This is a genomic window from Streptomyces solitudinis, assembly GCF_036323765.1.
GTDB lineage: Bacteria > Actinomycetota > Actinomycetes > Streptomycetales > Streptomycetaceae > Streptomyces.
Genome location: NZ_JAZDCW010000015.1, coordinates 1 through 53,865, shown reverse-complemented (window position 1 = coordinate 53,865; position 53,865 = coordinate 1). Strand labels below are relative to the sequence as shown.

The window sequence follows — 53,865 nt, the reverse complement described above, 5'->3', positions numbered from 1 at the left end:
TATTTTCGCAGGTGGCGATGGCTGCCCTGCGGTTGGCTGCTTGTTCGTCCTCGTCGATCAGGCGGTGCAGGGGTTCAGTGGCTCCGGGGACGGTCTTGCCTACCCAGGAGGGAAAGGTGCGTTCGGGGTGTTGTTGCGCGTCGCGTATGTGCCGGGTGCTCTCGGTGATCGCGGCGTCGCTGAGGCTCAGCTGCAGTTCGACGCGGGCTTGGGTGAAGACGGTGCCCTTGAACTTTCCGGCGACGCGGCCGGCGTAGTCGAATCGGACGGAGGAGGTGAAGGCGCCGACCTGCGAGTAGGGCTTCTTGGAGTTCGGGCTGCTCACTGCGAGGTGCATCTGGACCAGGGCGTTGACCCGTTGCTGGTTGTTGGTCTCCAGCTTTCCGGTGTCGGGGGAGGTGTAGGTCAGCGTCCACAGGGGATTGGTGTGCCATCCGGTCAGGGTCTCGTCGCGGAGGGTCTTGGCGGGCCCGTTGACTTTGGGGTTCGGGTCGCTGGTGCCGACGTTGACGCTGTGGGAGAAGTCCTGGACGATCTTCCACTTCGTGGCGTCTTCGCTGCCGACGGGTTGGACTTGGATGTCCTCGACGCTGACGGTGTAGTCCACGCGGCGTGAGCCGTCGTAGGCGAAGCCGAGCACCCAGACGTCGAACCAGAGGCGGCCGATGGTCTTGGTGCCGTTGATGTCGCGCAGGACGAGGTCGTAGGGGCGCTTTTGGCAGGTCTCGAAGCGGCTCTTGATCCAGCCTGTGGCTCGCTTGGCGGCTTCGGCGTGCTGAGCGCATTCGGTGCGCAGGTCGGCGTCCTGGGCTATGCCCGTCTCCTTGACGCTCTTGGATGGTGGGGCGGAGGCTTCGTCTCGCCGGGATTGGAGGTAGTCGGCCAGGGGCACGGGGTCGTTGAGCTTCTGCAACTCCCCGTCCGGAAGGGAGGAGGCGTCAACGAATTCGGTGGCTTCCGCTGGGCGAGGGTCGCCGGATTGGTGAGGCACGGCGGTGGCGGAGGCTGTGGGGATGGTGGCCACGGCGGTCAGGGCGCAGGCGGCGGCCAGGGCCTGCATCGCTCTGGGCAGCGAGCGCAGCATCAGGTCGGTCCTTCGCGATGTGATGGGCAGCGGGCAGCTGGGGAGTGTGTGAGGGGGTTTAGCGGCACATCTGTCCCCAGCAGGCGTCCAGCAAGTGGCCGGTCGGTGAGTAGGCGGCTTCGAAGCCGTCGAAGTTGCGGCCGCGTGGGTCCAGCCCGGGTGTCGGAGCTGACGAACTGACCTTCCAGCGTGCGGTGGTGTTGGCCGCGGCGGTGATGTTGACGGTGTGAGCGGGCACGTCGAACGCGGCTGCCGCCTGGTTGCGGACGTCGGCCGCGCTCGTTTCGGAGCGGGGCTGGGTCTGGTTGGCCGCTGGCTTGCCCTGGAGAGCTGCGGTGTTGCAGACCTTGGCCGTGCGGACGCAGGTGGCCAGCCCTGGCACGGTGTCCAGGCAACGCTCAGGCGTGGTGGCCATGCACTGTGCCAGCTGCTCCTGATTCACACCGTTGACAACGTCTGGTTGCTCGCCGGTGAGACTCGGGGCGGCAGCGAGGGCAGTTCGGTGCGGTGCTTGTGAACTGCTGCCGGGGCCTGGCTTGCTGGCCGTCCACTGTTCGAACTTGGTGGCGCCGGTGAGCCTTGTGGTGAAGCAGTACGGGGCTGTGTAGCTGCCCTGGCCGCAGGTGCCCAGGCTCGAGACCTGGGCGACGTCTTCGCTGTCCGCTCGGTGCCATGTCTTGTCCTCGGCCATGTACTGCACGCGGCTGGCGATCGGGGGCACGTTCACGTGCTGCGGGCCCATGACTTCCAGCCCGATGTCGATGCGGTTGGCGCTGCCCCTGGGGACCGGCAGTTGGTCGGTGGTGGTGCCGACGTGGTTGAAGTCGTACAGCACATCCCACTGGTCGCCGTTGTCCTGGCGCAGCAGCATGTAGGTGTGGTTGGTGCGGTCGGGTGTGTTCCCGCCGACTCCTTGGTTGACGGCCTTCGTCTTCCCACCATTGTCGCCCAGTTCGGTCCATCGGGGTCCGTAGGTGCTGGTGGCGGGGCCGGTCTTCTCCGCGTACAGGCCGATCTGCACGTAGTTGGAGAAGAGCCCTCCCTCGCGGTTGGGCGTCATCGTCAGGTAGTTGCCAGCTTGCACGGTGGTACCTGAGGAGTCGGTCTGGGTGAAGGTGATGGGCTCGTTCCGCCATGTCGCGAACGCGCCGATAACCGGCTCGCCGGGCTGAGCGCACGCCACAGCCCAGAACACGATCCTGGCCTGATGCTCGATGTTGCAGCTTTCCGTCGGCGGTGCGGCCTGTGCTGGCGACGGCGTCGTCAGCGGTAGTGCTGTGGCTATCGCAGCAGCTGCCAACAGGCCACTGGTACGTCTCCGGAGACGCAACGGTCCTCCCACGTCGTGGTGTCACATGCCACGGGGACGCTAACCAGTCACGGTCCTTCTCAACGCGTTCATGACACAGACTGTCTTGATCGCAAAGCTGCGGGGCTTAAATTGCCCCGGGCAACGGACAGGCGCTGCATGCTGTTCAGCAGCGGTCAACGCTCGCTTCGCCTCAACCGGCATGGGGCCGCCTTGCTGTTGTAGCCGGCATGCGACTCGGTTGAGGCAACGCAGAGCGCCCGTTGCGGTGAGCGTGGACCACGAGACGGAAGCTCGTCCTGGGCGTGACGGCATGGCACCTGGGCCAAGGTGGAGAGTGACCGACGCCGGGCACGTTCACCTCGACGACCTTCCCCGAACACCGGTCGCGGCCCTGCCCGTCGCGGGCGGAGCACCGGTCCCGACATCACCGCTCAGAACTGTCGGCGCAGAACGCTTCAGCGTCGCGCTAGCCGCGGATTTGGTCTTCTCGCCGCTCATTCCCCAGCGCGGTCGTGGTGGTGCCGTCGACCCTCCGTACCGACACAACGCGGCCCGACCCAAGGCCACGGCCTTCGTCCTCATACCCCGAACGCTGCTCGGCCAACGCTCGGGCCGGGGCGCTGCCCGAGCTACAGCCGCCAGGAGCGCAGCCGATCGGCGGCGTCGTAGATGTCGGCGTGGCCGGCGTCGAGGTCGCGGGCCAGGTCGATGAGCGCACCGTAGGGCGCGTCGACGGCTTCGCCGGCGACGTCCATGTACGCGACGGCGACGGCGGCCCCGTACAGGGCGTTGCGGGCCGGGAGCGGGCGCAGCCGGATGATCGTGTGGAGTAGCGCGGCGGCGCGCCATGCGGCGTCCACGGTGGCGCCGATCTGGGGGGTGTTGACACGGTGCCGGGCGACGGCGGCCACGAGGGCGGAGAAGTCGTGCACGGACGGCTGCTTGGGCAGCACGTCGGCCTGGCGCTCCAGCAGCCACCGGATGTCGATGTGCAGCTCCATCGGTCAGGCGGCCCGCCGGTCGGCGTCCAGTCTCGCTGGGGCGTCGTCGGGGAACGCGGCGTCGAAGGCGTCGGCGGCCTGGTCGACGAAGGCACGGAAGACCTCGGTCGCCGACTCCAGCCGCGGATCGCGTACCGCATCGTGGGCGGCCGCGGTGATGAGGGCGGTCACTGTGGTGCCCTCGGCTTCGGCCCGCTCCTGCAGCTGCGCGTGCAGTTCCTCGGGCACTCGGATCGTCACGGACTTCGACATACCACCGAACGTACAGCATGGCGTACAGCACGGGGGCGGTTTCGACGAAAGCCAGACGGTTGATCAGGGAATGTCTCGTGCCACCGAACGTTGATCGTGTGCCACCGAACTTTGACCACTGCTCGGTTTGTGTCATCGAAAATTGACCGCCCAGGTCAGGACGGTCGAGCGCTGCTGTGTGGAGCGCGCCTCCGGCACCGGCACCCGACCCCAACGTGCGCGGCAGCCGACTCCGGAGGAGGACGCAGCCGGTGGGCGTCACCGCGGCGGATTGTCCCTCGGGGCGCTGACCTGCACGGTCATTCTTCAGTGGCACGAACCGCCGTCGGTCAATCTTCGATGGCAATCGGTCACGGTCTGATGGCACAGGACAGGGAACCGGCGAAGGCGTCCGCTACTGTGCGTGTTCGTTGCCGGGCCGCTGTCACGTTCGCGTCTGCGGCGGGGTAAACGGGTCGTCGGCACAGGTCAGAGCGTGCGACAGCCGGAGCGTGACACTCGGCGTGACAAGGTGACGTGACACCTGAAGTGTGACGGTGGGTAAGCATCGATGCTGGCACTGTCTCGCGCCTGGCTTTCATCGAACGGCACCCCATTGAGCACCCTGCGGCAACCGGCCGGGTCGAGGGGTTACCGGCTTCAGTTCCAAGGCATCTGCCCAGCAGGCGCGGACGGGCGGGCGGGCGGATCCTGGAAGGAGAGGTGATGACCATGAGCAAGAGCAGCAGCGGCAAGGGCTCATCGGGCGGCGGGAAGAGCGGCGGCAGGGGCGGCGGCCGGATGAACGCCGGGGCTGCAGCGCGGGTGCAGTCCGCCGCGGCGAGGAACCCCGACAGCCGCAGCGCGCAGTCCGGCTTCGACTCCCGCGCCCAGTCCGCGGCCGCCAAGCACGACCGCGGCCAGCACGGCCAGTAGCACCAGACCTGTGACCGGGGCGACCTGGCGCGTGGCCCGTAGCAGCAGACACCAGCAGCCGCCCCAGGACGGCGAGTCCAGGGCTGCTGCTTCGGGTACCGGGAAAGCCCGGCCGCGTACGCGACCGCCGCGATCGGCTCACGCGCCCGCCGTTGACACCGGCGGGCAGCGCTAGTCGTCGACGGCGCCGTGGCCGGCGAGTTCCCCGAAGGCGGCGACTGCGATCACGGTCGTGATGCCGATGATGGCCGACATGGAGAAGGTCGCGTCACCCAGAACCGAGGCGGTCAGCTGCAGGCTGGCGAGCGCAAGACAGGTGCCCCAGACGCTCAGGCGTCCCACCAGGACGTGGCACAGGCCGTGGCGCGCCATCAGCAGCGGAACGACGGACAGCAGGGAGATGATCGCGAAGATGAGGGACACGAGGAACGCCGCCAGCTCGTACCACGAGCGGTAGTGGACCAGCGTGTACGTCATGGACCCCAGGAACACGAACGCGCACAAGAGGGCAGCCCCTGCCCCGATCGTGACGAGGAACTCGCGCTCGCCGACATCGACACCGAAGCCCGCAGGGACGATCGTCTTGCCGCTCTCGGCGGACGGCGCCACGCTCAACTCACGCTCCAAATCCGGATTTTACCCGCTCCCGTCGAGCAGGGCAAAGCAGAGAGTAGACCAACAGCAACGCAACGTGTAAACGACGGCCGCACGGAACATGGGTTCCGTCCTTCCGGCAGGGGGCTAGCTTCAAGATCGGCTGTGTGGCTTTCTCCGGGCCGTCCAGGCCTGCGGCGCCCTTCCCTGGCGTACACGGGGCTGCACGGCCGTGTGAAGGCCGTGCAGCCCCGTCCTGGCTGTAGCTACTCGCCTCGGTAGGTGACGTCGCCGGGATCGAAGTCGAAGTCGTCGGGCTGGAAGCCCCCATAGACCGCGCCGCCGTTGAAGTAGTCGGCCATCGCCCCCTTGATGACGGCAGCGGCCTCCTCGTCGGTCGTGGCACGGGCGAGGGCTGCGGCCTGGTCCCCGCTCAGGTTCAGGTCGATGTCGCGCTGCCGCACCGCGTTGGAGCCGCGGATCTCGAAGGTGCGGGCCCGGCTGACCGTGGCGCTCAGGCCGGACGGGCTGCGCCCTTCTTCGCCAGCTGCTTCGCCCTGCGCTCCCGGCCGCGTCCGGTGACCTGCACCGCGGCCGCCTCATCGCGCAGCCGGTCGGCGTGCTTGACCGGGGCCCGGCTGCCGTCGATCCAGCGGGCCACGGTGCGCGGGGAGACGCCGTAGGCGGCGGCCATCGCCTTCGTCGACCCGCCGTACTTGCGGTCGCGGACGTGGACGGCCTGGGTGGTGGCGCGGGCCGGCGCCTTGCGGGAGCGGAAGAGCGCGTTCTTCGCCCGCACGAACAGGTTGCTCATGCCGTCGCTCCCTCGATCTCGTGGTCCAGGACGTCGTCCTGGACGTCGTCCTCGTCGCAGTCGTCGCAGTCGTGGCCGGCGTGGGCGGTGAGGCCGTCCTCGAACAGGTCGTCCCCGCTCGCGCCGCAGGCCTCGCACAACCAGTCGGCGTGCCAGGTCACCGGCCCGCCCTGGCCGCAGTCGTGGCCGGAGCCGGAGGGCCACACGTCATCGGCCCACTGGTCCTCACCGATGGCGCCGCACGCCGGGTGCTCCCAGACGCCCCACCACTGAATCGCCTCACTCACCGCCGGGCACCTCCTCCTGGCCGTCGTGCTCCTGGCCGTCGACGTCGTCGGCGAGTGCGGTGCCGTCGGTGGCGTAGTCGTGAGTGAGGCGGCCCGGGTGCTCCCCGGCCTCCATCAACTCCAGCGCCGCCTGCAGCGGGATCGACGCCTCGTGCTTCGAGCTGCCCGGTGCGATGCCCAGCCGCAGCACACCGGCGACCGCCTTCCCGCCCTCCGGCGGCGTCAGCAGCTCCAACGGCGACGGGCTGCCCGTGGCGTAGAGGTAGGAGTCGACGTTCACCGCGAACGGCGCCCGGCCGGTCTTCAGCAGGGTCTTACGCATCCGGCGGTGCGCGGCGATCCGGGCCGCGGCGATGATGTGGAACCGGATCTCGGGCCGGTAGGACCAGTCGCCGGCGACCTTCTGGTGTCAGGTGTCGTCGTCCAGGTGGCGGGCGGAGTCGGACCACTTGCCGATCCCGCCCTTGTAGACGGCCTTGTACAGCCCGGCCAGGACCAAGGCGTCCCCGCGGTCGATGTCGCCGTTGGCGACATGCTTGTGGGTCGCGTACGCCTCGAGGAAGGTCTGCGACTCCTGCCCGTCGGGCAGGCCCAGGACGCCGTAGGCGCGCTTGTAGGCCTCCCGCAGCCGGGTGGTCCACTCCTTCAGCAGCGGCACCGTCGACGACGCCACGAATGCCTCGCTGATGGTGGCCGGGTCGAAGCCGTATGCCTGGGCCATGTACGCCACCGTCGGCGTTGCATACCAGCCCGGGTCCGTGGGTGGCTGGCCGTGGAAGGTGGCCGGGTGCGGGAGCAGCTCGTCGACCGCGACGCCGGTGAAGTCGCACCACCACAGCCCAGCTGCCTTGCCGTCGAACACCGGCGTGGTGGTGCGCTCGAGCGGCCCGGCCGGGAGCGGGAGGCTCATGGTGACCGAGAGGTAGGAGGCGCAGACGTCGACCGCCACCGCCCAGCCCAGCGCCGACTCAGTCTCGGTGAGGGGGCGGGCCCACCACTTGAAGTCCTCCTCCTCACACACCGCCAGCCCCTCGTCCAGGAGCTCGCGCGTCAGCGGGTGACGGGCACCGGCCGCCGGGGGGACGGCGGTGTCGCCGCCCGGCAGCGCACCCTCGCGCGGCTGCGAGCTCCAGTTGCCCTCGTCATCCTGCACCGGCTCGGACCGGGGCCGGACGGCGTCCAGGAGCAGCTTGCTCGTCGTCGCCGGCGTCACGCCCGGGGCGACGCCGATGTCGGCGACGAACCGCCGCAACCGCCGGGCCAGCGTTCCGGCGTCGAGCTCGCCGTCGGCGTCGGCGGCGAGCTCAGCGAGCAGCGCGGTGGTGGCCTGCTGCGCGTCGCTGCCCTGCCCCAGCCACGGCGTGACGACCACGCGCACCGAGGTCTTCGGGCCACCCGGTGCACCCCGGCGGCGGTAGACGTGGAAGGCCGGGCCGACCTGCTCGGACAGCTCCAGCCCGACGGCGGCCGCCGCCTTCACGAGCTTCGTCTTCAGGCCGGCCAGGGCCTTCTCGGTCGTGGGGAGCGCAGCGGGCAGGGCGAGGGCCTTGAGCGCGGCCGCCGACAGGCACACCACGCCGTCGCCGCCCTTCCCAGCCGGATGGACCCGGTCCACGCGCAGCGGCAGGCCCGTGCCCAGCCACGCCATCCAGTCGGTGAGCTTCGGCCCGGCCGGGACCGGGACCTGGCCGACGTCGACCAGCCAGCCGTCCTCGCCTGCATCGAGGGCGACCGCCGGCCACCGCGACGCCGCGGCCGCCGCCGACGGAGCCGGACCGGTGGGGCGTGCGGCCGTGCGGCGGGGCGCCGACGAACGGGCCGCGCCGCGCTGCGGCGTGCCCCGGTAGACCGGAGCCGGACGCGGCGACGCTGCACGCCGCACCGCTTGGCCCTGAGCGACATCGACGGCGTCGGCCTGGGCGGCCGGGCTGGGTGCGGCCGCCGACGACGTCGCCGGGGCCGGGGCCGGGTCGCTTACCGGGGCGGCAGGGCGGCTCGACTCCACAGCGCGGGCGAGTGCCTCCGCCTGGGCGGCGGCGTCGCGTTTGGCGCGCAGCTGCTCACTGCGCTCGATTGCCGCCGCACGGGAGGCCGGCGTGCACTTGGCCGGGCAGCGCTGCCAGGTCGGCTTCATCCGGCCGCCGTCCTCGACCCACACGGTGTTGTAGCCCGACCGGTCGCTGCCTGCGCACGACGGGCAGCCGGCCACCTTGAGGCGCGTCCCGGGCGCGATGTTGCTGTTCATCACGGTCTCCTTCGCGCTCATCAGGTGTGGGCCATGTCGACGAACATCGCGTAGTGCAAAGGCGAGGCGGCGGTGACGATCGTCGTCGGGCCGCCGCGGTGCTTGGCGAGGATGATGTCGACCTCTCCGGCGCGGGGGGACTCCTTGTCGTAGGCGTCTTCGCGGTGCAGCAGGATGACGAGATCGGCGTCCTGCTCGATGGAGCCGCTCTCGCGCAGGTCGGACATCTGGGGCTTCTTGTCCGTGCGCTGCTCCGGGCCGCGGTTGAGCTGGGCCAGGACGACGACGGGGACCTTGAGTTCCTTGGCCATCAGCTTCAGGTCACGGGACATGCTGGCGACCTCGACCTGGCGGTTCTCGGCTTTGCGGCCGCTGGTGAGGAGCTGGATGTAGTCGATGATGACCAGGTCCAGGCCCTCACGCTGCTGCAGGCGGCGGCACTTGGCCTTGATCTGCGTGACGGTGGTGGTGGCGGTGTCGTCGAGGTAGAGCGGGGCCTCGGTGATGCGAGGTGAGGCGGTCGCGGCCGTACTCGGTGTTCCCGTCACGCCGCTCGTCGCGATGGACGGCGCCCGCCTGACCGGCCCGGATGGGCGACCCGCCTCTCACCTGGTAGTCCACGGAATTCGCATCGTTCCCGCGAGCCGCCTGGCCGAAGTGCTGCGTGAGGTGGGGCGGGTCCCCGGACAGCGGCGCCCGACGGACCTCGCCGAGCACGCTCACCGAGCCCTGCCGCCGTACGGACGTCGGTAAGCCGCGGGCTGAAGAACCCGGAGCGGCGAACGGCTTCCCCCCTCGGACGATGGCGGCTGGGGCGCGGAGGGCGTCGGCGAGCGCGGCCGCCGCGGTCGCCGACGCCCTCCGGCGCACGGCACCGACGTGTACGCACGGGTCCCTGCCCTGGGGCAGGTGAGCGCCAGCCTCACCCCCAACCAGGCGGTGGTCGGAGCCCTCACTGCCCGGCCCGGCGCCGCCTCACCGGGCAAGCGGCGCGAGCTCGGGGCCGGGCTTCAGCGCGTGTTTTCGAGCCCAGGATTTGCGTAGCTTCGGGTCCTAGCTGGCGGGGTGTCCGAGGGCGCCGGGTGAGCCGCAGAGCGGGTATGCGGGGCTGCGGTGATCGGCTGAGGCGGAAGCGGGTCACCGGACCGTGTCTTCCCGCCCGTACGTGTCCTCGGTCTCTCGCCCCAGAGCATGACTTTTACGCAGGTAACGTGGCGGGTCCTTGCTGCGCGAGTGAACGTTAGTAAGGTTCCGCTATGGCTTCTCCTCCCGCTCACGACCGCGAAAAGGTCGTCTCCAAGCTGCCCGGGTGGCTGCGCCAGGAACTCAAGATCCGGACAGCCCAACTGGGGATCGAGATCCAGGCAGCCGTCGAACAGGGCATCACCCACTGGTCCGCGTTGGCTTCGTCCCCGAACTCGGTCGACACCGCCGGCGCCGACTCCTTTTCCACCTGGCTCCCGCCAGGCCAGTGGGACGCCTTCAAGGCCATGGCCGCCACTCGTCAGGTCTCGCTGACGCAGGGCTTGGCGCAGGTGGTGCAGGTCTGGCTGGAAGCCAACCCGGCGCCCGCGGTGAAGCGACCCGACGTTCCCCGGCGCCTGATCGTCTGTAACCAGAAGGGCGGCGTCGGCAAGACGGCCGTCACCGCGGGCGTAGGCGAAGCGCTCGCCGAGTCCTCCGACGACCTCTACCCCGTACGGATCTCCCGCCACTTCGCCGCGGCTCTTGAGCACGACGAGCCTGCCGTCCGGGAACTGCCCGGCATCGGCCTGCGCGTCCTGCTCGTCGACTTCGACCCCCAAGGCCACCTCACCAAGCAACTCGGCCACATGCCCCTGTCCATGGAAGGCGACAGCCTCACCAAGCACATGGCCAGCGAGCCAGCCGGAAAGCTGGCCGACTTGATAGTTCCCATCGACTCCGAAAGGTTCGGCGACCGGCTCTACCTGCTCCCCAGCTGCAACGACGCCTTCCTCCTGGACGTGAAACTCGCGGGTGTCCGTGCCCGCGAAGCCGCCCTCGAGCGGGCACTGGCCTCCGTGGAAGGCGACTTCGATGTCGTCCTCGTCGACTGCCCCCCAAGCCTGGGACTCAGCATGGACGCCGCCGTGCACTACGGCCGCCGCCGCGACGGCGAGGCCGTCGGCCAGTCCGGCGTGCTCATCGTGGTCCAGGCCGAGGACAGCTCAGCCGACGCCTACGACCTGCTCACCACCCAGATCGAGGACCTCCGCACCGACCTCGCTCTCGAACTCGACTACCTGGGCATCGTCGTCAACCACTACGACGCCCGACGCGGCTTCATCGCCACCTCCTCCCTCCGCTCCTGGATGGACATAAGAGATCCCAAGGTCGTCGGCCTTATCGGAGACCTTAAGGAACAGAAGGAAGCCGTCCGGCTGAAAGAGCCGCTCCTGGACTACGCCCCACGCTGCGACCAGGCCCTCAGCATCCGCGCGCTCGCCCGGGAGATCTCATGAGCAAGGCGGACAAGCTCAGGACGAGCGCGTCCTTCGGCCAGGCCCGAGCCGTCAGCGCACGACGGGCCGCGATCGGAGCCGCCACGGGCGCACCGACACTCGGTGTCCCGGCGCCCACCAGGGCCCCGCTCAAAGCCCTCGCGCCCAACCCGTTCAATCCCCGTGACGAGCTCACCGACATTGAGGAGACCGCCGCGTCCCTGGCGGAGCGCGGACAGATCCAGCCTGTCGCGGTGGTACACCGTTCCGCCTTCCTCTCCGCGCACCCCGGCCGGGATGAGGACCTCGGCGAAGCGGAGTACGTCGTCATCGACGGCAACCGGCGGCTGGCCGCCGCAGCGAGCGCTGGGCTCGAAGAACTCCGGATCGATGTCAACGACGATCTGGCCGCAAGCGCGGCGGACTTGCTGGAAAGCGCGCTGATCGCCAACGTCCACCGCGTGGATGTACCGCCGCTGGACCAGGCCAAGGCGATCCAGGAGCTTGTCAGCGTCCATGGCTCTCAGAGCCAGGTCGCCAAGCGGTTGGGGAAGACGCCTGCGTGGGTCTCGCAGCGGCTGGCTCTCCTGCAGCTCACGCCTGACCTGCAGGAGAAGGTGGAGTCGGGGGACCTGAGGGTCGAGCCTGCCCGTCGTATCGGTCGTCTGCCGAAGGAGCAGCAAGCCGCCGCTGCCGACGAGGTCAGCAACGCTGCGAAGCCTCCCCAGCAGCGTTCTCGCCGGACGCTGTCTGGCGGACCGACGGAGACCGTTAACGGCGTTAACGCCCCTCCGCCGGAAGCTGGCTCAGACGCCTCCTCCGCCGGGAGCGTTAACGCCGTTAATGCTCCGCAGACCGAGGCGGGCGCAGGCGGCTCGCCCGCTCAGACTGTTAACGGCGTTAACGCCGAGGGCGCGGCAGCCAGTGTGGAGCAGCACTTCGTCGTGCCTTGTGCCTCGCCCCAGCAGGTGGTCGACGCCCTGGAGAACCACCTGGCACCCCAAGACCTGGTTGCTGTGACCGAGCTGTTGCTGGACCGGATCGGCGGGGCTCCTGCCTGAAGATCGCCGACTGTGCCCCCTGAAGAGCAGAAAGGGCCCCGTCCACGTCATCACGACGCGGGCGGGGCCCTGCACTGTGTCCCTGTGCCGCACCCGCAAGGGGGCGCAGGTGCCGTCGGCAGGGTCTTGCCGCCCTGCCGACCCTCGATCTCGACAGGGCCGCAGTCGTCACACGCTCGCCCCCTCGACGGCATCGGTCAGGAGCGCGGCGACGTCAGCCTCGTACGGGTCGGGGTAGCCCTCGTGGTCGCTGACAACGAACGGCGCGCACTTTGCTGTGACCGTAAACGGGGGACGACGGTGGAACGGACGGGTAGCTCATCGTCCCGATCCGCACCTGCCTCCCTGCGGAGTGGGTCAGGGTGCGTGGTCGATGCCTGTATTGGCTCGGCTGCCAGCCCCCGAGGCAGTCGCATCGCCCGTGTTCTCGGCCAAGGCCGGGCCGATGTCGGCGCCCTGCGGGCGAAGCACCCCACTGGAGGCCACCCCGCCCGCACTCGCGTGGGCACGGCCGGTGTGACGGGCATGACCAGCTGGCCTCTGCGCGTCGTGAGAGCGGGTCCACCACGCCCACACCAGGGCAGCTACTCCCACGGCTGCCTGGATCACTGCGCCGACGGCCTGTCCAGGGCCAGGCCCGTCCAGTAGCCAAACCACCGGTGTCGCCGCTGCCACAAGTACACCGCCGACTGCCACGGGTTCCGTTGCGGCTGTTGCCGCCGTTCTTCCCCGCCGGGTCGTGCTTGTCATAGCCGAGGTGGTCGGTGATCTCGCCCTCCAGGGCGGACTCCAGGAGCCGCTTGGTCAGCTGCTGGAGCAGCCCGCCCTCGCCGGTCAGCTGCAGGCCCTCGGCCTGAGCGCGGCCGACCAACTCGTCGATGAGCTGGTCGTCCACCTTCTTCGCCTTCTTCGCCGGCTGCGGCTCAGCGGCCTTGACGGACTCGGCCTCGGTCACGTTGTCGCTGGTCATCGATGCATCTTCCTTGATCAGGAGTTATACCGATCGTTTTACAGTCCCTCCTTCGGCAAGGACCTCAACCGGTGAGGCCCTATGCTCTTTCCACGCCGATTCACCCAACGAGAGGCCTCCGCACCATGCTCGACATCGAACTCATCAGGTCGGACCCCGAGGCGGTACGGGCGGCGCTCCTCACCCGTATCGACTCCGTGGACCTCTCCCCGATCCTGAAGGCGGACGAGTCACGCAGGGCCAAGGTCTCCGAGGTCGAACAGGCCCGGAGCGAGCTTAAAAAGCGCTCACGTGAGGTCGGCGAGCTCAGGAGGAGCGGCGGGGACGCCACGGAACAGCAGCAGGCCGCCGCCCAGCTAGGCGACAGAATCGCCGTGTTGCAGGCAGACCTGCGCGAGATCGAGAGCCAGCTGCGGCTTCTACTGATGGAACTGCCGAACCTGCCCGACCCCGAGGTCAAGGCGGGCGGCAAGGAGGCGAACGAGGTCGTAAGGGTCTGGGGCGAGGCCCCCGATCTGGGCAGCTCGCCCCAGGATCATGTCGAGCTCTGCACCAACCTAGGCCTGGTCGACTTTCAGCGCGGCGTAAAACTCGGAGGAAGCGGTCACTGGCTCTACCGGGGCCATGGAGCCGCGCTCGAATGGGCGCTGCTCGACTTCTTCGCCCGTGAGCACTACCGGGCGGGATACGAGTTCATGCTTCCTCCGCACCTGCTGACGGAGGAGAGCGGATACGCAGCCGGACAGTTCCCGAAATTCCACGATGACGTCTTCCATCTGGCCGGTGAGGAAGGGGAGCGGACGTCCTTCCTCCTGCCGACGGCGGAGACGGCGATCCTGAACACGTACCGGGACGAGATCATCCCCGTTGTCGAACTGCCCAAGAAGCTCTTCGCGTACACGCCGTGCTACCGGAAGGAATCCGGCGGGTACCGGACGGAGGAGCGCGGAACGATTCGCGGCCACCAGTTCAACAAAGTGGAGATGTTCCAGTTCGTCGCGCCCGAGGACGCGGAGGCGGCCTTCACCGAACTGCTCGGCCGTTCGCAGTCGCTGGTGGAGCAGCTGGGCCTGCACTACCGCACGTCCAAGCTCGCCTCGCGCGATGTCAGCGCGACCATGGCTAAGACGTACGACGTCGAGGTGTGGCTCCCCAGCCTGGGGACGTACAAGGAAGTCTCGTCGGTCTCCTGGGCCGGTGACTACCAGGCTCGCCGGGCGGCGATCCGCTACCGCGCCGACGGCGACAAGAAGACCCGGTTCGTCCACACCCTCAACGCCTCGGGCCTCGCGACCAGCCGCCTCCTGCCCGCCATCCTGGAGCAGAACCAGCAGCCGGACGGATCCGTCCGCATCCCGGAGCCGCTGCGCCCGTGGGTCGGCACGGACGTGCTGAGCCCCGTGAAATAGCCCTCGTCCGTGCGGTGGGGCGCCGGCCTGCCCGCGCCCCACCGCACGGCACCCCCGTCAGTTCCCCGCGCTCTGGTAGTGCCGCAACTGGGACCGCCAGACCGCGCCCGCCGCGAGGAACAGCACCACCCCGACGGGGAGCGTGAGATGCGCGACCCAGAGGGGCACGAAGAGCTCGTCCTGCCTGCCCAGCGCCAGGGCTGCGGGAAAGTAGGCGACGAACGACACCGGCAGCACGGTCAGCGTCACCCGCATGAGCTTTGGGAAGATAATCATCGGGTAGCTGCCGGCGACGCTGAACACCAGGTCGGCGAGCATGCGCAGCGACATCGTGTTCAGGGTGCGTATGGCGAACGCGGCGGCGGCCACCTGGATGGACCCTTCGATGAGTGCCCCGCCGATGACGGCCGCACCGAGGAGGAGAAGCGTCCACAGGTCGAAGTCGGCGTCGACGAGTGTGAGGGAGTAGCCCAAGATCAGGACCGCCACGCAGGCGTCGCCGAGGGCGTTCATCTGGAACTTGCTGGTGACGAACTGGACGAACGGACTCAAGGGGCGCAGGAGGTACCGGTCAAACTCCGCCTCCCTCGCCATCTGGTCCAGCATCCATAGATGGCTCAGCGGAACGATCCACAGGGCATGGGCGAGCATGCGCAATCCGTAGAGGAACGCGATGTCCCCGAGGGGCCATCCGGCGATCAGGTCCACGTTGTGCATGACGACGAGGACGAACGCGAAGCCGCTGCCCTGGTAGACGATCCCGAGCACGATCATCGAGAGGAAGTTGGCGCGGTACTGCACCTGCGCCCGTACCGCCGCGCGTTCGAGCGTCCACGCGATTCGCGCCGACCGAACGAGCTCCTCAACCACCCTGCACCACCACCTTTCGTACCGCGCGGGACCAGGTGAACCGGAGCGCCAGCGCCAACACCGCCACCCAGGCCGCCTGGAGTGTGAGCTGCCGGAGCACGCCCGCGCCCGTGACCTCGCCGATGTAGATGGCCACCGGTACGTAAGTTGTCGCCTGGAAGGGGAGGAACTGCGTGATCGCCGCCAGCCAGCCGGGAAGGAGCGAGAGCGGGGCGAAAGCTCCGGAGAAGAACTGGCTGATGACGCGGAAGAGCAGGTTCGCGCTGTCGACCTGCATCATCCAAAACACGCTCATGCCCACCAGGAGGGAGAGCAACGTGTGGACAAGGAGCCCCAGGGCCAGGCTCACCACGTAAGCGAGCCCAGCCGCCATGCTGGCAGGCGGGGCGAGCGATCCGACGAGGAACGCCACCGGAAGCGCCGGAACCATGAACAGCAGCACACCGGCGACGAAACCGATCTGATGGGCCGCCATCTGCGGTAGAAAGCTCACCGGCCGCAGAAGGTCGAACAGATGGTGGCCCTGGCTGACCCGGCGCTGCATAAACTGGAGGATGGGCCCGGTGAATAGCCAGGCGTGGACGCCCGCCAGCGTCACATACAGCAGGAGCCTGTCGAGGGGCATGTCGGGCCCGCCGCCCGCACCGTAGGCGGCGGTCCATACGGCGTTGATGAGCATGATATGCACCAGGGCGCCGACAGCCAGGATCAGGGAGTTGGAACGGTAGACCATCGACTCCTTGACCCGTCTGGTGACGATGGCCCCGCACGTCGCGGTGAGCACAGTCATCCGCCTGCCCCGCTCGCCGGGTAGAGCTGCTTGACCACCGTCTCCAGGTTGATGCCGGCGATGGAGAGGTCGACCACGCGGCAGTGCTCCTCCAGCGCGGCAAGCACGGCCGGGACCGAGCCCTCAGGCGGCATCCGCACCACGGCCTCGTTCGGCGTACACCGGACGACGGTTCCCCCGGCCAGGCGCCAGCCGGCGGCGAAGGGGGCGCGGGGGCCGGATTCGTACCGGACCGTGAGGGTGCGTTCCGGGAGGTAGCTGTCCTTGAGCGCGTCCACTGTCCCGTCAAACACGACGGTTCCGCGGTCGATGAGCACCACCCGGTGGCAGAGCCGTTCGACATCGGCGAGGTCGTGGGTGGTCAGCACGATTGTGGTGCCCCGGCGGGAGCTGATGTCAGCGATGAAGTCGCAGACCCGGTCCTTCGTGTGGACGTCCAGACCGATGGTGGGTTCGTCGAGGTAGAGGACGGCCGGGTCGTGCAGCACCGCGGCCGCCAGGTCGCCGCGCATCCGCTGACCGAGGCTGAGCTGGCGCACCGGGGTGTCGAGGAAGTCGCGCAGCCCCAAGACCCGGTCGACGCGGGCCAGGTTGTCGCGGTACCGGCCAGGTTCGATCCGGTAGAGCGCCGCGAGAAGCCGCATCGACTCGACGAGGGGCAGGTCCCACCAGAGCTGACTGCGCTGTCCGAAGACGGCGCCCACCCGCAGGGCGTTCTGTTTGCGGTTGCGGCTGGGGGCGACCCCGTTCACCCGGACGGTGCCGGAGGTGGGTTCGAGGACTCCGGTGAGCATCTTGATGGTGGTGCTCTTCCCCGCCCCGTTGGGCCCGAGATAGCCGATCACCTGGCCCCGGGGAACGGAGAAGGTGATCCCGTCCACGGCGCGGACGAGCTCGTGCCGCCCCGCCAGGAGCTGGCGCAGGGCACCGAACCGGCCTTGGTCCACCACCGGCCTGCGGAACTCCTTCACCAGGTCCCGCACCTCGATGACCGGCGGCTCGTCCGCGGTGCCGACCGGGGTCTGCCGGGCCGTCGTCCCGGGGAGCGTCATCGCGCGTCCTCCCGTACTCCGTCGGCGAGCAGCCGGGCCACGGCCTGTGCGGTCACGCGGGCGGCGCCGAAAGTGTGGATACGACCGCTGAGCCCTCGGATGTCCTCACCGCCGGACCAGCCCATCTCGACCAGCATGACGTCCGTCCGGGCGGCCAGGTCCTGGATCAGGCGCTGCACGGCCGGGAAGCGGTGGGTGTCCCGGGAGACGAAGACGACGTCCCGTCCGTCCGCCCGTTCCCTGGGGAAGTCCCCGGCACTGGCGTCGCTCACGTGCAGGATCTCGCACGCAGGAAGTACCTCGGCCAGGTACGGGGCCAGGGCCCACGGCACCCGTCCCGCCGCGAGATTGGCCTCGGAGTCGAGCTGGACGACCAGCGGCGCGTCGAGGGGTCCGGTCCGGCCGACGGTGCGCAGCGCCCGCCGCGCGGCCTCGCGGCCGGCTCCCCTCCGCACCGGGGGCGCGATCCCCCAGGGTGTCCTCAGCCAGTCCTGGAGCGCGTCCCCGTGGCGGTTCGCCTCCTCCAGGCGCTCCCGGGTCAGCGTCCCGGCGGCGACCGCGGCGACCACGGCGCCGGTGCAGTCGTCGATCAGGGAGCGCAGGGCGCCGGGTCCGGGCTGGCCGGCGCCGAGACAGACGAGGTCGCACCCGGCCGCCAGGGCGCGCACCACGGCCTCGCCCGGTCCGGCCGTGCCGACGGCGCGCATGTCCACGGCGTCGGTGACGACAACACCGCCGAAACCCATCTCCCGGCGCAACAGCGCGGTGACGGCCGCGTCGGAGAATGTGGCGGGCTGGGCGCCGGTGAGTGCGGGCATACGGATGTGACCGGTCATGGCCATCCGGGTCCCGGCCGCGACGGCGGCGCGGAAGGGACCGAACTCGCGCTGTCGCAGGACGTCCAGGGATTCGTCCACCGTGGGCAGGGTGTGGTGCGAGTCCTGGGTGGTGGCGCCGTGACCGGGGAAGTGCTTCACGCAGGCGGCCACGCCCATGTCCTGGAGACCGGTCACCGCAGCGGCCACGTGCCGGGCGACGCGTTCCGGATCGCTTCCGAACGACCGGGTCCCGATGATGGAGTTGGCGCTGTGCGTGTTCACGTCGGCGACCGGGGCGAAGTCCACGTCGACGCCGATGTCACGCAGTTCGGCGCCGATCCCCCGGTAGACGTCTCGCGTCAGCTCAGTGTCGTCCACCGCGCCCAGGGCAGCGTTCCCGGGCGTGGTCGCCCCGGTCGTGTAGTGGAGTCTGGTGATGTCACCGCCCTCCTCGTCGAGCCCGATAAAGGCGTTCGAACGGGCGCCGCGGAGGTCCGCGATCAGCTCGCCGAGCTGGTCCCGGTCCCTGATGTTGTTGCCGAAGAGCGCGTAGCCGCGCAGCCCCTCGTTCAGGGCGCCCTTGGCCTCCGGGGGGACGGAGAGTCCGGCGAATCCCGGCAGCAGCGTCCGCAGGGCGAGCTCCGCGACCGTCCGGTTCTCCTGGTGCGTCATGCTTGTTGCGTTCATGGTCTTCTCACTTCGCTGGTCGACGGGTCTCACGACAGGGGGAGGTCACCGCAGCCCCTCGGTATGGCCGTCGATCGCCAGGGCGTGCAGGGGGTCGACATGGTCCTGAACGACTCCGACGGGCACGAAGACGTTGCGCAGTGAGCCGATGGCAACGGTGCGCAGGGCGGCGAGGGCCACGGGCGACAGGTCCGGGGCGCCGGTGCCGCCGTTCGCCCGCACGACGCGGCCCAGAAGGAAGGAGGTCAGCCACACGTTGTAAAGGAACTCCTCGTGCGTGTCCTCGCACAGTGTGGTGAACACGGAGCTCGACCGCAGTGCCTTGCCGAAGCGGGCCCTGACCTCGTCCGCGTCCAGCCCCAGCCGTTCGGCGTGGTCCGTCCAGTGCGACCTGATCCACCGGTCCCGCCCGCCGACGGACACCCGCGCCAGGAAGTCCGTATGCCCCTCCCCGGTGAACGGGCACAGCGCGAAGTCCCGTACCACCGCGTCGTGATCGAGGGCGGGAGTGGTGTCGCCGTCAAGAAAGCAGGCTGAACGCAGCGGGATGTAGTAGGTGTTGCCGGCAACGCTGTGGTCGTCCCCGTGTTCGACCAGTGAGGGCGCGGAGATGAGCGCCGGGATCTCCCGCTCCCGGATGAACCGCGCCAGCGGAAAGTCGTCGTGGCGCATCATGCCGATGTAGCGACTCGCGTACGCGGCGTAGTCGTCCAGGTGGGCGACCGGGATCGCGGTGGCGAGCATCGGGAAGTAGAAGTCGTGGACGGGCTCCACCCAGGAGGCTCCGGAGACCGCGCCGAGCCGCACCGCGGCGCCGTTCTCCGCGTTCCAGTTCGCGTACCCGGCGAGGACGGTGCCGGGGTGGCGGCCCGCGGCCCGCTCGAACTCCTCGATGAGCCCTGGAACGGGGCGGATGTCGTCCTGGAGCACGAGGTGGTGGGTGGCCGAGGGGTCGGCCGATCGCCAGGCCCGTACCGCGTTGTGGAGCGGACCGCGCTTCTCCTGGTCGACCAGCACGGGCACGTCGCCCAGCGCCCGCGACAGGGCACGCGCGGCGTCGCGACGGTCCGGGTGGCTCATGATCGTCACTGAGAGGGTGGCCTTCGGCTTGCTCATCGCAGCGGCTCGCCTTCGTGGGTGACGGACCGGCTGACGGCGGAGAACAGGTCCAGCAGGCCGGGCGGCGCCCCCATCTCCACCAGGTCCTCGTAGCCATAGCAGTAGGCGGGGCCCAGCAGCCGCTTGCGCAGGTCCTGGACGCGGTCGTGGTGGTCGGGGACGGGATCGCCGGAGAGGAAGGACGCGAAGAGCGAGGCCAGTTCCTTCATGTCGTCGCCCGTGGCGCCCAACCGTGTCATTTCCGCCAGGGACAGCCGGAACGCCGGACCCTCCAGTCCGGGCAGTCCGCCGAGCCGGTTCACCAGGATGCCGCTGTCGTGCATCCGCTGGGCGACACTCCCCGCGTCCACGCCGTCGACCGTCTGCGCCCACACCTGGTGGCACCGGGTGAACCCCTGATCCGGTGCGGCGACCGGAATCCCCTGTGCGCTGAGGTGTTCGGCGAACCGGCGGGCGTTCTCCAAGATGCTCGCCCCGTACACCTCCCCGCCGCAGTCCCGCAGTTCCAGCAGGGTGATCGCAAGGGAGATCACCGCGCCGAGGTGATGGTGGCTGACGTAGTGGTACGCGATCGCGTCGATGCGGTCGCGCAGCCGCTCGTCGTTCGTGGCGAGGAATCCCTTGTGCGGGCCGGGCAGCGTCTTGTGGGTGGAGCCGCCGAAGGTGTGCGCGCCGGCCGTCAACGGGTTCGTCATCGCCCCGGTGAGGATGAGGCCGTTGGTGTGGCTGGAATCGACGTGCAGGACGGTCTCTGGCGAGGTGGCGTCGATCAGCGCGCGGACCGGGCGGGGGTCGATCGGGAAGAGCTGGGTGGACTGGTCGAGGTAAATGAGGTCGGGGCGGTGGCGGGCGAGGTCGCGCTCCAGCGCTTCGAGGTCGAGACCGTGGGTGTCGCGCATGGGGAGCGGCACGGTCGTGATGCCGAGACGGGCGGCCACGTACGTGGTGCTCATGTGTCCGCCGCCGGACTCCGGGACGGTGAACATGGTGCCGCCGCTCGGGCAGAGACCCGCCATGGCGATCGTCATGCAGTTGAGCCCCGAGATGGGGCGCACGTCGACGTACCGGGCACCGGTCATCTCCTGGAGCAGGGGGCGCAGGATCTCCGGCTCGATCAGCCCGGCCTCCAGCCCACCGAAAAACATCCACTCCCCGAACAGCTCCTGGTGGTTGAAGAAGTAGCGGGAGTAGGAGTCGGTCACGAGGGGCACCCGCGCCAGCGGGGACAGCATGTTCTCGCTCGGGGTGAAGTTGAGCGACCGCCGGGCACGCGCCTCGTGGCTGCCCAGGCGGTGGAGCAGAGCCGACATCGATCCGTTCGGCACGGTAACTGGCCTTTCTGCTGGGGGGTCTGTCGCGGGGGGGGATCAGCTGCAGCCGGGGCGCGGCCGCAGGACATTGGTGTCCATGGCGGCCCACAGCGCCCCGGGGAGGACGACCCGGCCGTCGTCGCGCACGCCGTTCTCGATCAGAACGCCCCAGAGCCGGGAGGCCGCGAGTGCAGAGGCGTTGAGCGTGTGGGGGAAGGTCTTGCCTCGCGGTGTGCCGACCCTGATGCCGCTGCGGCGTGCCTGAAAGTCCGTGAAGAGGCTGACGGTGGAGACGGGGAGCCAGCGCCGGGTGCCGGCTGAGTAGACGTCCAGTCGTCGCGCGAGCGCGGCGGCGAAGGGAAGCCGGCCGGTGCAGACATCCAAGACGCGGTAGGGAAGCTCCAGCGCGACGAGCGCGCGCTGCGCGTCGGCGAGGAGCATTTGGAAGTGCTCGTGGGAGTCGGCCGGGGAGACGATCCGGGCCAGCTCCACCTGGTGGTACTCATGGAGCCGCTGCATCCCCCGGGAGCTTCTGCCCGAGGCACCCGCGGCCCGCCGGAAGCACGTGCTGTGCATCATGTAGAGCAGCGGCAACTCCTCCGGAGACAGCAGCTCGTCGCGGTGCAGGGCGGTCACGGGGACCTCGGCGGTGGGCACCGCGTAGAGGTCCTCGTCCTCGACGCGGTACACCCCGTCCGCGAACTCCGGCAGGTGCCCGGAGCCGACCATCGCCTCGCCCCGGACCAGTTGCGGAAGGACGAGCTCCTCGTAGGTGCCCCGGTGGAGATCGAGTCCGAACGCGACGAGGGCCCGCAGCAGCCGCGCGCCGTCGCCCCGCAGTACGGAGAAGCCGTGGCCGCTCAGCTTCAACGACCGGGCCACGTCCGACCAGCCGTCCGCCTCGGCGGTGACCCAGTGCGCCGGCGGGGCGTGGCCGCGGTCGGGCGGACACGATTCGCCGACGAGGGTGCTGTCGGTGTCGCGGGTGCCCCGGGGGGCTTTCTCCTCCGGCAGATTGGGCAGCGCCAGGGTTCGGGCCCGCGCCTCCCACCGGGCGGACCTGTGCTGGTCCTCCAGCTCGGTGACCCGGGCCCGCACGGCGCGCAGGTCGGAGTGCGAGGGCGGGGGCGCCCCGTCTTTGGAGGGCTCCGTGCCGCGCGCGGCCCGCGCATGGTCGCGGGCCTGCCGGTTGGCGCGTTCCCGCGCCGTGTCGAGCAGCTTCGCCGTCTCACGGGCGAGCCGGAGCGCTTCGGCGGTGGCGTGCACCTCCGCCGAGTCGACGCCCCGTGTCGCGAGGAGTCCGGCCACCCGGTCCGGTTCCTCGAGCAGCAGCCTGGTATCGAGCATGACGCCCCGTTCTCCGCGTTGGTGCGGTCAGTTGACCGACTGGTCGACACAGCGCAGGCACGCCTCGTTCGTGGTGACGTCCAGGGTGCGGCGGAACTCCGTCGCCCCGGGCGAGTTGACCGCCTCCAGCAGCGAGGCATGGTCATTGCGGTTTCCGTAGGCCGGCATGGGGAAACAGGGGCGCAAGGTGCCGTCGTACTCGAGGATCGCGGAGGTCCACGGGGCGTTGCAGCGGATGGAGCGGCGGCCGATTCCGTTGAGGCTCCGGTAGTAGGTGACGAGGATGTCCCGGAGCCGGTCCGGCGCGTCGCCGATGAAACCCGAGGCGAAGTCCTCCGCACGGGTCACGATCAGCTGCTCCACCTCCTCCTCCAGGACCGGAAGCTCCTCTGGGCCGATCATGAGGCTCTCGATGTACCTCTGGTCGATCGTCTCGAAGCGGCGGAACGCCTCCTCGTTGTGCATGTCCGTGCCGGAGAACGTGATTCCGTGGACGCCCAGCTCCTTGGCCGTCTCCACCGTCGCGGCCAGATGCCGGAAGTTCTGCTTGTGCACGGCGCACCGGGCGTGGACGGGGTAGTCCGGGTAGCGCTCGTGGAGGGCCGCTATCCCGCGGCGCAGCCGCTCGTACGCGTTGGAGACGTTCCGCATCCGCTCGTGCACAGGTTCGGGTCCGTCCAGCGAGACCCGCAGGACATCGCAGTGCTTCCCGACGTTCTCCGCGTGCCGGTGCAGCAGCAGCCCGTTGCTGAGCAGTTCGACGCGGATCCGCTCCTCCTTGATGGCGGCGACGACCGGCCACACGTCCGGGTGCATGAGCGATTCACCGCACATGACGACGGTGGTGATGCCGGCCTCCCGCCATTCGGGGGCCCAGGAGCGGATCTCCTCCACCGTCAGGGTGGTGCCGGGCTTCTCGCGCCAGATGTCGCACATGCGGCACCGGGCGTTGCATCCGCTGTTCATCCACAGCATCAGCTTCGACAGACTGACCGCCTTCGCCGCGGGGAATTCCGTCAGCGTTTCCGTGGACATATGAGGTCTCCTTCGTGGGTTACGAGTGCGGCGAAGGGCGCGGGGCCAGGAACTCCGCGAAACTCCTGGCGTACCAGTCCTGAAGGACCGGGCTGTCGCCGTGGATGCCCAGCCCGCCGCCGGTGTGGACGAGTACGGTCCGTACCTCGCGCGAGAGCGCGCCCGTCCTCAGGGCGTTGCGCATCCCGCCGTAGGCCTTGACCATGTAGTTGGGGTCGAGCAGCAGCTGGTGTCGGCGCAGGGCGCCGCGCATGGTTTCCAGTTCGGCGTCGGTAGGCCGGTCGTATCCCGCGCCGAGCGAGGCGCCGTGCACGGTGACGTCCGCGCCGCGCACGGTGGCGTCGCCGAGCAGTCCGGCCGCCTCCTCGCGCAGCCGCGCCACCTCGTGCCGCACGGTGTCGGCGGATCCGCCGATGCACATGCCGTGCACGGTCCAGCGCAGGCCGAGCAGCCGGGCGGCGATGCTCAGGCCCAGACATGTGGTGCCGGAGCCGGCCGCGGCGACCACCTGGACGTCGTCCGCGCCCTCGGGTGTCGCGGCGAGCTGCCCGGCGAGTTCGACCCCCAGATCGATGCTGCCGAGGATGCCGGGCCAGGCGTTGAGGCCAGGCGGGATCACCTGGGGCTGGCGTCCCCGCTGCCGCTCCTGGTGGGCCGCGGCGCCCAGCAGCTTCTCGATCCGTGTCCACGGGGTCCGCTCGTGCCAGGAGACGCGTGGCCCCAGGAGCAGCGTGATCAGGTAACTGCCCTGGGGCCGAGCCGGTTTGTTCTGCTCGTCGCCGCAGTAGACCACATGGCATTCGATGCCCAGGCGACGGGCTTCCGCGGCCACGGCCACGCACTGCCCGGAAGGCAGACTGCCCCCGGTGACGAGGACGTCGGCGCCGCGGCCGACGGCGTCCGCGGCCACGTAGGCGAGTTTCCGCGCCTTGTGGCCGGAGCCGAGATCGTCGAACAGGTCCTCGCGCTTCAGCCATACGGGAGCGCCCAGCTCCTCCCCCAGGTCGCGTCGCTCGTCGAGCGGTGTGGGCAGCCGTCCGCCCGGTACGGGTACGGGGATCGCAGCTCCGGGCAGCAGCCCGGCCAGCCGGTCGGCGCTCAACGGCCGGTCCGCTCGGCCACGAGGGAGAACATGAAGGGGTAGAGGGAAGACCCGGTGGCCGTGTGCCACATCCCGTCGCGCTCTTCGGTCAGCTCTTCGAACAACTGGTAGGAGCTGTAGGGGTGTTCACGCAGAGTGGTGAGGGTGAGTCCGGCTCCGAGTAGGGCCGTGGCGATATCGGCCAGCGTGTGCTGCCAGCGGAACTCCCGGTACTCGATGTCCGCGCTCTGATCGGCGTACGTGCCCCGGTTCCACACCCCCTTCGCGGCCGGCGCGCCGAAATAGCCCTCGGCCCCCGTCATCTTCCCGGGGTGGACGTACTCCAGGATCGGGTGGAAATCGACCACCACCAGACGGCCGCCCTCCTTCAGCGAACGCGCTATGCCCTGGGACCAGGCCACCAGATCGGAGATCCAGCACAACACCCCGTACGTCGTGACGGCCAGGTCGTAGGGTTCGTCGGGCCGCGGCAGGTCCTGGACGTCCGCGGTCTCGAAGCGTGCGCCGATGCCGGTCTCGGCCGCCGCCGCGCGGGCGACGGCGATGGCGGCCGGCGAGAAGTCGACCCCAGTGACCTCCGCACCACGACGGGCCCAGGAGAGGGTGTCGAGCCCGAAATGGCACTGGAGGTGCAGCAGCCGCAGCCCCCGGACGTCGCCGGCGAGCGTGAGCTCGACCGGTTTGAGCGAGCAGCGGCCGGCCTTGACCGCTTCGGTGCTGTAGAAGTCCGAGCCGACATGGACCGATGTGAGCAGGTCCCAGGTCCGACGGTTGACGTCGAGAGGCTCCTCGGGCGCGGTCCCGGTCATCGGTTCCTCCGCTCGATGAACCGGTTCTCCATGACCATCGCTTCGATGCCGGAGGAGAAGAAGCAGCCGAGGGCTTCCTGCGGGCTCTCGATGATGGGCCTACCCCGCACGTTGAACGAGGTGTTGATGAGCACGGGGTGTCCGGTGATGCGCCCGAACTCGGTGAGGACGGCGTGCAGGAAGGGATCGTGGTCCTGGGGGACGCTCTGGACGCGTGCGGTGTCGTCCGCGTGGACCGCGGACGGGATCAGGTCCCGGGCCTCCGGCCTAACCTTGGTCGTAAACAGCATGTACGGGTCGCGGTGCCCGTCGAAGTACCGGTCGAAGGCCTCGTCGGCGACGAGCGGGGCGACCGGGCGGAACTGCTCGCGCCCCTTCACCACGTTCAGCCGCTTGCGCATTGTGGGGTCGAGCGGGCTGGCCAGGAGGCTCCGCATCCCCAGGGCGCGGGGGCCGAACTCCATCCTGCCGCGGAACACGGCGCAGATGTCGCCGTCGGCAAGCCGGCGTGCCAGCCGCTCGACCATGTCCTTCTCCACCAGGACCTCGGACTCCGCTCCGGACTGGTCGATCGCCTCGGCGATGCTCCGCTCGTCGTGGCGGGTGCCGAGGGCGAACGACTCGTAGCGCAGCTGGGCATCGCCGCCGCGCCGGATCGCGCTGAGGGCCGCCGCGCCGAGCGCGGTTCCCGCGTCGCTGGCGGCGGGCTGGACGAAGATCTCGTCGAAAAGCCCGAGCCCGGCCAGTCGGCCGTTGGCCACGCAGTTGAGGAAGGTCCCCCCGGCGAGACTGAGCCGCCGGAGCCCGGTGGCCCGCGCGTGGTGCGACACCAGGTGGACCAGGGTCTCCTCAAGGCGCGCCTGGGCCGACCGGGCGATGTCCATGTGAATCTGTTCGATCTTCTGGTGCGGCAGCCGGCGTTCGCCCAGGGCGGCGGTTAGGGACTGCAGCGCGCGCAGGTCGGCGGTGTAGCGCCCCTGCGGGCCGAGCCGGACGATAGAGTCGAAGACGTCCTTGTAGCGCGGCTCGCCGTAGGCGGCGAGACCCATGACCTTGAACTCGTCCCCGAAGGGCTCGAACCCGAGGTGTTCGGTGACGAAGGAGTAGAAGTGCCCGAGGGAGTTCGGCAGCACCTCCTCGGTGATCTTCCGCAGCTCCTTGCCCCGGCCCTCGTACACCGTGGTGCACGCCTTCTCCCCCGCGCCGTCGGCGACGACGACCAGGGCGTTGTCCCAGCCCGAGCAGTAGTACGCGGAGGCCGCGTGGCTAAGGTGGTGGCGCCACTCACGGACCGGAACCCTGCGCAGGTCCTCCGGGCGGAGGCGGTCGCGCAGCCGGTGCGGTATCTCGTACCCGCTACGCAGCGCGTGGGGGAGGTTGGCGAGGGTCGCGAAGGCACTGAGTTCGTCCCGTAGCGAGGACAGCCGGCTGCCGGTCAGGCAGCCAGCCAGGCTCTTCAGGTGGTCCCAGCGATGGTAGGAGTACGCGATCTCGTCCAGGTCGGCTGCGGTGCGCCCGATGTAGGCCAGCCCCTTGTGCATGGCGTTCACCGGGAGGTAGCTGCTAAACGGGGTGTAGCGGCGGCCGTGCTTGATGCCGGTGAAGCGTTCGTCCTCGGCCGCGAAGAGGACTTCACCGTCCTCGATCAGCGCCACCGAAGGGTGCTCGAAGTAGCTGTTGATTCCCATGATGAGCATGAGGAAACCTCTCCGTATCCATCGCCTGTACGGCATAGCAGCTGGTCAGAAGGGTGCGTGGCATTCCAGGAAGGTACTCAGACGGCGCTGCAGCGCCACGTCGGTGTAGAGGCTCGGCGCGGCGGATGGCTGCTCGTCGAAGAGGGGCGAGTCGGTCAAAGTGATCGCGGTCTCGCTGCGCTGCGGTGAGTGGAGCATCAGGGTCGCGACAAGGTCGCGGCGGTCGGTGACGATGCGGTGCATGAGCGAGCGCGTCAGCAGATAGCTGTCTCCGCGCCGAATCGTCCCGCTCACCGCCAGGGAGACCTGACGCCTGCCTAGGAAGCGGTGGTGATACGAGGAGTTGACGCCCTTGGCGTACTCGTAGCCGTACATCGGGGTGCCGTCGGAGGCCGGCTGGAAGTAGTCCGCCAGACAGGATCCGGCGAGCATGAACGAGGCGAAGTCCCACCGGTGGTTGTGGATGTTCTCGGTGTGCACGCCCCGGTCGGGCCACCAGATGTTGAGCCGCAGCCGCCAGCCCGACGCGGAGGACGCCAGCGTGATCTTGTCGAAGCCGTTGTCATGGGCGTGTGAGCGCCGGGCGGAGGACCGCAAGGCCTCGGGACTGTCCAGCAGCGTCTTGACCACACCGATCAGCCCATTGCTCGTGGCCAGTTGCTGGACGACGGTCCGGGCGGCGTGCTCCCCGTGCCCCTCTCCTGAGGGGAGCACGCCGTCCAGCCAGTCCGAAACGTCATAAATATGGCTAGGCGTATCCACTGATTTCTCCAAATTTGCACTCGATGGACGGCGCTCGCGCGCTTGGCGTCCCGGAAATCACAGGACGCATCGGACATCGGCGAGTTGACCGGCCCCGAATCGCGTGTCCCGGCGGGTCAGGAGTCGGCAGAGCACTGCGAGGTCCTCCTCGGCCTCACGGCCCGAGGAGTGCAGGGTGAACACGCCGATCACGGGCAATGCCTCGGGACCCCGGTCGTGCACGGTCACATGCTCGATGAGCCCATGGGAAAGCGAGGCCGACCGGATCGCATCGGCGAAGGACCCGAGAAAGCGATCCCGTTCCCCTTCCAGGGCGAGGGTGAGGTGGGTCAGCCGCATGGATACACGGCCGGCGCGCGCGTCGACATGGGCACCCGTACTCATTGGCCTAGACCTTTCCGGGGACGCACTGGCATGATCTGTCAGATGGGAAATCTGCTCGAACCGCTGGGCGTGGACGCCACGTGCGAATTGGTATATCGGGAGATGCTCACCCATCCAGGTGAGGGCGTGGCCGCCTTGGCCCACCGTCTCGGGCTGTCGACGAAGGACGTGGGAAACGCCCTGCATCAGCTCAGCTCACTGGCTCTGGTGCGTCAGTCCTACGAGCTCTCCGGACGTCAGCGGCCGGTGAACCCCGAAGTGGCGATGAAGATCCTTCTCGAACGGCAGAAGGCCGAGCTCGAAGCACATCAGCACCGCCTCGCCCTGTCACGGGCCGCCGCGACACAGCTCATCGCCGAGGCGTCCGAGGCGATGGCCGATCCCCAGCAGCTCGGTGTGGAACTCCTCGTCGGCATCGACCGGATACGTGAATGGCTGTCCCAGCTCGCCACCGAGGTTCAGGACGAAGTGCTGACCTTCGCCCCGGACGGGGCACAGACGCAGGACAACATGGACGCGTCCCGGCCCCTCAACCTGGCGTTGCTCCAGCGCGGCGTCCGCCTGCGGACGATCTACTTGGAGAGCATCCGCAGCGACGCGCCCACCCTTGACCACGTGCGATCTCTCATACGGTCGGGTGCCGAGGTGCGGACAGCGCCTTTACTGCCCACCCGGATGATCATCACCGACCGCCGTCTGGCCATGCTCCCCGTCGACGGCCACGACAGCGGACGCGGAGCGGTCGTCTTCTCCGAGTCCCCCACGGTTCAAGCGCTCCACGCGCTCTTCGAATCGGTCTGGGAACGGGCCCGCGTGGTCGGCGGGGCTCCCCCGAGCGCGAAGGACGCCGATCTCGCCCCGCAGGACGCGGCGGCGCTGAAACTCCTCGCCGAGGGCCACACCGTGGAGAGCATCGCCAAGCGGCTGGGGGTCTCCCCCCGTACCGCCCGCCGCATCACCACCTCGCTACAGGACCGCCTCGGAGCCCGGGGCCGTTTCGATGCCGGCGTCAAAGCGGTCCGCCGCGGCTGGCTGCCGATGCGCGACTGACGGGCACCGCCGCCCCCCGGCTCGCTACTGCCAGCCGAGGTCATCAGACGAATCCTGGTGCCCCTTGTCCGTCGCGGCGTCCGTACCGGCGAGCTGCGCCGACCGCGCCTCCGCAGGACGCGACACCGCGGACGTTTCGACGGCACCGGCCGCCACGCCGGAGACGACCGGTACGGCCATCGCGAACAGCGCCACAGCACAAGTCAGAGAGATTCTGCTCATCACGAGTTGCCACTCCACTCACGCGAACGACACAGGTGGGACATCGCCGACAGCCGGACCGGCTGCCGCGACTGCCTGTCGGTGACTCCATACTTTCCAGCGCGGCAGTGCTTGTCAGCGTCTGAGAGCGGACACTTGGGGCCATGACCCCTCATGGCCAACAGCACCAACGAGAGCCCCAGGACTCCTTCAAGGTCGGAGTGGTCCTGCAAGAGCCCTGGTCGGGTCATCGAGCGGTTGTCCCTGGAGGGTTTGGAAGACTTCCTCACCGTAGGCCGCGGCGGTGCCGGTGTCTGGGTGGACCAGGGAGATGGCGATCATCTCGGTGCCGTGGTCGTCGCCGGGCCGGGGATGGGCTCGCTCGATGAATGGGCCGACCCGCACGGCGACGTCCTGACCGCAGCCGGGTGTCCAGGGCTGGGGGGCGCGGACGGCGGCGAGCATGGCGCGGAATGCGTCGACGGTGGCCTGGTCCTCGGGGGTGAGGGTGCTGGGGGTGGGGGAGCAGCGGCGGAAGATGGGTCGCTTCATCGGGTGGGCTCCTGGTCGGGGGTGTGCTGGGTCCGTGCTGTTGAGAAGGCCGGGCTCAGGTAGCGGGCGGCGGTGTTGACGAAGGTGTCGTGTGCGTTCTTCGCGGCCTCGCGGGCGGCGGTCAGTTCCTCGGTGGTGGCGTAGGCGTCTCGGATCGCGTAGGTCAGCGTGATCATGCGGTCGGCGGCAGTGCGTACGGCCTGGTCCTCGATGAGGACGCGCAGCGCGACCAGGGGGCGGGTGACGGCGCTGCGGGTCATGTGGCTTTCGCTGCGCAGGGCCTCGATCCGCTCGGGGCTGGCGTTCTGGAGGATGGCCTCGCCGCGCTTCCACATCGCGGTGCAGTGGTCGCTGGCGGCGCAGGCCAGCGCGGTGACGGTTTCCAGGCGGTCGCGGCGGATCGTCTCGCCGTGGTTGACGCGCACCGAGCGTTCTGCGGCGCGTTCCTGGAAGTGGCCGGACACGATCGCGCCCAGCAGGGTGGCGACGACGGCGAGGCCGGCGGTGATGAGGGTGGCTGACACGCAGGGGCTCCTCGGAGTGCTGGTGAAGGGGGGAGAGCGAGGAAGCGCCGCGCCCCGCCGGCCGGAAGCCGGGGCGCGGCGCTGTGGTGTCTTGGGCTGGTGCGTCAGGCGGCTGCGGCCGCGAGGCTGGTCTCGCCGGGGTCGACGTGGCCGCCGGGCAGGGCCCGGACTCCCTGGTGCGGCGGCGAGCCGCGCTCGATCAGCAGGACGGTGCCGTCGGGCGTCAGGGCCACCACGTCGGCGGTGTAGCGGATTGACTCGCTCTCGGTCATGACGTCTCCTCGTGATTGCGGCGGTTGAAGGAACACCGCGACCGCCCCGGCCCCGGTGGTGGTTCGGGGTCGGGGCGGCACGGAGGTCCGTCAGCTGCGGATGGTTAGCGGGCGATCATGTGGTCGGGGTGGCCGTGTTTCATGTGGTCCACGCACTGCGGGCAGTCCTCGCGCGGACCGAGCCCGGCGTGGGCCTCGCGGCTGGCGTAGGCGTGGTACCAGCACTGCCGGCACTGCCCCCTAGGCGGGCTCGACGCTTTGGTGTTCGCCATCTCAGGTCTCCTGCGGGTGAAGGGCGCGGGCAGCCCGGAGGCGTTGCCCGGCGTGAGGGGTGTTCAGGTCGGCGGCTTCGTGCGGCGGGCTGGAGGTGTCACAGCGCGGTGCCGGCGGCGGCCAGGGCGAGCAGGGCCAGGGCGGTCAGGGTGAGGTCGACCGCGAGGGCCAGGCGCCGGAACTTACGGACGGCGAGGATCGACAGGGCCTTCACCCGGGTTAGGCGGTGGTCCTGGCCCATCGCCTCCTGGAGTTCGGTCTCCTCCAGGTGCGCCCAGTGCGGGAAGGTGCCCGGCGCGGGGCGGCCGCCGGGCGCGGTGAGGCAGGGGCGGACGACCAGGAGGAGCAGGACGGCCGCGGTGGCGAGGGCGAGGACGGCCAGGCCACCGGCGGACTTCGTGACCAGGGGCAGGTTCTTGCCGGCGAGGTTGGCCAGACCGGCGAGGACGACGCCGTTGAAGGCGAGCAGTAGGGACGCCTTGCTGTCCGTGCGGGCGATCTCGCTGGTGACCGAGGCGCAGGCGGCGTCCAAATTCTTGTCGGTGCTGGGAGCGGGGGTCGTGGAGGTCATGTGGTGCGCTCCTTGTCGTGCCCCGGGGCGGGCCGCGTGCGGCTCGCCCCGGGGCGGGGTTCGGGGCCGGTCGAAGGGCTGGACGGCGAAGCGAGCGCGCCCTGTCCTGAGCTGCTGGGCGTCAGGCGGCCAGGCGGTGGGATACCGGGGTGGTGAAAGCGAAGTACGTGTCGGGGCTGGGTTCGTAGTTCCTGGCGCAGGGGTCGCAGCAGCCCTGGGTGCGCAGCGGTACTGGCGCAGAGCACTTGTTCCGGAGGCGTCGTATTCCGGTACCGAGTCGCCGCATAGCCTCAAAGCGCGGGATCTGGCGAGCCGTGTGGGTCGCCACCTTCCTCGGACAAGGAGCACAAGGAATGGCCTAGCCTCGTTTCGCACAGGCAAGGCAAGATCGGCCGTGTGATACGCCATCCTGAGGACGATGCCGAGCTACTGGCCCTGGTTCGCCGCTATGTCACGCCCGAGCGGCGCTACCTGAAGCTCGGTGGCGGCTTGCTGCGCATGCAAAGTCCTGAGTCCGACCGATTCATGCGAGATCTCCGTGAGGACGCGGGACTCATCACCGCAGATGAAATCGCCACGCTTCTTGATGGCGGCTGGCGCGAACGGAGAACTGCGGCTTGGCTCGTAGCTGTCTCCCGCCGGACCGAGTTCCGTGAGCGTCTCGGGGAACTCCTGCTGGCCAGCGAAGTCTGCTGCGTGGGGCTGGCCTATTGCGTGGCTCTGGCGAGCTTCGGAACGGCGCGCGACGCTGATCTGTTCGCCGCCTACCTTGATCGCTATCTCCGTCGCCCTGACCTCGGATACGACCAGGCCATCGTCATGAGCGCTCTACAGTTCGTCGACCTCAATCTTCGAGGTGATCAAGCCGTCCGTTTCCTGGGCCCGGGCGGTCTGTGGCAGCAGTGGCTCCAGGATGCGCCTCACATGCAGGCCCACCTGGGCCCCACTTCCTCCTTCTTGAGTCTCATTCGTCGGCTTTGCGCGTTCGTCGACGAATGCGCCGAGCCCCGAGTTCTCTGAGTGCTGTATTCCTGGCCAGGGACCGCGGATCGAGTACGACGCAGGGTGCCCGGGTCAGCGGACGTCGTTGCGGGTGCGGGCGAAGAACATGCCGTGTGTGCTGCTGTTGTTGTGGATCTCGGTGTGGTGGGTGACCGGGCCCTCGTAGATGTTCTTGGTGGTGGCGGAGCGGGCGCGGCTGATCGCGCCGCCGATCGCGGTGGCGGCCATGGCGAGGCCGGCGAACGGCAGGGTGACCATGAGGACCCCGGCGAGGCTGACCGAGGCGAGGCCCTGCAGGACCAGCCAGGCGCCGCAGCCGATGCCGGTGACTCCGGCGCCGACGCCGACGGAGGCGACCGCGATCCCGGCCGCCCAGGCGGGCACGATCCGGCGGTCGTCCTGATGGACGGGCGGGGTGCCGCCGTAGGCGGGCACGGTGGAGTCGTCGCGGAACGATGTCGGGAACTGGCGGACCGGCTGCTCGGGCCGGAGTTCGGTCTCGATGATCCGCCGGGCTTCGGCGGCGGCCTCGGAGTCGGACATCGGGCGGCCGGTGGCGGGGTTCAAGTCCATCGTGCTGTTCTCCGTTCGGGTACGAGTGCGCCCTGTCTGCCGTGGTGGCGGGAGGGTGGGGGAGCGGGGCGGGTTGCTGCCGGTGGGCGGCGGCCTCGGGTTCGGCGAGCGTCGCGTACTGCCGGAGCCGGAGTCCGGCCCGCGGGCCGGACTGCTCGTGGAGGCCGTCAGCGCCACAGCGGTGAGCTCCTTCGCGCAGGCCGGCGGCCGGGCGGGGCATGAGGCCCGGCCCGGCCGGAAGGGCGAGGGGTGTGGGGTGTGGGTCAGTTCCTGATCGCGGTCAGGGTGTTGCGGACGCTGCCGAGCTTGACCTCGCGGCCGCCGTCGGCGTTGACCAGCTCCAGGATCTGGAGCGCGTCCAGCGGGTCGTCGTGCGCGTCCAGGACGGCCTGGATGCGGTCGCGCAGCGTGCGGGCGCGGGGCTTGGGCGGCGAGGCCGGGACCGGGGAGGTGGCCTTCCTGCCCCCGTCGCCTCCGCCGTCCTCGGGCTCGGGGAAGACGGCCCGGTACGCGTCCATGCCGTCCAGGCGCTGGCAGTAGGCGTCCCCGATGAGGTCCCAGGCGGGCTGCTCGATTTCCGCCGGTGCGCCGGGGCCGTAGAGGTCCAGGACCATCGGGTCCAGGCCCTCGGTGGGCATCTCGGAGCCGATGTTCCAGAACCGCATCTTGGACGTCGGGTAGCGGCCGTTGACGTTGTACGCGGTGCCCTGGGTGCCGGGCCGGTCGTCGTCGGTGTGTTCCTCGTCGAACTGCGAGACAAGGTCGACTTCGCCCGCGTACTTCGGGATGGGGGCGAGGACCTGCCCGGCGGGCAGCAGCCCGTCGGTCACCAGCTGCTTCATCATCGAGCTGGTCCAGCGCAGCAGGATGACCTCGCCTTCCTTGAGCATCGCCCGCAGGGTGTCGCTGCCGCCCATCTCCTCGAGGTGGCCGGCCTGTGCGAACAGTCCGATGCCGACCCCGAGGGAGCGGCCGGTGCGGCCGATGTCCTTGATGTAGAAGGTGGCTTCGTCCCGGTACGGGGCGCCCTTCTCCAGCAGCCTGTTGGCCTCGTCCACGATCTGGTAGATCAGCGGGTCGGGCCGGTCGCGCAGGAACTTGGAGCGTCCCAGGCGGGCGTAGCGCTCCTGGCGGTCCATCATGGTCAGCCACGTCGTGCGCAGCTGCGCCATCGTGCCCTCCTGCGTGGTGACCCGCCAGGCGACGTTGCCGTCCGCGCCGGGCCCGGTCTGCCCGTACGCCTCGGGTGCGGACTGGCCGCCCTTGAGGTCGGCGTACAGCACGGCGATCCCCGAGCGTTTCATCGCGGCGAGGATGATCTGCCCGGCGGTGGACTTGCCCGCGCCGGTGGTGCCGAACAGCAGCAGGCGCTGCGCGGAACCGGACTTGGGGTCGTACAGGCGCAGCAGGGAGGGCCGGCCGTTGTGGTAGCGGCCGATCCACACCCGGCCGCTTTCGTCCATGACCAGTATCTGCGGGTCGGCGAGGATGACGCGGGCGAGCGGGTCGTGCGGGTAGATGGTGACCAGGGCCTTGTCGCCCATGACGCTGGTCTCGACCGCGAGCCGGTTGACGTCCTTGATGCGCAGCGCGTTGGCGAGCTTCATCGGGTGGTAGGTGATGATGTCGCCGGCCTCCACCGCTTCCACGGTCAGCTCGTAGATCTTGCTCATGCGGGGAGCTCCTTGGTCTCCTCGACGGGGAGGTCGACGGTGCGGATCGCGGTGATGACCGTGCCGGGCATGCCCTTGGGGGCGATGAGCTTCTCCCAGGCCGTGTAGGGGTCCAGGGCCTCTTCGGGGGCCTGGCCGACGGTGAGGCGCCGCACCCCGGCGCCCTGCTTGGGCACGGGGGTGATGGCGATGTCGTCCTCGGGCCAGTTGATGGCCGCGGACAGCTCCAGCAGGTCGATCTTCGGGACGGGCTTGCCGGGAAGGGTGGAGCGGATGACGGCGGTCATCGACTCCTCACCGGTCCGCTCGATCTGCTCCAGCACGGTGTTCGGGGCGGCGCCGCCCTCGAAGGCGACGTGCTGCGCCCAGAACGCGGCCATCGGGTGCTGCGGCCCGGCAGGAGCGGTCTCCTGGGCCAGGAGCTCCTGGGTCTGCTCGATGGCCTGCGGGGTCAGCGACTTCTCGCGGCCGACCAGGACGCGCGCCATGCGGGCCGGGCGCACGTACAGCACCGCGGCGCTCCAGCCGGCGTCCGCGAGCAGCTGCCAGTACCAGTCGATGCCGGGCACGATCCGCTGCGCGGTGAGCAGCACGGCCATGGACACCGACGGGGCCAGGTACAGGCCCATGGCGGTGGTGCCCGCGGCGTTGCGGGGCAGTGTCGCCGACCACAGGGCGCCCCACGCGGAGCAGCCGAGGGCGGCCAGGACGCAGGGGCCGTAGAAGTCGTGGGTGAAGGTCCCGGTGGCGAGCGCGCCGGTGCCGGCCACGGTGGCGGCGCGGCCGAAGGCGTTGCGGGCCAGGGCGAAGCGGCCGCGCAGGGGTCCGAGGCGGATCATCGGTGAGCTCTCCTTCGAGGGGCATGGGGAAGGGCGGCGAGCCCGTCGTGGGGGTTCGCCGCCCTTCGTGCGGTGCGGGCAGGGGGTGGGTCAGCGGTTGCTGTAGAACTCGCGGTCGGCCATCTCGACGGGCATGTTGTTCACCGCGTCGGCCACGGCGCCGTAGTCGGCGATGTGCGCCTCGGCCGTCTCGTGGAAGAGCGTGGACATCTCCTCACACTCGGTCGCCATGGCTTCGGCTTCCTCCAGGACCGAGCGCATCACCGTCGCCGCGTCGCGGTGTTCGCCGACGGTGTCCTTGTCGACGTTCATGGAGGCGGCCTGGTCGGCGAGGCGGTCCACGGAGGCCGCGCAATCCTCCACGTACGTGTAGGTGGCGCGGACCTGTTCGGACAGGCCGCGCATGGTGACGCTGGCGGCCGTGAGCTGGGTGATGACGACGCCGTAGCGCACGCCATCGGCGATCACCTGGCCGGTCTTGGCCAGGACGCCGGCGGTGCGGGGGACGAGGTCGGACACGAGGGGTTCTCCCGGTGAGTGTGAGAGGGCTGGAGTGTGGGGCGGTCAGGTCGGCCGAGTGGTGAGCGCGGCCGGGGAGCTCATCAGGACTACTCGTTGTGGTAGTCGCGCTTGGCAGGTGCGGCGTGGCCGTGGTCGCGGGTGACGTCGGCCGGCTGCTTGTGCCGTTCAGCGGTGTTGTGTCCGGCCTGGGCGATGGCCTCGGAGGCGGCGGGGATCTTGTCCGCGACGGCTTCCGCGCGGGCCTTGACGTTCATCGCCTTCTCCAGCAGGAGCAGCACCCAGCCCTCCAGGACGCCGGGGACCTTGAGCTCGATCACCTTGGCGTGCAGGGCCTCCAGCCGGGTGATGAGCGACTCGCAGCCCTCAGCTGCCTGCCGGGCGTCGTCCGCCCCGGCGGTGATCTCCTCGGCCATGTCGGCGTCGGAGTCGATGACGTCGTAGATCGTCAGGTCGGAGTCGGCGTACTGGGTGCTCGGTGCCTTCGTCGGGACGGGCACGGTCACGGGTGATCCTCCTTTTCGTGATGCGGGAAGGGCCCCGGCGGGAACGCGGGCCGCGCGGCCGTTCTCCTTGCGGCGGGCGGTCCAGCCCTCGCCGCCGACCTGTTCGACGGTGATCGTCGTTCCCTCCGCGTAGCCCCAGCCCGGGGGCGGGCCGAAACCTCCGCCCGGCCCCGGCCCCGGGCCTGGCGTGGGGCCGGGGCCGGGGCCGGTGGAGCTGGACGGTCCGGGAGTGGAGCGTCCGGAGCGGCGGGCGCTCGCCCGCTCCCACCGGCCGCGGCGGGATCGGCGCTTGTCGCTCTTCGGCTTCGGGCCCGTGCTGGCCGGCCCGGTTGGCTTCGGTCCGGTCGTGCCGGTGCCACCGGCCGGGCCCGTCCCGGGCTTGCGCGGCTTCGTCAGCCTGACCTTCTTGCGGAGGTTCACCTTCGGAGCCGTGCCACCGGGGCCGGCCCCGCCGCCCGAGCCGGGCTTCTTGGTCAGGTTCACCTTCGGGGTGCTCGCCGTGCCGCCCGAGCCGGTGCCGGGCTTGGGCTTCTTCGTGGGGTCGGCCTTCGGGCCGGTCGGCGTCGCCGGATCGTCCTTGCGCTTCTTGCCGTTGAGGAGCCGGCCGACGGCCCGGTGCCGCAGCGCTCCGCGGATCGCCGTCGGTGTCGCCGACGATCTCGAGCCCTTGGTGCGGCCGGTCGGCGTCCAGGAGCCGGTGGTGATGCGGTCGGCGGTCCGGGCCCGCGCGGCGTCCCGGATGCGGGGGCCGCGGTCGGGCTTGCTGTTCTTGCCCTTGCCGTCCGTGCCGGACGTCGGGGTCTTCGGCTTGGGGCCGTTGCGGATGCGGTCGGCGGCGCGGTGGCGGGCGGCGTCCCGGATTCCCGGCGTGCGCGTGTTCGTCGGCGTCGGGCTCTTGGGCCTGGGGCCGTTGCGGACCCGGTCCGCGGCGCGGTCGCGCACGGATCCGGACAGGCCGCCGGAGCCGTTCTTCGTGCCGGTTGCCGGGGTCTTTCCGCTCCCGGTTCCCGGCTTTCCGCCGCCCTTTGTCCCGGAGGACTCCAGGGCGCCCCTGCGGCCTTGGCCGCCGCCTCCGCGCCCGCCAGTGCCCAGCGTGCCTGTACGGCCGCCAGAGCCGCCGCCAGGCGCCTTGCCGGGCGTCCTGCCTCCGGGGCCCTCGGGCGGCTTGGAGGAGCCGGAGGAGCGGAACGCGCTGGGCGCAGAATCCTTTCCGGAGTTTGTCCGGCTGCTTCCTCCGCCCGCCGTGCGGGTGCTGCGCCCGAATTCCGGACCGGACTGCAAGCGGCCTTTCTGGCGGGCCGTCTCCAAACCGATCGCGGCTTTATCGGCCGCCGCCCGCTGCTGATCTGCGAGTGCCCGGTGATGTTTGTGGCGGGCTTTCAGATAAGCGGCGGTATTCCAGGCACCGCGCATGGCGGCGACGGTAATACCGGCCATCATCACCGCCGACATGGCGGCCATTTTCGGCCCCTCTGGACTGTCCGGCATTCCAGGGTCCGCGTTCGCGGTCGTCGTCGTACTTCCGCCGCCGACGTCGGAATCACCCGCCACCAGCAGGGAGGGCGGGGGCGCCAGGGCGGGCAGTGCGGGCAGGGCGGGGGCGGCGGCCCCGGGCGGCGGCGGGCCGCTGCCCACCGGTCCCGGGATCGTCAGCGCGCCGGGGAAGCCGAGGACGGTCCCCCCGGCGTCGTCGTCGGCCATCGGCCGTCTCCTTCGATCAGTCACTCGGCGTTGCGAACCGGGGGTCCTCACGCGCGCGTCCAGGCGCGCGTGTGGCGACCCCGGATTCACGGAGTGAGGCGGTGATGATGAGCGGTGATGAGCGCGGAGCGTTACGCCCCGGGCCGGCGGCCCTGCTGCTCCGTCGTCCAGCCCTGGAGCAGCAGGACCAGGTCGGCCCACGCCTTGTCGTCGGTGCCGGCCAGGAGGCGGGCCAGGTCCCACAGCGCGGCCGCCCGCGCCTTGTTCGTCGTGGTCTCCGCCAGGCGCTTGTTCCAGCGCGCCGTCTGGCCCTCGGAAAGATGAGCAGGCACGTATCAGGCCCTCTTTTCCAGGTAGTCCAAAAATGCCTGGTCACCGTCACCCGCACTGGTCTTCTTCACGATCGCCTTGCCGTCGGCGGTCGGCTCGGTCAGGGCGTGCGAGATGCCGTTGAGCTGCCCGGCGGCGCTGACCGCGCGGGCAGTGTCCAGGCCCTTCTTCCTGGCCTTCTCCAGTTCCCTCCTCTCCGCCTTCGCCTCACGCTTCTTCGGCAGCTCGACAAAGCGCCGCTGGAATTCCGCGTCGAGCTTTCCGGCGTGATTTACCGCGTCCCGCAGGTCCTTTTCGAGCTGTGCCAGCGGGCGCGACGCGAGAAAGGCCCGGACCCGGGACTCGAAGGGCTTGTCACCCTCGATCTGGATGTTCTCCAGATCGGACCGGTACTCGTTGAGCAGCGCCCTCACCTCGTCGGCCATCTGCCGCAGCCGCTCGCGCTGCTGGGCGCCGTACAGGGCGGTGCCGCCGGGCTTCATCAGGTGGTCCGAGGTCCACCGTGCGTTCTCGGTCATGCGAAAGACCTCCAGGTCTCGGGGGTGGCAGGGCAATAGGGGTTCGTGGTCCGTGTCCCCGAGGCGTGCGTGCGGGGCCCAGATCGTGCTCGGTACGGGCTGGTCGGCCGCGCCCCGCTCGGGGCAGGGCGCGGGCGAGCGGCCTGCCGGCCGTGGCCGTCACCGGTCCGCGCTCGACGAGCGGGGGCCGGTGGCGACCATGAGCGGCAGGGGTTCTGCCAGGGGGTGAGCGCCTCTGCGCTCACCGGGCGCTCACCTACGCGCCCGGGGTGGCCTCTTCGACCTGAGCGCGCAGACGCTGCGCGGTCGGGCGGGAGACCGGCTTGTCGGACAGGCCCGCGTCGGTGAGCGCGTCGCGGATCTCCCGCCACTCGGGACGGCGCCCGAGCTCGGTGTAGAGCAGTCGGATGCGTGCGTGGCGGCGCTCGGTAAGCGCCTCCGTCTCGCTGCGCGTACGAGCGTCCTCCGCTCGCTGAGCGTCTGCCTCGTCCGTGGCGCGCTCACCCTCGTGAGCGCCGGAGGTGAGCGCCGGGCGCTCACGCTCGCCGCGCGTCTCGTCCGAGGTGAGCGCGCTCGTGTCGGGGTGAGCGTGCTCGGTTTCCTCCATGCGCTCGAGCGTGTGAGCGTCCTCGGGGGTGAGCGTGTCGGCGAGCGCGGCGGGCGCTTCACCGAGCTTGAGCGCCATCCGCTGGTTCAGCGGGGCCTTCCAGCGCCACAGCAGGCCGTACTTCTCCTTGAGTTGCGCTCGCAGGTAGGTCTGCTCCTGGAGGCGGGTGAGCGCCTCCTCGTAGGAGGTGATCTCCCACAGGATCATCCGGCGGCGCAGGCGGGCGGTGGGGATTGGAGCGAGGATCCAGCGGCTACGGCGCACCGTCTCCATCCGCTTCTTGCCGGTGACCGCGCCGATCCGCGTGGCGTACACGTGGGAGGCGATCTCCGAGAAGATCACCCACAGCAGCGTGAGGGCGGCGTGCCCCAGACGGCCGCCGGGGGTGCTGGAGGCCTGCCAGTTGAGGTAGACGGTCACCGCTGTCAGCGCGCGGGGCACCCAGCGGATCCAGCGCAGTTCCATGCCCATCCGGATGAGGATGAGGTTGGCTCCGGTGAACGCGGGGATCGCGACGTCGATGCCGACGGGGAGCAGCCACGGCCAGTCCCACCCCCACGCGGTCGCCTTGGTCTCCAGCGCGGTGTAGGAGGAGAGCAGCCCGAGGGTGGAGACGGTCGCGGCGGCCAGCACGATCGCGACCACGCCGACCAGCTCCTGCCCGGACAGCGGCGGCACCCCGCCAGCCGGCCGGGCGTCGGTGCGTGCCTTGCGCTGCTTGGCGCGCGACTCGGCCCGGATCTCCCGGCGGCGGGCGCGCTGCACGGTGCGCTGCGTCGCCTCCTCCAGGATCCGGTCCGCCTCGGCTCGGGCCTGGGCGGCGGCAACCCGGTCGGCCGTGGCCTGCGCCGCCGCCGCCCGCGCCGTCTTCGCCTCCGCTTCGGCCTGCTCGCGCAGCCGGGCGACATCCTTGTCGACGGCGGCCCGCAGCTTTTCAGCGGACGTGCGGGCGTCGGCCACGGCGCGGTCGGCGTCCTGGCGAAGGCCGGCGGCTACCTTCTCGGCTCCGGCCCGCACCTGGGCGGCCTGGTCGTCCGCGCTCTCGCGCAGCCGATCGGCCTCACCGCGCGCCCGTTCCAGGACCTGTTCGGCGCCGGTGGTGGCGCGGGTGCGGATCCCGGCCGCGGTGCGCTCGGCGGCGGCGAGAAGTTCGGTGCGCGCGGTCTCCGCATCGGCGAGGGCCTTCGTGGCAGCCTGCGCGGCCTCGGCCGTCACCTGTTCCGCCTGTGCGGCCGCCGTGGTGGTGACCTCTTCCGCCTGGCGGCGGGCGTCGGCAAGCAGCTGCTCGGCCGACGCCTTGGCGTCGGCGAGGACCTGGTCGGCCTCGCCGGTCGCCGTCGTCGTGACGGTGTCGGCCTCGCGGCGCGCGGCGGCGAGCAGCTGCTCCGCCTCCGCCTCCGCGTCCGCGCGAACCTGCGCGGCGTCGGCGTCCGCAGACCTCGCGGCGTCCGTCCGGACCTGGCCGGCGGCCGTCTCGGCAGCGGCCAGGGTCTCGTCGGCCTTGGCACTCGCCGCCGTGATGAGTGCATCGGCCTCCGCGCGGGCAGCGGTGAGCAGTTGCTCCGCTTCCGCCTCCGCGGCGGTACGCACCTGCGCGGCGGCCGTCTCGGCCTCGGCCAGGAGGCGGGCCTGGCCGACGGTGGCGGCCTCCGTGATCGTGGCGGCCTCGGTGCGGGCACCGTCCAGGAGGCTGGCAGCGCGGTCGTCGGAGTCGATCAGGACGCGGGCGGCGACGTCGGCGGCCTGGTCCCGGACGTCAGCGGCGCGGTCGCGGGCGTCGGCCAGGACCGGATCGGCCTGCGGGTAGGCCAGCGGCACAACAGGCTCGGGCGCGATCTCCTCGGGGGCAGTGGTCTGAGCGGGGACGGAAGCCGACGACGCCTTGGCACGCCTGCCTCGGGGGGCAGCCTGGCGCCTGCGGCGGGTGGCGGTCTTGGGGGCCACGGGATTCCTCTCTTACGGATCGGCGTCGGTCGGTAGAGTTGCGATCAGGCCCCCGGGGCCCCGGCATTTGAGCTGCCGGGGACTCGGAGGGCCGTTGTGCTAGGGCAGTTCAGCGCCGGTCGGGCAGCGTGCTGCGGGCCTGCGCGAGGTACTGGTGCAGCCAGGCGACGGCGGCCGGGATCATCACCCCGATGTCCGGCTCCCCATCACCGCTTGGCCCCGGCCGTCTCATTCGACGGCCGGGGCCAAGCGGTTCAGGCAACCGTCAGTCAGGCCGGGGCGGCGGTCATGCGGCGGCCGCGTGTACGGGCTCGCCCACAGCCCCTTCGAACAAGGCGAGGTCAGCGGCGGCCTGGGTGAGCAGCGCGCCCTGCCCGCCAGTGGCCAGGGCCTGGTGCCAGCGGGGCGGCCAGGTGTCGGGACGGCCGAGCTGCTGTTCCAGTGCGGTCCAGTTGACGGTGGCTGCGCCGGCGGTCAGGTAGCGGCGGACGACGGTGCGGGCGGTGGCCGCCAGCCACACCGGCAGCCCTGCGGCTCCGTCCCAGGCCGGACCGGACATGTCAGCGCGGGCCAGGGCGTACTCCCACACCCGCCGGGCCAGCTGATCGGTGCGCCGCCATTCCGTGGCCGGGAGCAGGTTGTTGAGGTAGGCGTGCAGCGCGCGCTCGTGGGGGTGGTGGGCGGCGGACAGGACAGCCAGTGGAGTCACGGTCGCAGTCACTGTGTTCGATTCCCTTCGTGGGTGAGGTCCGGGGGAGGGGGCTCCGGTGATCGCGTCCCACCCGGCCAGCGCGGCGGGGTAGGTGACCTTCCGGGCCCGGGGAGCGGAGCAGAAGTTCGGCCCGGTGGCCGCCGGAGCGGCGCCGGGCCGAACGCGCGGGCGCCGGGGCGGTTAGTGCTGGATCGGGCAGGCGGTGAGGTGGTCGTCGACGTGGTTGCCGCAGATCCAGCACTGCCAGCCCAGCGTCCCCAGACGTCGGATGGCCCGGCTGGCCAGGCGGCGGGTCACCGCATGACTCCGAGCACGCGGCCGCAGACAGCGCCGCGGCAATGCTCGGCGTCGAAGCCGCACGGGCACCGCTCGCTGCCCGTCCGGCCGGTCGGGACGGCGAGGCGGACGCGCATCTCCGCGACGGTGCGGGGTGCGCGGCGTCCGGCGGCGGCGGCGCGGCGGTCACCGTCGCGGACCAGGCATAGCAGGTACGCCCCCAGGGCCCGGTAGCGGGCGTCTGGTCCGGGCTCGGGCTCGAAGCCGCGCTCGCCGTCCTCGCGCTCCTTGTCCTCCACGAGGCTGCTGGTGGCGAGGGTGCGGCCCGGCTCGCGCTGCGGCAGCGGCGGCTGCGGCGGGTTGTCGGGGACGCGGTCGTGCTGAGGCTCGGGCTCAGCGGCCGTAGCCGGGCATGTCAGGATGGCGTTCACAGGTGGCCTCCAGTTCAGGTGCCTGTAAAGCGAGGCCCCAGGGGCGCAATCCCTGGGGCCTCGCGCTTGTGCTGGTTGCCGATACGGCAGCCAGCGCCTCGGCCACCCCACAAGGGGACGGCCGGGGCGAGCGGGGAAGTCTTCCGTCGCTCTCCACCGCCCGCCGACCGATCCGTAGACCGGGCGGCGGGCGACTGGGCAACTCAGGAAGCGCAGCGAGGTCAGGCGGCGGAACGGGCTCGGTTGCGGGCGGTATGGCGCTTCATCGCGCGGCGTTCGTCCTCGGACAGGCCGCCCCAGACGCCCTCGAGGCCGTCCTCCAGTGCCCACTGGAGGCACTGCTCTTGAACGGGGCAGCGGCGGCAGAAGGTCTTGGCTTCCTTGATCTGCAGGAGCGCCGGTCCGGTGTTGCCGAGGGGGAAGAACAGCTCGGGGTCCTCCTCGCGGCAGGCCGCGCGGTGTCGCCAGTCCATTGCGGTCACCGTCCTTCGCGGACGCGGCGGAGGGCCTCGTCCATGTCCGGGTCGGAGTCGGTGGTGCCGAGCGGGCGTGCGATGCTGATGGGCATCAGGGCCTCCATACAGGTCCTGGACAACCCCCTGGGGCCTCATCCCGTGGGGGTTGTCGTCGTTTCGGAATGCGGGCGGAATGCCCGACTCCGAGCGGCGCGCGGGCCGCAGTGCCCCGGACCGGACTCGAACCGGTCGTTCTGCTCACCTACGGGGCTCCGCGATCTTCGCCCTTGTGTCACCGCGCGTTCGGATCGCCTGTCGCCCGTGAGGGCGCCAGGGGAAAAGGTGCTTCGGGTGCTGTCTGCGCGGCAGGGCCGGCTTGTCGCAGTTGCCTGTCCCGCATCTCGCCTGCGGGAAGGCGGTCCGCATCCCCTGCGGACTGGGCCGGTTCAACCAGAGGACTCACCTGGTGGCACCCCTCCGCAGATCTCTTGCTCGGGAGTGCCAGCTAGTCGTAGCGCCGGATGTTCGCTGATTCAGTTGAGAAGGAACAGCCACTCCGAGGACCCACCCCCACCGAGGTGGGGGCTTCGCCCAGGGCGTCTCGTGCTGACGGGGACCGTGTCCGGCTCCCTCATCCGGCGCCGCCCGCGGGGCAGTTCCGGGTGGGGGAGCCGGGTCCGAAGACCCGGCAGTTCGTGCGGGGGGGGGTCAGGCCGCGAGCGGCAGGGGCGCGGCGGCGGCCGGTGGCGTGATGCGCAGCTGCGCGGCGTAGGGGAGGAGCACGTCGACCAGGCGCTCGCGCACCAGCTCGGTGGCGGTCGGGTCGGTGGCGACGATGTCGCGGGCGGCGAGCATGCGGTTCTCGCGGGCCTCGATCGCGGCGACGGCGGCGGTGATGTCCAGGCCGTCCAGCCGCTCGTGGGGAAGCGGGCCGGCCTCGAACATCTCCAGCGGCATCCCGAAGGCGACGTCGAGGTCCAGGCCGCCGAACTCGGGGAGCGGCACCTCCACCGCCTCCAGGAGCGCGAGCGTCTCAGCGTCGAAGTTCTCGGTGGCGAGGCTGGCGGTGGGGCGGCTGGTGGTGTTCATGGGGTGGTGCTCCCTTCGAGTTCGGGCTCTACGTGATCCCAGGAAGTGGCAGGTGGGGGCCTTTGCCACCTCGCTCACCTTGTCGGCATAGCTAACTTAGCTGCTAGAGTCGGGGGCGTGTCAAGCACTTGGTTGAGGAAGCTATGGAAGCTGGCTAAGGCGAGGGGGTCGACCTACGATGTCGCTCATGAGCAACGAGGCCGTGCAGCCGTACCAGCGAATCGTTCAGGATGTCCGCGACAAGATCCGCTCCGGCCGCTGGACCGCCGGGACGAAACTGCCGAGCATCGGCGAGCTGGCAGAGGAGTACGGCGTCGCGGCCGGCACCGTCCAGCGAGCCCTGACCGAGCTGCGCACGGCTGGGCTCATCTACTCGCACCAGGGGCGCGGCTCCTTCGTCACGGAGACTGCCTCCGAGTCCAGCGAGGACTCGACTGCCCGCGCTCTCCGAGCACTTGAGGAGCAGGTCGCCGACCTCGCCGCACGACTCGAAAGGATCGAGAAGGGCCGAAGCGACTGACGTCCTTCCTCGCGTCCCGTTGCGCATGTTCGTCCCTCCCTGGCCGGTCCAACTTCGTTAGCAAAGTTGTAGGCCCGACCACGGAGCTGGTTCTAGGTCTGACATGTGTCCAGCGCCTGGACACACCGATAGGAGACATGGAGGGGGATCAGCGTGGGGCAGAAGCCGAACGTTCTGACCCCGGAGGCATCGCCCCTGGACCGCTTCGGCTACACGGTTCGAGACCTCCGCGAGCGGCGCGGCCTCAGCCTGCGAGGGCTTGCGGAAGCCACCTTCTGCTCGTACTCCAAGCTGTGGAAATGGGAAAACGCGAAGCGCGCTCCGAAGTACCGCTCCGAGGTCGAAGAGCTGGACCGCGTACTCAACGCCCAGGGCCTGCTGATCGAGTTGTGGGAGCGCATCGGCGCGGATGATTCCCCGCGGGGCCATGTGTCCGTTTCAGGGCTCCATGTGTCCGAATCATCGGTGGACCTGGCCATGGCCGCATCCCAGCGGGCAACGTCGGACGATGAGGGGATCTTTGTCCCCGCTCGTCTACGGGATGGATCGGTGATTTTCGTGGCGCTGGATCGACGCGCGATGCTGCGTGGCGGGATGGGGCTCGGCGCAGCTGCTGCGCTGGGCGGGGGGACGCCGGCGGCCGCCAGCTCTCTGCCGGGGCTGACACGGCCTACCCGATCGGCTTCCGCCTACAGCGGTACGCCGGTGGAGCACTTCCAGCGTGCGCGTCGTCTGCTGATCGACAGCGACAACCTCCTCGGCCCCGGCCGAGCCGTCGCGGCCGCGCGTCAGCACATCGAGGACATCAAGCAGCTGCGTCAGGACGCAAAGGGCGCTGATCGCCACGCCCTCATGGAGCTCCAGACGCAGTACGCGGAATTCGCCTCCTGGCTCTACCAGGACCTGGGTGACTTCGACAGCGCGCAGTTCTGGCTCGATCGGGCGTTCCAGTGGAGCCACACCGTCGGGGACGGTGACCTGACCTCGTACGTGATGGCCCGCAAGGCACAGCTCGCCGGCGAGATGCTCGACCTGGTCGACGTCGTCGACCTCGCCGAAGCCGCGCAGCGCATGGCTCGTCCCCGCAGCCGACTGGCCGCTGTCGCCCGGACCTACGAGTCGTACGGGCACGCGCTGCGCGGTGAGTCGACCGACAGCGAGCGCGCGATCGACGACGTACGCAACGCTCTCGATCGCGTCTCCGGCGACACGACCCCCTGGGGCGTGTGGCTGAACGAGCAGTACGTGGAGGTGCACCGGGCGCAGGGCCTGGAGGTGCTGGGCAAGCACGCGGAGGCCGCAGAGGTCTTCACCAGCGCCATCAAGGCACTGCCCGACGGTTACCACCGCGACCGCGGCGTCTACATGGCTCGGGCCGCCGTGGCCCACGCCGGTGCCGCTGCGCCCGACCAGGCCGCCGCGGTCGGCCTCCAGGCCCTGACCATCGCCAACGACACGGGCTCGGGCCGGATCGTCCGGGAGCTCGCGCGTCTCGACAAGGCGCTGGCGCCCTGGCAGCGCCAGCCCGAGGTCGCGGAGTTCCGCGCGCACTTCGACGGCACACTCGCCCACGAATCCTGAGCAGAACGGATCACATCACCTATGACCACGCGTCCGTACGTCATCCTCTCGGCCGCCATGTCGGTCGACGGCTACCTGGACGACGCCAGTCCCGAGCGGCTGCGCCTGTCCAACGCGGCCGACTTCGACCGCGTCGACCAGGTCCGCGCGGAGTCCGACGCCATCCTGATTGGCGCGACGACCATGCGGAAGGACAACCCGCGCCTCTTGGTCAACAGCGAGGAACGCAGGGATCAGCGCGTCGCGGAGGGCAAGCCGGCCTACCCGCTCAAGGTCACGGTCACCCGGACCGGGGACCTGTCCGCCGATCTCAACTTCTGGCACCACGGCGGCGAGAAGCTGGTCGTCACCGTCGACGCCGCGGTGGAGAAGGTGCGCGCCACGCTCGACGGCTTGGCCGACGTCGTCAGCGTCGGGCCGGAGCTCGACTGGGGCCTGGTCCTCGATGAGCTGGGGCGCCGTGGAGTCGGCCGGCTCATGGTGGAGGGCGGCGGCACGATCCACACCCAGCTCATGGCCGCGGACCTCGCCGACGAAGTGCACCTCGCCATCGCGCCCCTGCTGGTGGGTCAGCCGGAGGCGGCACGCTTCCTGGGCGCCGCCGACTACCCCGGCGGATCGACGGCCCGGATGAAGGTGCTGGAGATCCGGGCGATCGACGACGTCGTCTTCGTCCGCTACTCCCCGAAGGAGCGCACCGCCTGATGTACGCCCCCGACCGAGCCCAGGACCTGCGCTGGATACAGCGTGCGATCGACCTCGCCGCGCTGTGCCCTCCGGCCCCCGGCGCCTACTCGGTCGGAGCGGTCATCGTCGGCGAGGACGGCACCGAGCTGGCGTCCGGCTACTCCCGCGCGACCGGCCCCCGCGAGCACGCGGAGGAAGTCGCCCTCGCCCAACTCCCCCAGGATGACCCGCGCCTCGCGGGTGCGACGATCTACAGCTCGCTGGAGCCCTGCTCCCAGCGCAGCGCCTCCCGTACGCCCTGCGCACGGCGAATCCTCGAGGCCGGCATCCCCCGCGTGGTCATCGCTTGGCGCGAGCCGAGCCTGTTCGTCGACGACTGCGTCGGCTACGAGCAGCTGGTGGAGGCTGGAGTCGTTGTGGTGGAGCTGCCCGAGTTGGCAGCGGCCGCGAAGGCTGTGAATTCGCACCTGGGGGGCCTCGCATGACAGGGCAGGTCTACGTCATCGGATCGCCTGGCAACTGGACCGTGAAGATCGGTGTGTCGGTCGACCTTGTCCGGAGGCTGCGCGAGATCCAGAACTCGTCGCCGGTGAAACTTGCGGTCTTGTGGAGTACGCCCGGAGGACTCGCCCTTGAGCAGGCACTGCACGATCACTTCGCGGGGATCCGCTCGCACGGAGAATGGTTCGCGTTCACATCGGATCCCGTCCGGGCCGTGCAGGCTGCCCTCGGGAGCGGCTCCGTCGTGGTGCCGTCTCCCGTTCTCCCAGAGAAGAGGTCCTTCAGGCAGCCGCCGCCCTTCGATGCGGACCTGCATTTCCAGCGGCTGACGTGGGATGCCTTCGCCAACTCACGGTTCTCTGCCGGTGACGCGGCCGAGCGGCTCGGGTACACCCTTCCCTCGGTGCTCGCGTGCTTGGAGTCGTTGGTCGCCAAGGGGCGAGCTGTCCAGCGGCAGCCCATCCGAAGTGAGAGGTCCCATCAGCTGTTCACCGTTCGGTGCCCGGCATGAATGGCGGCCAGGCGGTCGCGCTGCGACCCCACACCCATAGATCAAATAGTGTATGTTTCAGAGATCCATCGATCATGGGAGCCTGCGCTATGTCCGACCCGGACCGCTTGAAGCGGGTCGACGCCCTGCTGGAGGGCCTGGACGACGTCCTGCCGCCGCCGCGCGTGCGTAGCCAGCTGCGCCTCGCCGCGAACCTCACCCAGCAGGAGATCGCGGATGCGGTCGGCGTGAAGCGCCTTGCCGTCGTGCGGTGGGAGCTGGGGAAGAGCAACCCCCGGCGCCCGCAGCGCCAGGCGTACATCCACCTGCTCAAGCGGCTCTCGGAGCGTTTCCCCGAAGCCGCCGAGCTGGACGAGGGCAGCACGACGCCGACCTCCGAAGGGGGAGCGGGATGACCTAGTGGCCATCGGCCGCGCGCGCCAAGAAGCGGACTTACCACCCGCTGGCTTCGCGCGGCCCGTCTACCGACAGGGCTCATAACCCGTGTCGGGTGCTCAGGTTCCGGCTGCAACCGGTCCCCGAGCTGCGGCTTCTCAGGCCGCTCATCTTCACCAGGCCCCTCTCGGGACCACACCACCACCAGCCAGACCGATCCGTAGCCACCACAGCCACAGCCGTCCGACTCCGCTTCACCCGCAGGCCCCCACCACAGGGGCTTCGCGGTTCAGCAGAAACCAGGAGAGAGGAGAAATCTCCCCCACCCGGTCGGTGTCCGCCCGCTTCTCACGAAGGGGGCTTACCCGACACATCCACACATCTGGCCGTCCAGCCCGGAGGGACTCGGGTCGGTCCAGCTACATGGAGAGCAGGTCGTTTCTCATAGTGCCCGAAGTGGTGTCCCCTTGTCAGCTTGACCTTGTCCGATTCACCCCGGTTCGAGCATGGCGACCTTCCCGTGTGACGGAATCCGCTGTCCCTGTTCAACCTGTTCGCGGCATTAGTCACGAAGATTCTTCGGGGTGGGGTGGCACACCGACTCCGGTCCGGCACACCTATACCGAGAGGGGGACCCCTGCCCTCCTGGCGGTGCCGGCCGCCGCGGTGCTCCGGGGCTCCGCCCCGTGGGGCGGGATGAAACCGGAGGTTCCTGCCCGCCGGGCGGGAGGGATTGGGGTCCTCGCCGGTTCCCGACCTCTGTCCACAGGCGGTCCACGCGAGGCTGCCGGGATGATCTCTGCCTCGTACGTTCGAGCGGGGCGGTGAGCGCCGTGGCGGCGCCGACCGCCGTGACGTTGCCCGCCCCGCGCCCGGCCGTCGACGACGTCCCGGCCGCGGTGCTGCCGGCGCTGTTCGTGCCGGAGGCATCGCAGTGGCTGTCGACGTCGTCGGGCCGGATCGCGGGTGAGGGCTACTCGTGGATGCAGGCGGTCCACTGGGTCGCCGGGTCCGGTCTGTACCGACCGCGCCGTCACCGGTCGCACGGGCCGCGCAGCTTCGGGCCGACGACCGTGCGCGTCGCCCAGGAGTTGGCAGCACTGCTCCCGTGCCATCCGGGGATCGACTACCTGGTGCGCCGCACCGGCCTGGCGAAGCGGACGGTGGAGTACCACCTGGGGATGCTGCGGGAGGCCGGGCTGCTCGCGTGGATCGTCAAGGGCACCCGGGTGCCCGGCGGCCCGGCGCAGGCGTCGGAGTTCGCGCGGATGATCCCGACCGAGTTCGACGCCGCGCTGGGCATCCGCACGGTGCAGCGTGATGAGGACGCTCCGGCGTACACGCGGGCGATGTCCGGGATCTCGGAGGCTGGCCGGGAGCTGATGGCCACGCTGGCGAAGAAGGCGTCCCGGAAGGTACGCAAGCCGCGCTCGAAACCGAAGGCCCCGGCGAAGGCCCCGGTAAGGGGTGCTGAGCAGGGGGTTGTGACGGTTGTTTCGGACGAGACCCGTTGCACCCCAATGCAGGTCGGTACCTCAGCTCTTTCCACTGCGGGTACTACTTCCCTCCCCCCTGAGAGCAAGCTCGCAAGCGGGAAGCGCCAGTCCCCCACCCCGAAGAGGTTCAAGGCTGGCGGCCGCCGTGGGCAGCGCACGCTCAACCGGGTCGGGCGCCGCTTCCAGCTGGCCGCCGAGCTGATCACCCAGGTGCCGTGGCTGCGCCGCGCCGCCGTCCCGCGGATCGCCTGGGTGGTCCGCGACGTCGCCAACGCCGGATGGACCGCCACCGAGGTGACGGCCTGGCTGGAGACCACCCCCGAGCCCCAGCACGGCGCCCGCCGCCCCTCGGGCCTGCTCGCCTCCCGGCTGCGGCACGTCACGGCCACCCCCGGCTGGCGCACCCCCGAACAGCGCGCCCAGGCCGTCGCCACCTGGCGCTCCAGCCGCGCCGCCGAGCGACAGCGGCACGCCGAACACGCCTGGACCGGACAGGGCTGGCAGCTGCCCACCGACCCCGCCGTCACCCGCCGCGTCCAGGACGCCCTCAACCACGCCCACCACCACGTCACCGCCACGCCCACCACCACGACGGCGGACACCTCACAGCAGGACTTCACCCGCGACGCCGACGGGCTCGCCGACCTCACCCAGCTCACCTGGGACGAGATCGCCCAGCTGCGCACGGCCGCGAAGTTCGACCCGAACATGATCACTCTCACCATCGCGGAATGCGGCGAGACCTACGCCAGGAGCTTGTTCACCCACACCCTCGTCGACCAGGCGCTGCGGCAGACCGCCGCCGGCCACCTGCGCATCCACGCTGGAGGCACCCTGTGACCGACACCCCCTCAGCCACGGGCCCAGCGCCGTCCGGTGTCGACCTCGCCCGCGCCGCCTTCCACCAGGCACGCCTGGCCGCCCAGACCCAGCCCGCACGCACCGCACCCCGCCCGCCACGGCCCCGGCGACACGACGGACGTGAACCGGTCACCGCGGCCGCCGCGTTCACCGGGCTGATGGACAGCCGGGGCTGGGCCGCCCCCACCGCCGCCGCCAGCCTCACCGACCAGTGGCCCACCATCGCCCCCGAACTCGACGGCAAGGTCACCCCCGCCAGCTTCAACCCGGACACCGGCCGCCTCGACCTCCAGCCCACCACCCCCGCCTACGCCACCCAGCTGCGCCTCCTCCAGCACCAGATGATCAAACGCATCAACACCGCCCTCGGCACCGAAACCGTCCGCGCCCTACGCGTCCTGCCGCCCCGCGCCACCACCAGCGCCCCCGCTACCACCGCCGCCGTGCCCTCCCCCACCCCGCCTGGCGACGACACCCCGGTCCCCGCCCACCCCAGCTACCTCCAGGCCCTCACCGCCGTCCGCGCCAGCCAACGCCCCCGCACCCCCAGCCCCGCCGCCCAGGCCGCACTTGAGCAGCAAGCCCGCCACCGCACCGTCGAACCCGAGGAAGCCTTCACCGACGCCGTCCACGCCCTTCAGCAGGAACTAGCACGGCGGGCAGCCCAGAACGACCCCTTCACCACCGCCCGAGCCCGGGCGCGGGCACGAGCGGCCGCCGAACGAGCAGGAACTCCCTTCCTCCCTGCGCGGCGAGCGGGCACGCCCCTCAGCCAGGCCCCAGTCGAACGGACCGCGTGATGCCCCCGGGCTAGGTGCCGTACGCCGGCGGCCTGCTCTGCCCGCAGGCACCGCGGTGCGTGCACCTGCGCGGGGTGTGCGAGCAGACTGCGCTGCACGGAGCACACCCCACGCACCCCGCGTGCCGACAGGCCGGGCCCCGGCCCGAGAGGGGCCCGGCCCGAGAGGGGCCCGGCCCCCAGGAGTCCGCCGCACGGCGAAGGCCGCCCGGAAGCGTTCCGGGCGGCCTTCGCCGTGCGGTGACGTACGCGGTCCGCGCTCTCTACTGCTGGCGGGTGTCCGGGTCCTTCGGGCTGGAGACGTCGCTGATGCCGTCATCGAAGACGACGGTCAGCGGCCGCGTGCCGCTGCGGCTGGTGGTCGTCAGATCGTGGGCCAACCGCTCGTACACCTGCCCCGCCAGCACCCAGCTGCCGTCGTTCTTCCCGTACGGCGCGCTGGCGATCCGGGTGCCGCGCATCGCCATCAGGACGGCGATGACCGAGCGTCCGGACAAGGTGATCCGCAGCCGGTCGCGCCCCTCCTCTGTGGGGGCGGCCGGCTTGCGGAAGTGCTCGACCTTCTGCGCGTGCCCGAGGACGAACTCCCAGAGGTCGCGGTGGCAGACCAGGTCGACCGTGCCGACGGTGGCCGCGCTGGCCAGGACGAGGTCGTGCTCAGCCAGCTCGTCGCGCTGCCTGCCCGAAGGGGCCGGTCCGGGTGTGGCCGCGGGACGGTCCGGTCCGTGCGCGTTCTCGGCACCGGCGCCGGCAGCGGCGGCGTCGCTGGCCGCCTGCCGCCGGCTTGCCGCCTCCAGCCCGGCCTCGTCCACCGGGAGGCCGCCGCTTTCCCCGGCTGCCGTACCGGGCCCTTGGCCACCTCGGTCCTCGGCCGGGGCGGTCACGACCGCGCCGCCCTTGGCCGGGGCGGCGGTGTTGGCCGGGGCGGCGAGGGCGGGGGCGCCGTCGCGGGGGGAAGCCTCCGGCTCCGTGTGCTGCGGTTCCTGCGCGGTGTGCGGGCCGTCGGCCGCCGGGACCGCGGGGGTGGCTGCGGGCAGCTGGGCGATGAGGTCGGCGACCGTGCTGCGCAGTTCGTCGAAGCCCCGGGCCAGATCGGTGACGTCCTGCCGCAGCCGGGGGAGCGTCTTGTCGACCTCCGAGGAGAGCCTGTTGACGCTGGAGCGCGTCTCCCGGTTGTCCGCGTGGAGCTCGGACGCCCGGGCGCTGGCCCCCTCGGTGACCTCCCGCCGCGTCTCCTCGACCTGTTTCCCCAGCGCCGTGACTCGCTCATCCAGCACACGCCGGGTCTCCAGCAGGGCGGCCATGAGGTCGTTTCGACCCATACGTCCTCCAGTGCGATTTAAGTGATCAATTGGATTCGCTGCGTAGTCTGGCCAGGTGGGCAGGGGCCAGGGGACGGTATGCGCCCGCCTGGCTCAAAGACGCCGCCGAAGGGCCAAAACGCGACGAGAGCCCGCCGATCACGGCAAGACCGCCGTGTCACAACCCGATCGTGCCGACCTCGCGCCGCCCATCATCACGGCATGAACCAAGACGCGCCGGTTGAGCACTTCGCCGCCCGCACCGACAGCCGCGGGTCCGTCTGGCGTCCAACCGCACGGCCTCCGGAACTGGCCGGGCGGCACTCCCACAGTGCCGCCCGGCCAGCGGCGCTCGACACCGTGCAAGGCCGAGGCAGCCGTCGGCCCGCGCATCCGGCAAGGCTGTGTGCCTCAGACGCCGTCGGCA

At 70.4% G+C, this 53,865-nt stretch carries 56 protein-coding genes and 3 pseudogenes; 14 read left to right on the top strand and 45 right to left on the bottom strand.

The window, feature by feature from the left end; genetic code table 11:
• The 4 genes from V1J52_RS25490 to V1J52_RS25475 form a co-directional block, all read right to left on the bottom strand.
• The coding region (locus V1J52_RS25490; protein ID WP_330142328.1) for a hypothetical protein at nucleotides 1-1,084 on the bottom strand (1,084 nt) is incomplete at its 3' end.
• Nucleotides 1,085-1,142: 58 nt separating this feature from the next.
• A complete protein-coding gene (locus V1J52_RS25485) occupies nucleotides 1,143-2,384 on the bottom strand; it encodes a hypothetical protein (RefSeq protein ID WP_330142327.1) in 1,242 nt (413 codons plus the stop codon).
• A 641-nt stretch (nucleotides 2,385-3,025) separates the two neighbouring features.
• Nucleotides 3,026-3,397, bottom strand: a complete 372-nt coding sequence (locus V1J52_RS25480; RefSeq protein ID WP_330142326.1) for a toxin Doc — start codon at nucleotides 3,395-3,397, stop codon at nucleotides 3,026-3,028.
• A 3-nt stretch (nucleotides 3,398-3,400) separates the two neighbouring features.
• Nucleotides 3,401-3,649 (bottom strand): YlcI/YnfO family protein, encoded by a 249-nt coding sequence (locus V1J52_RS25475; protein WP_330142325.1) that lies wholly within the window; start codon nucleotides 3,647-3,649, stop codon nucleotides 3,401-3,403.
• Between the two features lie 705 nt (nucleotides 3,650-4,354).
• On the opposite strand from V1J52_RS25475, the gene V1J52_RS25470 reads away from it, so the two are divergent.
• Nucleotides 4,355-4,564 carry a hypothetical protein gene (locus V1J52_RS25470; protein ID WP_330142324.1) on the top strand — a complete coding sequence of 70 codons (210 nt, stop codon included), beginning with the start codon at nucleotides 4,355-4,357 and terminating at the stop codon, nucleotides 4,562-4,564.
• Nucleotides 4,565-4,735: 171 nt separating this feature from the next.
• Here V1J52_RS25470 and V1J52_RS25465 read toward each other — a convergent pair whose 3' ends face one another.
• From V1J52_RS25465 to V1J52_RS25435, 7 genes and pseudogenes are all read right to left on the bottom strand, one after another.
• On the bottom strand, nucleotides 4,736-5,191 hold the full coding sequence (locus V1J52_RS25465; protein ID WP_330142323.1) for a hypothetical protein: 456 nt from the start codon (nucleotides 5,189-5,191) through the stop codon (nucleotides 4,736-4,738).
• A 233-nt stretch (nucleotides 5,192-5,424) separates the two neighbouring features.
• Nucleotides 5,425-5,622: a hypothetical protein gene (locus V1J52_RS25460; protein ID WP_330142322.1), complete on the bottom strand. Its 198-nt coding sequence runs from the start codon at nucleotides 5,620-5,622 to the stop codon at nucleotides 5,425-5,427.
• 50 nt (nucleotides 5,623-5,672) lie between these two features.
• Nucleotides 5,673-5,972 carry a hypothetical protein gene (locus tag V1J52_RS25455; RefSeq protein WP_330142321.1) on the bottom strand — a complete coding sequence of 100 codons (300 nt, stop codon included), beginning with the start codon at nucleotides 5,970-5,972 and terminating at the stop codon, nucleotides 5,673-5,675.
• Nucleotides 5,969-6,259 carry a hypothetical protein gene (locus V1J52_RS25450; RefSeq protein ID WP_330142320.1) on the bottom strand — a complete coding sequence of 97 codons (291 nt, stop codon included), beginning with the start codon at nucleotides 6,257-6,259 and terminating at the stop codon, nucleotides 5,969-5,971. Before V1J52_RS25450 ends, V1J52_RS25455 begins: the two co-directional genes overlap by 4 nt.
• The gene (locus tag V1J52_RS25445) at nucleotides 6,252-6,581 is read right to left on the bottom strand and encodes a hypothetical protein (protein ID WP_330142319.1); all 330 of its coding nucleotides are present in this window, start codon (nucleotides 6,579-6,581) and stop codon (nucleotides 6,252-6,254) included. Before V1J52_RS25445 ends, V1J52_RS25450 begins: the two co-directional genes overlap by 8 nt.
• 87 nt (nucleotides 6,582-6,668) lie before the next feature.
• A complete protein-coding gene (locus V1J52_RS25440) occupies nucleotides 6,669-8,504 on the bottom strand; it encodes a DUF8841 domain-containing protein (protein WP_330142318.1) in 1,836 nt (611 codons plus the stop codon).
• A gap of 20 nt (nucleotides 8,505-8,524) precedes the next feature.
• Nucleotides 8,525-9,028 (bottom strand): annotated as a pseudogene (locus V1J52_RS25435) (DnaB-like helicase C-terminal domain-containing protein); the annotation flags it as partial.
• A 732-nt stretch (nucleotides 9,029-9,760) separates the two neighbouring features.
• On the opposite strand from V1J52_RS25435, the gene V1J52_RS25430 reads away from it, so the two are divergent.
• Entirely contained in the window at nucleotides 9,761-10,987 is a 1,227-nt protein-coding gene (locus tag V1J52_RS25430; RefSeq protein ID WP_330142317.1) for a ParA family protein, read from the top strand.
• Entirely contained in the window at nucleotides 10,984-12,027 is a 1,044-nt protein-coding gene (locus V1J52_RS25425; RefSeq protein ID WP_330142316.1) for a ParB/RepB/Spo0J family partition protein, read from the top strand. The genes V1J52_RS25430 and V1J52_RS25425 overlap by 4 nt, the downstream gene beginning before the upstream one ends.
• 694 nt (nucleotides 12,028-12,721) lie before the next feature.
• On the opposite strand, the pseudogene V1J52_RS25420 reads toward V1J52_RS25425, so the two are convergent.
• Nucleotides 12,722-12,997 (bottom strand): annotated as a pseudogene (locus V1J52_RS25420) (transposase); the annotation flags it as partial.
• A 125-nt stretch (nucleotides 12,998-13,122) separates the two neighbouring features.
• On the opposite strand from V1J52_RS25420, the gene serS reads away from it, so the two are divergent.
• On the top strand, nucleotides 13,123-14,406 hold the full coding sequence (gene serS / locus V1J52_RS25415) for a serine--tRNA ligase (RefSeq protein WP_330142315.1): 1,284 nt from the start codon (nucleotides 13,123-13,125) through the stop codon (nucleotides 14,404-14,406).
• A gap of 57 nt (nucleotides 14,407-14,463) precedes the next feature.
• On the opposite strand, the gene V1J52_RS25410 is transcribed toward serS, so the two are convergent.
• The 13 genes from V1J52_RS25410 to V1J52_RS25350 all read right to left on the bottom strand — a co-directional run bounded on the left by V1J52_RS25410 (nucleotide 14,464) and on the right by V1J52_RS25350 (nucleotide 28,188).
• Nucleotides 14,464-15,276: an ABC transporter permease gene (locus V1J52_RS25410; protein ID WP_330142314.1), complete on the bottom strand. Its 813-nt coding sequence runs from the start codon at nucleotides 15,274-15,276 to the stop codon at nucleotides 14,464-14,466.
• A complete protein-coding gene (locus V1J52_RS25405) occupies nucleotides 15,269-16,066 on the bottom strand; it encodes an ABC transporter permease (RefSeq protein WP_330142313.1) in 798 nt (265 codons plus the stop codon). Before V1J52_RS25405 ends, V1J52_RS25410 begins: the two co-directional genes overlap by 8 nt.
• Nucleotides 16,063-17,118: an ABC transporter ATP-binding protein gene (locus tag V1J52_RS25400; RefSeq protein WP_330142312.1), complete on the bottom strand. Its 1,056-nt coding sequence runs from the start codon at nucleotides 17,116-17,118 to the stop codon at nucleotides 16,063-16,065. Before V1J52_RS25400 ends, V1J52_RS25405 begins: the two co-directional genes overlap by 4 nt.
• Complete coding sequence (locus V1J52_RS25395; protein ID WP_330142311.1) at nucleotides 17,115-18,623, bottom strand: glycoside hydrolase family 3 protein; 1,509 nt, start codon at nucleotides 18,621-18,623, stop codon at nucleotides 17,115-17,117. The genes V1J52_RS25400 and V1J52_RS25395 overlap by 4 nt, the downstream gene beginning before the upstream one ends.
• A 45-nt stretch (nucleotides 18,624-18,668) precedes the next feature.
• On the bottom strand, nucleotides 18,669-19,739 hold the full coding sequence (locus V1J52_RS25390) for a hypothetical protein (RefSeq protein ID WP_330142310.1): 1,071 nt from the start codon (nucleotides 19,737-19,739) through the stop codon (nucleotides 18,669-18,671).
• Nucleotides 19,736-21,052 (bottom strand): PLP-dependent aminotransferase family protein, encoded by a 1,317-nt coding sequence (locus V1J52_RS25385; protein ID WP_330142309.1) that lies wholly within the window; start codon nucleotides 21,050-21,052, stop codon nucleotides 19,736-19,738. The genes V1J52_RS25390 and V1J52_RS25385 overlap by 4 nt, the downstream gene beginning before the upstream one ends.
• 57 nt (nucleotides 21,053-21,109) lie before the next feature.
• The gene (locus tag V1J52_RS25380) at nucleotides 21,110-22,399 is read right to left on the bottom strand and encodes an aminoacyl--tRNA ligase-related protein (protein ID WP_330142308.1); all 1,290 of its coding nucleotides are present in this window, start codon (nucleotides 22,397-22,399) and stop codon (nucleotides 21,110-21,112) included.
• A 27-nt stretch (nucleotides 22,400-22,426) separates the two neighbouring features.
• A complete protein-coding gene (locus tag V1J52_RS25375) occupies nucleotides 22,427-23,434 on the bottom strand; it encodes a radical SAM protein (RefSeq protein WP_330142307.1) in 1,008 nt (335 codons plus the stop codon).
• Between the two features lie 19 nt (nucleotides 23,435-23,453).
• Nucleotides 23,454-24,536 carry a 1-aminocyclopropane-1-carboxylate deaminase/D-cysteine desulfhydrase gene (locus V1J52_RS25370; protein ID WP_330142306.1) on the bottom strand — a complete coding sequence of 361 codons (1,083 nt, stop codon included), beginning with the start codon at nucleotides 24,534-24,536 and terminating at the stop codon, nucleotides 23,454-23,456.
• Nucleotides 24,533-25,345, bottom strand: a complete 813-nt coding sequence (locus V1J52_RS25365) for a class I SAM-dependent methyltransferase (protein ID WP_330142305.1) — start codon at nucleotides 25,343-25,345, stop codon at nucleotides 24,533-24,535. Before V1J52_RS25365 ends, V1J52_RS25370 begins: the two co-directional genes overlap by 4 nt.
• Entirely contained in the window at nucleotides 25,342-27,042 is a 1,701-nt protein-coding gene (locus V1J52_RS25360) for a carbamoyltransferase family protein (RefSeq protein ID WP_330142304.1), read from the bottom strand. Before V1J52_RS25360 ends, V1J52_RS25365 begins: the two co-directional genes overlap by 4 nt.
• A 45-nt stretch (nucleotides 27,043-27,087) precedes the next feature.
• Nucleotides 27,088-27,756: a hypothetical protein gene (locus V1J52_RS25355; RefSeq protein ID WP_330142303.1), complete on the bottom strand. Its 669-nt coding sequence runs from the start codon at nucleotides 27,754-27,756 to the stop codon at nucleotides 27,088-27,090.
• Nucleotides 27,757-27,861: 105 nt separating this feature from the next.
• Nucleotides 27,862-28,188: a hypothetical protein gene (locus V1J52_RS25350; RefSeq protein WP_330142302.1), complete on the bottom strand. Its 327-nt coding sequence runs from the start codon at nucleotides 28,186-28,188 to the stop codon at nucleotides 27,862-27,864.
• Nucleotides 28,189-28,230: 42 nt separating this feature from the next.
• On the opposite strand from V1J52_RS25350, the gene V1J52_RS25345 reads away from it, so the two are divergent.
• Nucleotides 28,231-29,238 (top strand): helix-turn-helix domain-containing protein, encoded by a 1,008-nt coding sequence (locus V1J52_RS25345; protein ID WP_330142301.1) that lies wholly within the window; start codon nucleotides 28,231-28,233, stop codon nucleotides 29,236-29,238.
• Between the two features lie 24 nt (nucleotides 29,239-29,262).
• Here the strand turns inward: V1J52_RS25345 and V1J52_RS25340 are convergent, their stop codons facing one another.
• The 6 genes and pseudogenes from V1J52_RS25340 to V1J52_RS25315 form a co-directional block, all read right to left on the bottom strand.
• The gene (locus tag V1J52_RS25340; RefSeq protein ID WP_330142300.1) at nucleotides 29,263-29,460 is read right to left on the bottom strand and encodes a hypothetical protein; all 198 of its coding nucleotides are present in this window, start codon (nucleotides 29,458-29,460) and stop codon (nucleotides 29,263-29,265) included.
• A gap of 189 nt (nucleotides 29,461-29,649) precedes the next feature.
• Nucleotides 29,650-29,991, bottom strand: a complete 342-nt coding sequence (locus V1J52_RS25335; RefSeq protein WP_330142299.1) for a hypothetical protein — start codon at nucleotides 29,989-29,991, stop codon at nucleotides 29,650-29,652.
• Nucleotides 29,988-30,515 (bottom strand): plasmid transfer protein KilB, encoded by a 528-nt coding sequence (kilB, locus tag V1J52_RS25330; RefSeq protein WP_330142298.1) that lies wholly within the window; start codon nucleotides 30,513-30,515, stop codon nucleotides 29,988-29,990. The genes V1J52_RS25335 and kilB overlap by 4 nt, the downstream gene beginning before the upstream one ends.
• Before the next feature lie 110 nt (nucleotides 30,516-30,625).
• A pseudogene (locus V1J52_RS25325) lies at nucleotides 30,626-30,787 on the bottom strand (NUDIX hydrolase); the annotation flags it as partial.
• Nucleotides 30,788-30,891: 104 nt separating this feature from the next.
• Complete coding sequence (locus V1J52_RS25320; protein ID WP_330142297.1) at nucleotides 30,892-31,059, bottom strand: pRL2-8; 168 nt, start codon at nucleotides 31,057-31,059, stop codon at nucleotides 30,892-30,894.
• 98 nt (nucleotides 31,060-31,157) lie between these two features.
• Nucleotides 31,158-31,631 (bottom strand): Pycsar system effector family protein, encoded by a 474-nt coding sequence (locus V1J52_RS25315; RefSeq protein WP_330142296.1) that lies wholly within the window; start codon nucleotides 31,629-31,631, stop codon nucleotides 31,158-31,160.
• Nucleotides 31,632-32,027: 396 nt separating this feature from the next.
• Between V1J52_RS25315 and V1J52_RS25310 the strand changes: the two genes are divergently transcribed.
• Complete coding sequence (locus V1J52_RS25310) at nucleotides 32,028-32,651, top strand: DUF6000 family protein (protein ID WP_330142295.1); 624 nt, start codon at nucleotides 32,028-32,030, stop codon at nucleotides 32,649-32,651.
• Between the two features lie 54 nt (nucleotides 32,652-32,705).
• On the opposite strand, the gene V1J52_RS25305 is transcribed toward V1J52_RS25310, so the two are convergent.
• From V1J52_RS25305 to V1J52_RS25245, 13 genes are all read right to left on the bottom strand, one after another.
• A complete protein-coding gene (locus V1J52_RS25305; protein WP_330142294.1) occupies nucleotides 32,706-33,206 on the bottom strand; it encodes a hypothetical protein in 501 nt (166 codons plus the stop codon).
• A 263-nt stretch (nucleotides 33,207-33,469) separates the two neighbouring features.
• Nucleotides 33,470-34,879 carry an ATP-binding protein gene (locus V1J52_RS25300; RefSeq protein ID WP_330142293.1) on the bottom strand — a complete coding sequence of 470 codons (1,410 nt, stop codon included), beginning with the start codon at nucleotides 34,877-34,879 and terminating at the stop codon, nucleotides 33,470-33,472.
• Entirely contained in the window at nucleotides 34,876-35,718 is an 843-nt protein-coding gene (locus tag V1J52_RS25295; RefSeq protein ID WP_330142292.1) for a hypothetical protein, read from the bottom strand. Before V1J52_RS25295 ends, V1J52_RS25300 begins: the two co-directional genes overlap by 4 nt.
• 90 nt (nucleotides 35,719-35,808) lie before the next feature.
• Nucleotides 35,809-36,237 (bottom strand): hypothetical protein, encoded by a 429-nt coding sequence (locus tag V1J52_RS25290; protein WP_330142291.1) that lies wholly within the window; start codon nucleotides 36,235-36,237, stop codon nucleotides 35,809-35,811.
• A gap of 89 nt (nucleotides 36,238-36,326) precedes the next feature.
• On the bottom strand, nucleotides 36,327-37,685 hold the full coding sequence (locus tag V1J52_RS25285) for a hypothetical protein (protein WP_330142290.1): 1,359 nt from the start codon (nucleotides 37,683-37,685) through the stop codon (nucleotides 36,327-36,329).
• Nucleotides 37,686-38,575: 890 nt separating this feature from the next.
• The gene (locus tag V1J52_RS25280; RefSeq protein WP_330142289.1) at nucleotides 38,576-38,776 is read right to left on the bottom strand and encodes a hypothetical protein; all 201 of its coding nucleotides are present in this window, start codon (nucleotides 38,774-38,776) and stop codon (nucleotides 38,576-38,578) included.
• A gap of 3 nt (nucleotides 38,777-38,779) precedes the next feature.
• The gene (locus tag V1J52_RS25275; RefSeq protein WP_330142288.1) at nucleotides 38,780-39,292 is read right to left on the bottom strand and encodes a hypothetical protein; all 513 of its coding nucleotides are present in this window, start codon (nucleotides 39,290-39,292) and stop codon (nucleotides 38,780-38,782) included.
• 256 nt (nucleotides 39,293-39,548) lie between these two features.
• The gene (locus V1J52_RS25270) at nucleotides 39,549-41,843 is read right to left on the bottom strand and encodes a DUF2637 domain-containing protein (protein ID WP_330142287.1); all 2,295 of its coding nucleotides are present in this window, start codon (nucleotides 41,841-41,843) and stop codon (nucleotides 39,549-39,551) included.
• A gap of 109 nt (nucleotides 41,844-41,952) precedes the next feature.
• Nucleotides 41,953-42,075, bottom strand: coding sequence for a hypothetical protein (locus tag V1J52_RS25265; protein WP_330142285.1), 123 nt, complete (start codon nucleotides 42,073-42,075; stop codon nucleotides 41,953-41,955).
• A 54-nt stretch (nucleotides 42,076-42,129) separates the two neighbouring features.
• Nucleotides 42,130-42,552: a hypothetical protein gene (locus V1J52_RS25260; protein WP_330142284.1), complete on the bottom strand. Its 423-nt coding sequence runs from the start codon at nucleotides 42,550-42,552 to the stop codon at nucleotides 42,130-42,132.
• A 296-nt stretch (nucleotides 42,553-42,848) separates the two neighbouring features.
• On the bottom strand, nucleotides 42,849-43,262 hold the full coding sequence (locus V1J52_RS25255; protein ID WP_330142283.1) for a hypothetical protein: 414 nt from the start codon (nucleotides 43,260-43,262) through the stop codon (nucleotides 42,849-42,851).
• Nucleotides 43,263-43,483: 221 nt separating this feature from the next.
• Nucleotides 43,484-43,735, bottom strand: coding sequence for a WhiB family transcriptional regulator (locus V1J52_RS25250; protein ID WP_330142282.1), 252 nt, complete (start codon nucleotides 43,733-43,735; stop codon nucleotides 43,484-43,486).
• 690 nt (nucleotides 43,736-44,425) lie between these two features.
• A complete protein-coding gene (locus V1J52_RS25245; protein WP_330142281.1) occupies nucleotides 44,426-44,806 on the bottom strand; it encodes a hypothetical protein in 381 nt (126 codons plus the stop codon).
• Nucleotides 44,807-44,993: 187 nt separating this feature from the next.
• Here V1J52_RS25245 and V1J52_RS25240 point away from each other — a divergent pair, with 187 nt between their 5' ends.
• The 8 genes from V1J52_RS25240 to V1J52_RS25205 all read left to right on the top strand — a co-directional run bounded on the left by V1J52_RS25240 (nucleotide 44,994) and on the right by V1J52_RS25205 (nucleotide 52,138).
• Complete coding sequence (locus tag V1J52_RS25240) at nucleotides 44,994-45,326, top strand: GntR family transcriptional regulator (protein ID WP_190175236.1); 333 nt, start codon at nucleotides 44,994-44,996, stop codon at nucleotides 45,324-45,326.
• A gap of 153 nt (nucleotides 45,327-45,479) precedes the next feature.
• Entirely contained in the window at nucleotides 45,480-46,907 is a 1,428-nt protein-coding gene (locus V1J52_RS25235) for a helix-turn-helix domain-containing protein (protein WP_330142280.1), read from the top strand.
• Nucleotides 46,908-46,928: 21 nt separating this feature from the next.
• Entirely contained in the window at nucleotides 46,929-47,612 is a 684-nt protein-coding gene (locus V1J52_RS25230; protein ID WP_330142279.1) for a RibD family protein, read from the top strand.
• Nucleotides 47,612-48,079, top strand: a complete 468-nt coding sequence (locus tag V1J52_RS25225) for a deaminase (protein WP_330142278.1) — start codon at nucleotides 47,612-47,614, stop codon at nucleotides 48,077-48,079. The genes V1J52_RS25230 and V1J52_RS25225 overlap by 1 nt, the downstream gene beginning before the upstream one ends.
• Nucleotides 48,076-48,606, top strand: a complete 531-nt coding sequence (locus tag V1J52_RS25220; protein ID WP_330142277.1) for a GIY-YIG nuclease family protein — start codon at nucleotides 48,076-48,078, stop codon at nucleotides 48,604-48,606. Before V1J52_RS25225 ends, V1J52_RS25220 begins: the two co-directional genes overlap by 4 nt.
• Nucleotides 48,607-48,695: 89 nt before the next feature.
• Nucleotides 48,696-49,001, top strand: a complete 306-nt coding sequence (locus tag V1J52_RS25215; RefSeq protein WP_330142276.1) for a helix-turn-helix transcriptional regulator — start codon at nucleotides 48,696-48,698, stop codon at nucleotides 48,999-49,001.
• Nucleotides 49,002-49,814: 813 nt separating this feature from the next.
• Nucleotides 49,815-51,317 (top strand): transcriptional regulator, encoded by a 1,503-nt coding sequence (locus V1J52_RS25210; RefSeq protein WP_330142275.1) that lies wholly within the window; start codon nucleotides 49,815-49,817, stop codon nucleotides 51,315-51,317.
• The gene (locus V1J52_RS25205; RefSeq protein ID WP_330142274.1) at nucleotides 51,314-52,138 is read left to right on the top strand and encodes a DciA family protein; all 825 of its coding nucleotides are present in this window, start codon (nucleotides 51,314-51,316) and stop codon (nucleotides 52,136-52,138) included. Before V1J52_RS25210 ends, V1J52_RS25205 begins: the two co-directional genes overlap by 4 nt.
• A 262-nt stretch (nucleotides 52,139-52,400) precedes the next feature.
• Here the strand turns inward: V1J52_RS25205 and V1J52_RS25200 are convergent, their stop codons facing one another.
• Nucleotides 52,401-53,459: a hypothetical protein gene (locus tag V1J52_RS25200; RefSeq protein ID WP_330142273.1), complete on the bottom strand. Its 1,059-nt coding sequence runs from the start codon at nucleotides 53,457-53,459 to the stop codon at nucleotides 52,401-52,403.
• Nucleotides 53,460-53,865 lie beyond the last annotated feature (406 nt).

Bases quoted from the DNA above. Each gene is read 5' to 3' on its own strand.
- V1J52_RS25315 (WP_330142296.1), bottom strand. From the start codon at position 31,631: ATGACCTCCACGACCCCCGCTCCCAGCACCGACAAGAATTTGGACGCC.
- serS (WP_330142315.1), top strand. From the start codon at position 13,123: ATGCTCGACATCGAACTCATCAGGTCGGACCCCGAGGCGGTACGGGCG.
- V1J52_RS25440 (WP_330142318.1), bottom strand. From the start codon at position 8,504: ATGAACAGCAACATCGCGCCCGGGACGCGCCTCAAGGTGGCCGGCTGC.
- V1J52_RS25430 (WP_330142317.1), top strand. From the start codon at position 9,761: ATGGCTTCTCCTCCCGCTCACGACCGCGAAAAGGTCGTCTCCAAGCTG.
- V1J52_RS25475 (WP_330142325.1), bottom strand. From the start codon at position 3,649: ATGTCGAAGTCCGTGACGATCCGAGTGCCCGAGGAACTGCACGCGCAG.
- V1J52_RS25320 (WP_330142297.1), bottom strand. From the start codon at position 31,059: ATGGCGAACACCAAAGCGTCGAGCCCGCCTAGGGGGCAGTGCCGGCAG.
- V1J52_RS25360 (WP_330142304.1), bottom strand. From the start codon at position 27,042: ATGCTCATCATGGGAATCAACAGCTACTTCGAGCACCCTTCGGTGGCG.
- V1J52_RS25295 (WP_330142292.1), bottom strand. From the start codon at position 35,718: ATGATCCGCCTCGGACCCCTGCGCGGCCGCTTCGCCCTGGCCCGCAAC.
- V1J52_RS25480 (WP_330142326.1), bottom strand. From the start codon at position 3,397: ATGGAGCTGCACATCGACATCCGGTGGCTGCTGGAGCGCCAGGCCGAC.
- V1J52_RS25220 (WP_330142277.1), top strand. From the start codon at position 48,076: ATGACAGGGCAGGTCTACGTCATCGGATCGCCTGGCAACTGGACCGTG.
- V1J52_RS25345 (WP_330142301.1), top strand. From the start codon at position 28,231: ATGGGAAATCTGCTCGAACCGCTGGGCGTGGACGCCACGTGCGAATTG.
- V1J52_RS25250 (WP_330142282.1), bottom strand. From the start codon at position 43,735: ATGGACTGGCGACACCGCGCGGCCTGCCGCGAGGAGGACCCCGAGCTG.
- V1J52_RS25380 (WP_330142308.1), bottom strand. From the start codon at position 22,399: ATGCTCGATACCAGGCTGCTGCTCGAGGAACCGGACCGGGTGGCCGGA.
- V1J52_RS25200 (WP_330142273.1), bottom strand. From the start codon at position 53,459: ATGGGTCGAAACGACCTCATGGCCGCCCTGCTGGAGACCCGGCGTGTG.
- V1J52_RS25265 (WP_330142285.1), bottom strand. From the start codon at position 42,075: ATGAGACGGCCGGGGCCAAGCGGTGATGGGGAGCCGGACATCGGGGTG.
- V1J52_RS25470 (WP_330142324.1), top strand. From the start codon at position 4,355: ATGACCATGAGCAAGAGCAGCAGCGGCAAGGGCTCATCGGGCGGCGGG.
- V1J52_RS25275 (WP_330142288.1), bottom strand. From the start codon at position 39,292: ATGACCGAGAACGCACGGTGGACCTCGGACCACCTGATGAAGCCCGGC.
- V1J52_RS25305 (WP_330142294.1), bottom strand. From the start codon at position 33,206: ATGGACTTGAACCCCGCCACCGGCCGCCCGATGTCCGACTCCGAGGCC.
- V1J52_RS25340 (WP_330142300.1), bottom strand. From the start codon at position 29,460: ATGAGCAGAATCTCTCTGACTTGTGCTGTGGCGCTGTTCGCGATGGCC.
- V1J52_RS25425 (WP_330142316.1), top strand. From the start codon at position 10,984: ATGAGCAAGGCGGACAAGCTCAGGACGAGCGCGTCCTTCGGCCAGGCC.
- V1J52_RS25390 (WP_330142310.1), bottom strand. From the start codon at position 19,739: ATGAGCAAGCCGAAGGCCACCCTCTCAGTGACGATCATGAGCCACCCG.
- V1J52_RS25300 (WP_330142293.1), bottom strand. From the start codon at position 34,879: ATGAGCAAGATCTACGAGCTGACCGTGGAAGCGGTGGAGGCCGGCGAC.
- V1J52_RS25225 (WP_330142278.1), top strand. From the start codon at position 47,612: ATGTACGCCCCCGACCGAGCCCAGGACCTGCGCTGGATACAGCGTGCG.
- V1J52_RS25335 (WP_330142299.1), bottom strand. From the start codon at position 29,991: ATGAAGCGACCCATCTTCCGCCGCTGCTCCCCCACCCCCAGCACCCTC.
- V1J52_RS25445 (WP_330142319.1), bottom strand. From the start codon at position 6,581: ATGCGTAAGACCCTGCTGAAGACCGGCCGGGCGCCGTTCGCGGTGAAC.
- V1J52_RS25350 (WP_330142302.1), bottom strand. From the start codon at position 28,188: ATGAGTACGGGTGCCCATGTCGACGCGCGCGCCGGCCGTGTATCCATG.
- V1J52_RS25395 (WP_330142311.1), bottom strand. From the start codon at position 18,623: ATGAACGCAACAAGCATGACGCACCAGGAGAACCGGACGGTCGCGGAG.
- V1J52_RS25240 (WP_190175236.1), top strand. From the start codon at position 44,994: ATGAGCAACGAGGCCGTGCAGCCGTACCAGCGAATCGTTCAGGATGTC.
- V1J52_RS25455 (WP_330142321.1), bottom strand. From the start codon at position 5,972: ATGAGCAACCTGTTCGTGCGGGCGAAGAACGCGCTCTTCCGCTCCCGC.
- V1J52_RS25230 (WP_330142279.1), top strand. From the start codon at position 46,929: ATGACCACGCGTCCGTACGTCATCCTCTCGGCCGCCATGTCGGTCGAC.
- V1J52_RS25400 (WP_330142312.1), bottom strand. From the start codon at position 17,118: ATGACGCTCCCCGGGACGACGGCCCGGCAGACCCCGGTCGGCACCGCG.
- V1J52_RS25215 (WP_330142276.1), top strand. From the start codon at position 48,696: ATGTCCGACCCGGACCGCTTGAAGCGGGTCGACGCCCTGCTGGAGGGC.
- V1J52_RS25245 (WP_330142281.1), bottom strand. From the start codon at position 44,806: ATGAACACCACCAGCCGCCCCACCGCCAGCCTCGCCACCGAGAACTTC.
- V1J52_RS25375 (WP_330142307.1), bottom strand. From the start codon at position 23,434: ATGTCCACGGAAACGCTGACGGAATTCCCCGCGGCGAAGGCGGTCAGT.
- V1J52_RS25385 (WP_330142309.1), bottom strand. From the start codon at position 21,052: ATGTCGGCTCTGCTCCACCGCCTGGGCAGCCACGAGGCGCGTGCCCGG.
- V1J52_RS25365 (WP_330142305.1), bottom strand. From the start codon at position 25,345: ATGACCGGGACCGCGCCCGAGGAGCCTCTCGACGTCAACCGTCGGACC.
- V1J52_RS25405 (WP_330142313.1), bottom strand. From the start codon at position 16,066: ATGACTGTGCTCACCGCGACGTGCGGGGCCATCGTCACCAGACGGGTC.